The organism is Pseudoalteromonas sp. C12FD-1, assembly GCF_037414265.1.
Taxonomy (GTDB): Bacteria; Pseudomonadota; Gammaproteobacteria; order Enterobacterales; family Alteromonadaceae; genus Pseudoalteromonas.
Map to the genome: position 1 here is coordinate 1 of NZ_JBBEVD010000072.1, position 57,671 is coordinate 57,671.

Genomic DNA, 57,671 nt, shown 5'->3' on the forward strand with positions numbered 1-57,671 from the left:
TGATCAAACTCTTCAATTAAAAAGTTTTTTGTCTTTCGACAGCTCAATGAATTCTGAATTATTTAATATCTTTCGATATTGAATTGACTGTGCTGCAATTCCTACCGGAGTAGTTATTGCTGTTGGTCACTCAGTTTCAATTGAGACTCTAAATTTGTTTGCCTCACTTAGTAAACTAAGCTTGGCTGTTAGAACTCAATCTGTACGAGTGCCCACACAGATGATTGCTTTATATTGTTAAAGAACGTTGCGATTAAAGTGTTAAACTTTATCTCGCTAGGGCTGCGCATCTTACGCTTTCCTATTTTTTTGTCAATACTTAACTTTGTTAAACTTGAAAGTTTTTAAAACTAAGTTTTACTCGACTCACTAAGTGGTTGGCTTACCTCGCTAAGCGTTGCCTGCTCTGCCGTCTCAGTGGGGTCGCATTATAGGGAGAACGATTTTTTACGCAAGCGTTTTTTATTAAAAACTATAAATAAAAGCTCTTTCGTGCATTTTTCACTCTAAACAGCCAAAATAAGTACAAAAAACAAGCTAACTCTATATGCAAAGCCCAGATTATTTTAAATATACCTATGTATAAAACGCAAAAAGCACCTATAAGGTGCTTTTAAGTTAATTTATTAACTGCGCGTATTAATACAAAATACTATAAAGCTTTCTTCTGTATTTTGCTGCAAGTGCATCTCCATCTGGTAGAGAAGCGATAATTGCTAAAAAGCTTGCTTTAGCGTCATTAAAATTAAGATCCTTTTTAAGTACGCTGAACAGTGTTTCGAGTGCTTCTTCTTTTCGTCCTGCATCATTTAGCAATTGGCTTAGCTCTATTTTCAGGTCTAAGTCATTTGGGTACTTTTCTACTTGAGATTGCTTTTCTTTTATCTCTGGCGAGTCTGTAGCTTCTAGAGCCGCTTCGCATTTAGCTTTTATATTATGAAAATAAGCATCTTGCTCTTGGGCGTCAATTGTATCAATGAGTGCTTGAGCATCATCTAACTTGTGTATTTGAATGCATATATCGGCTAACACAAGCTTTATACGTGCGTTTGCACTGTCTATTTCATACGCTTGCTTTGCGTAATTAAATGCAGCATTTAGATCCGACTTTAATAATGCTTGTTTTGCTTGTTCAAGAAGTAGGTCTTGTTGTGCTGGTAAATGCTTACTCAGGGCTTCGCGAATTTGCGCGTCTGTTTGAGCACCAGCTAATAAATCTACTGGCGCTGAATCTTTTAACAACACAAGTGTAGGTAATGTTTGTAAGCCAACCTGCTGCGCTAATTGCGAGGCGAGTGCTTGTTCTGCGTCACAATCAAGATTAGCCACTACAATATGGTCTTTATATTGCGTAGCTAAATTTTCTAATATGCCGATTTGGCTAATACACTCTGGACTTTGTGGCGAGTGGAAGTTAAGCAGCACCAACTTTTGTTGTGATGTTTCACCGAGTACTTGCTGAAGGTTTTGTGCGTTGATACTAACTATGTTGCTCATTGAATTAATTGCCATATTCATTTATTTAGGTTTTTATATGGAGACGAACATAATAAATACAAGTATTAAATACTTTCAAATAATGAGGGAAAACATGAAAATCACCTATCTAGCTGCAGCATTTATGATAGCAAGCCCACTTACTTATGCTAAGTCACTAAACTTAGATTTAACTAAGAGTATGCCAGCTATTGAAAAGTTTTACCTCGACTTACATCAATCTCCAGAGCTTTCATATCATGAACAAGAAACTGGCCAAAAAATAGCATCGCAATTAACAAAACTTGGGTTTGATGTAACAGATAATGTGGGTGGCTTTGGTGTGGTAGGAATTTATAAAAATGGCGTCGGCCCTACAATAATGATTCGTACTGATACCGATGGCCTCCCAATCACAGAGCAAACCGGTAAACCTTATGCATCTAAAGTACAAGTGACCAATGAGCAGGGGAATAAAGTAGGTGTAATGCATGGCTGTGGCCACGATATACATATGAGTTCGTTTATTGGTACTGCTGAGCAACTTATTGCCCATAAAAACGAGTGGCAAGGAACGTTAATGATGGTTGCTCAACCTGCAGAAGAAGTTGGCGGTGGAGCAAAAGCCATGTTAAGTGAAGGCTTATTTAGTAAATATGCTAAGCCTGATCATGTTATTGCGCTGCATGTAAGCGCCAGCGTACCTGCAGGTAAGGTATCAATGAAAAATGAATACACCATGGCAAGTGTTGATTCGGTAGATATAACGATAAAAGGTAAAGGCGGACACGGCGCCTACCCGCATACTACCGTAGACCCTGTAGTTATTGCGGCGCGGACAGTATTAGCATTACAAACAATCACTAGCCGCGAGCTTTCTCCACTTGAACCTTCAGTTGTAACTGTGGGCTCTATTCATGGTGGCTCAAAGCATAATGTCATTTCCGATGAAGTAAAACTTCAGCTTACTCTTAGAAGCTATAATCCAGAGGTACGTGAGGCGCAAATAGCTGCAATAAAACGTATTACAGCCGGTATTGCTCAAAGTGCAGGCCTTAGTGAGCCACACTACCCTGTTGTTCATGTACACGAAGAGGAGTCTATTCCATCTACTTACAATAACCCAGAGCAAACAAATATTGTTAGACGTGCTATTGCTGATGCAATTGGCGCAACTAATGTACTTGAAACAAAGGCGGTTATGGCTGGTGAAGATTTTGGACTGTACGGTAGAACTGACGAAAACATTCCTATTACGTTATTTTGGTTAGGTGGTGTAAACCAGCAGCAATATACAAATGCGATAAAAAGTAACCAAACACTCCCTTCATTACACTCAAGTAAATTTGCGCCAGATTATAAAGTAGCATTACCTACCGGTATAAAAGCCATGAGTAACGCTGCAGTTGCGTTATTTAATAAAAAATAAGCCGTATTTGAAAGCTCAGCGATTAAGTAGTTGCTGAGCTCTTTTTATAGTTTGATTTTTTAAATGATGCTTTTTTAGCACGCTTAGCAAAGCGCTTTTTAGGCGGTGCTTTAGGAAGCTTTGAAAATATATGGCTATCACAATTAGCTGCCTGCTTTACAAAACCTTCAAGCTCCACCAGCAGTGGCTGTAAAAATTGTTGGTAGCTCATTGCTTGTTGAGCAATATTGCCTAAACTCGCCTCCCATTTAGCGGTCAAATCGGGGCTAGCTAAGCCCTCTGGTAAAACACTAATAAGTGCCAAACCTGTTTGCGTTGCTTTAATTGCTTTACCTTCTCGTTTTAAAAAACGACGCCTAAATAATAATTCGATAATTCCTGCGCGGGTTGCCTCTGTTCCTAATCCATCGGTCTCTTTGAGGATCTTTTTAATTTGCGCATCTTTTACATAACGACTAATGCCGGTCATGGCACTTAGCAATGTTGCATCAGTAAAATGAGACGGTGGCGTAGTGTGTTTTTCTACCACTTCACCTTTAGTGCAGTTAAGCACCATTCCTTTTGTTAAACGAGGCAAGGTTGCTTCATCTTTTAGCTCGGCTTTACCCATTAATACCTTAAACCCTAAGCTTACGTCTTGCTTTGCGCTGGCTTTAAATAAACCTCCCGCAATTGTTACCTCTACTTTGGTTTCGTTATAAATGTAATCGGGGTAAAACTGGATTAGGTAATGCCTGCAAATAAGTTGATACACTTTTGCCTCATCAGGCGCCAAAGTCGCTGTTTTTAATTGTTTGGCGGTAGGAACAATTGCATGGTGCGCAGCCACTTTTGCATCGTTAAAACATTTGCTGCGTTTTTTAGCGTCTGCCCCATTCACAAACTCAGTATTTTGACCGCCGTTAGCTGCAATTGCCTTTAAAATTGCAGGCGCATCTAAATGCTGCTCTTTAGGTAAATAGCGATTATCTGAGCGAGGGTAAGTAATTAATTTATGGCGCTCATAGAGCGTTTGGCAAATATCGAGCACTTGCTGAGCAGCCATACCGAATGCCTTTGCTGCATCTATTTGCAGTGCCGATAAATTGTAAGGCAGTGGCGCGCTTTGTTTTTTTTGTTTTTGTTCAAGCGCTGTAACCTCGCCTGGCTGATTGGCTATTCGCGAGGCAACATTTTCAGCGAGTGCTTTATTTAATACACGCCCTTCTTCATCTTGATAAGGCTCGCAGGCTTTGCTTGGCACCCATTTGGCCACAAAGCTTTGCTGCTCGGAAGTTAATAAATGTGCTAACACTTCATAAAATGGTTTAGATACAAAGTTAGCTATTTCGTTATCTCGATTAACCACTAAGCCTAAAATTGGAGTTTGTACACGACCCACCGACAACACATTGCCAAAACCTGCTTTTTGACCCGCCAGTGTATAAGCACGTGTAAGGTTCATACCAAATAACCAATCAGCACGAGAACGTGCAAGCGCTGATACACTAAGTGGAATAAATTCACGATTTGAACGCATAGTATTAAGCGCTTTTTTTACGGCAGCTAAATTTAAGTCGCTAATAAGTAAACGTTGGATACTTTGCTTTTTAGTTTTGCTTATTTTTGCTTGCTCTATTACCTCATCTACCAAAAGTTGACCCTCGCGATCGGGATCGCCAGCATGCACGAGTACTGATGCCTGCTTAATTAGCTTTTTTAAAATAGTTAATTGCTTACGCGTTTTCGTTTTTGCCTTGAGCTGCCATTGCTGTGGCACTATGGGAAGGTGTTCAAATTGCCACTTTTTAAAACGTGCATCATAATCATCAGGTTCAGCTTGCTCAAGCAAATGCCCTATACACCACGAGACGCAGTCACCATTAGCCACTTCTATATAACCCTCGTGTTTTTTATGTGGTTTTGGCAATGCATCAGCAATGGCTCTGCCAAGTGATGGCTTTTCTGCGATATAGAGTTTCATGGGAGTTGCTCATTAACTGTTTATATGAACAGTAGTTTAGCACAGCTATTTAGAAGATGGAGCGCTTTCTATTTCTTAGGGGGTATTATACCAATCCGTAATAATATCTAATCATTTTGCGGGGCTAAACGTGTCGCTATCTGCGTTAAAAAATTCTCATTTAGAACAACTAAATAGCGAATTTTTTGCCTTGCTATCAATACGTTTATCCATCCTCAAAATAGATCACTTACTTATGCGGATTGGTATTACTTTTTTTAGCTAAGAGCATGATTAAAGGTAAATAACACACTATGACGGTGCCAATGTTGATAAAGGGCATTAACGTTTTGTAAATAATGGTGCTGTACGCTAAATCCCAAAGGTGACGGTCAACTAATCTGAATAATTGTAATATAGGTGCGCCAATAACCACTAACTGACCAATAACGCATTGCCATAAATAAACTTTATCTTTTATTCCCCAATAAGCTATTAACGCCATCCATATAATATCGGTAGCCGCCCATACTAAATAACGATAAATATAAATATCGTCAAACTCTCTCAAGCTAGAGGCTGTTATCCCCCCAAAGAAGAAGAAAGCGACGGTCAGTAATGCAAACCTAAAGGCTAGGTAATCTTTAAATATAAAAAATAATAAAAGAGCCGGGCTTAGCATAAAGACCCAGCTTTTACTTAAAATACTAACGAAATACAAAAACCAATCAGGCAAAATGTTTTACCTTATTTCTCTTTTGTATCGTCGTCGGTACCATCACCATTTCCCGGCATATCGCAGTATTTATTGATTATTTTCACAGGCACTCCATTACATATGTTAAGGAAATGTACTGTAAGCTAAAATAATGAGATTGCCAAGATACTTGAAGGGATAAAGTACCTTAAAAAGAAACTAATTTACTAAAGTTTAACGCTAGGCAATAACCTAGCGTACATCAATAGGGTCTGACTCTTTGGCCTTACCTTGTAAAATTGATATTTCAACTCGGCGGTTTCTGCGTCTATCTTCGTTTGAATCGTTTGGCACCAGCGGGCGTGTATCAGCGCGCCCTACTACCATCATGCGGTTTTTATCAAACCCTTGAACAGTTTGTAATTCACTTGCTACTGCTACCGCGCGTTTTGACGATAAGTCCCAATTATTAATATATAACTCGTTTGAAACCTGAAAATCATCAGTATGCCCCGAAACCGTAATTTCACCAGGTACATCTTTTAATAATTTACCAATATCTTGAATTATGGGCTTAAACTTAGGCTGTAAAAATGCACTCCCTGAGGGAAATGAGCCATTTTCACGGATACGAATAATAATTTGCTGACCGAGGGATTCAAGCTCAATTGCCCCGTCTATAATTTGTTTTTCGAGCTGTTGCGCTATTTTTTTCACTAGCTCATTTGTTTGTTCTTGATCGGCCGCTGAAGTTGCTTGCTCTGAAGATTGCTGCTGCGATGTACTACGTGACTCTCCACCACGCTTATCGCCACGTTGTTCTTGTCTACCACCAGCGGAGCTTTCATCACCCGCTTGAAACTCAAGCATTTGCTGGGTCATTTCAACGGTTTGCTGTTGAATGGTTTCTATCGGGGTAGGCTCAGGCTTGCCTGGAGTAAATTCCATAGCAATAACTGAGGTCCCTTTTGGAATGTCTTTTACTTCTATTTTGTTTTGAACACCAAAAGCAAACTTCATCGAGCCTGCTATTTGCTTAAATTTAAGTACATCCATTTCTGAAAACGCGAGCAAAAGTACAAAAAAACACATTAAAAGCGACATTAAGTCGGCAAATGTTCCCATCCAAGCGGGCAGACCTGGTGGTGGGCATTTGCACTCTTGATCAGACATGGTTACTCCTCGGTATCTACTTTGCGCTTAGACTCAGCAAGGTAGTTTTTCAATATACCTTCAATTACTTTCGGGTTTTGGCCATCTTGAATACCTAAAATAGCATCCAATATTAGACGCTGATTCATGGCCTCTTCATCTTTACGAAGCTCCAGTTTTACCTGAATAGGAATAGCCACTACATTTGCTAAAAATGCACCATATAAAGTCGTTAACAATGCCACCGCCATTGCAGGGCCGATGGCTTTAGGGTCATCCATGTTAGATAACATAGCAACTAAGCCTATTAACGTTCCTATCATACCCATTGCAGGGGCTATATCGGCAAGTGACTTAAATAAACCGGCGCCCAGTTCGTGACGAGTTGTAGTTAAAGAAATGTCTTTTTGAAGCGTGGCACGAACTACATCAGCATCGTGGCCATCAACGAGCATATCTACCCCTTTTCGCATAAAAGGGTTTGGTATTTCGGCTTCTTCAAGGGCTAAAAAACCGCCTTTACGAGCAGAGTCAGCAAGTTCAACTGCTTTTTCGATAAGCTCTTCTGGCGATTCGATTTTAAACATAAATGCTTTACCAACAACCTTACCTATGCCCAAAAACTGCGACAAGGTAAAGTTTGATAACACAATAAATAGTGAGCCACCAAATACAATTACACTAGAAGGCGCATCGGCAAACATACCCATTTCGCCGCTACTACTCATAAACATGGACATGACAATTAAACCAATTGCGCCAAGGATCCCAATTATGGTTGCTAAATCCACATTTCCTCCAAAGTATTATACTTTGTTATTCAAACTTTTATTATTAACTGCTTATCGGCAAGATACTGAAATACTTAAGCCATTTTTGAAAAAAGTGTAAAACACTGTGTTTGGCCTAATTTTAGATCAAGATACCCTGCTCGCCTAGCGACTGATTAATTTTATTGTACACAGTGAGCGTTAATACGCATCTTATACATGGTAAAAATACGATTTAAACTGATATAACTCAAAAAACAACGATCATCCTTTGACCTAGTTTAGCATTCCCCCTAAAATTGGCTCCTAAATTTATCATGCTGGCTGAAATTAAACATGGCGACTAAAAAACCTGAAAACCTAAGTTTTGAACAAGCACTCGAAGAACTCTCAACCATTGTTGGTGAAATGGAACAAGGTGACTTATCGCTTGAACAGTCGTTAAAGCAATTTGAGCGTGGTATAGCCTTAGCTAACGCCTCAACAGGTAAGTTACAACAAGCAGAACAAAAAGTGTCTATTTTGATGGGTAATGACGAAAAAGCAGCGCTTACTTCCTTTAACAACGATATGGAATAACCGTGAGCATACAAGAAAAAATAGAATGTGCTCAACAAGATGTCGTAAAGACCCTGCAACAGTACTTTGATCAACCCCTTGATACCGCACACGCAGTAAAAGAAGCCACGCAGTACGGCTTATTTAACGGTGGCAAGCGTTTACGCCCCTTTTTAGTCTACGCAAGTGGTGAAATGCTCGGAGCTAATAAGCAAGATTTAGATATTCTGGCTGCTGCTATTGAGTGTATTCACAGCTACTCGTTGGTGCACGATGATTTACCCGCTATGGATGATGACGACCTTCGTCGTGGACGCCCAACTTGCCATATAGAGTTTGGCGATGCGCATGCAATTTTAGCGGGCGATGCACTACAAACATTAGCCTTTGAGCTAATCTCGGCTCACAAATTTACCTGCAGCGCGGCAACCCAAGTAAAAATGATCAGCGAACTGGCTAAAGCATCAGGGCTTGAAGGTATGGTAGGCGGACAAGGGTTAGATATTGCAGCCACTGATAAAATGATTACAGTACAACAGCTTGAGCGAATTCATAGGTTAAAAACAGGTGCCTTAATCAACTGTGCCATTACATTAGGTGCATTATGTAGCGAAAAAGCAGACAAACAAACCTTAGAAAACTTAAGTGTTTTTGGGTATGCTATAGGGCTGGCATTTCAAGTGCACGACGACATTTTAGATGTTGAAGGTGACACATTTACTCTAGGTAAGCCACAAGGTTCTGATTTAGCGGCGAATAAAGCAACTTATCCGGCCTTATTAGGTATGCAAGGTGCCAAACAAATGGCGCAAAATTTAATAGAGCAAGCGCATCAAGCATTAAACAAAATAGATGCTGATACCTCTGTTCTAGCGGCGCTGGCAAACTACCTGATTAAGCGTGACCATTGAGTGTTACATATACGTATTGCCATTTAGCACTGACATTATTACTCAGCAGCGGTAACAACTAATAAGTTAGCACCGCTGTTAGCGAAGGATAAAATAAATACCATGACACTTGATAGTAGCAAGTATCCATTACTTAACTTGGTTGACGAACCAGCCCACTTACGCGATTTAGCGCAAGACAAACTCCCTGCGTTTAGCAACGAGTTACGAGACTATTTACTCAACTCTGTTTCGCAAAGTAGCGGCCATTTAGCGTCTGGTTTAGGAACTGTTGAGCTTACCGTTGCGCTTCATTATGTGTATAACACACCAGAAGATCGCCTTGTATGGGATGTAGGCCATCAAGCGTACCCACATAAAATTTTGACGGGTCGACGCGATTTAATGCATACAATTCGCCAAAAAGATGGATTACATCCGTTCCCTTTTCGTGAAGAAAGCCAATACGATACCTTTAGCGTAGGCCATTCAAGTACCTCTATTTCGGCAGCACTTGGTATGTCTATTGCGGCTCAAAAAGAAGGTAAAGGCCGTAAAACTGTTGCCGTTATAGGCGATGGCGCGATTACAGCAGGTATGGCATTTGAAGCCATGAACCACTTAGGCGATGTAAAATCTGACATGTTAATCATTTTAAATGATAACGAAATGTCGATTTCTGAAAACGTCGGTGCGTTAACCAACCACTTTGCGCGTATTTTATCTGGCAGCTTTTACACAAATATTCGCGAAGGCAGTAAAAAGTTACTCTCTGGCGTGCCTCCTGTTAAAGAACTTGCCAGTAAAGTAGAAGAGCACCTTAAAGGAATGGTTATTCCAGGTACCTTTTTTGAAGAACTAGGTCTTAATTATATTGGCCCAATTGATGGCCACGATGTAAATATGCTCGTAGATACACTGCGTAATATGCGTAATTTAAAAGGGCCTCAGCTTTTACATATAAAAACCCAAAAAGGTAAAGGCTACAAACCGGCAGAAGCTGATCCTATTGGCTATCACGGTGTGCCAAAGTTCGACCCTAATACATCAAGCTTACCTAAATCTAAACCTGGCGCCGCCACTTTCTCTAAGGTGTTTGGTGATTGGTTGTGTGATATGGCCGAGCAAGATAAAAAATTAATGGCTATTACGCCGGCAATGCGTGAAGGCTCAGGTATGGTGCGTTTTTCAAAAGAACACCCAGAGCAGTATTTCGATGTTGCTATAGCAGAGCAGCACGCTGTCACATTGGCCGCCGGTTTTGCCTGTGAAGGGCTAAAACCCGTTGTAGCTATTTACTCGAGCTTTTTGCAACGTGCGTATGATCAACTTATCCACGATGTTGCACTGCAAAACCTACCTGTGCTGTTTGCTATAGACCGTGCTGGTATTGTGGGCGCCGACGGCGAAACACACCAAGGTGCGTACGACTTGAGCTTTATGCGCTGTATTCCAAACATGGTTATTATGGCCCCAAGTGATACTAACGAGTGCCGCCATATGCTTTATACCGGTTATAAGGCTAATTGCCCTGTAGCAGTTCGCTACCCTCGTGGTAGTGCCGGTACTGCCGATATTCAAAGCGAAATGACGCTATTAGAACTAGGTAAAGCCAATACCATTAAGCAAGGCGCTAAAGTTGCTATTTTATCCTTTGGTACATTGCTTGAAAACGCACAGCTTGCTGCAAATGAACTAGGTGCAACGCTTGTTAATATGCGTTTTATTAAGCCACTTGATACACGTTTATTAGATGAGCTGAGCCAAACTCATGATGTAATAGTAACGCTTGAAGACAACGCTATTTGTGGTGGCGCAGGCTCAGCGGTTAATGAGTATTTAGCAGCGCAAAAAGCCAGCATCAAAGTGCTTAATTTAGGTATTCCTGATGAATTTATTAAACACGGCACGCAAGCGCAAATGCACGATGAAATGGGCTTAGGCGAGCAAGGTATTTTAAATTCAATAAAATCGTTTATCGCTTAGTTATTTAGCTAGCTAGCTAGTTTTTTAAAGGGAGCCTGATGGCTCCTTTTTTGTTTTTTATTTTTAAATTTTTGCATCCAATGCGTATTTCTATGCGTTATTCCTGTGAGGTTAACACAGTAAATAGTACGTACTGAGGAGTATAAACAGGCACGTTATTTACTTTCATTTGATGGAACATTAAAAGGTAAAAATGATGAAAAAAGCTAATTTAACTCACCTTAATACACAAAACAGTTCACTTAAACGTCCACTTTGTTTTTCAGCACTAGCACTTGGGATCGTACTTGGTATTTCAGGGTGTAGCGGCGATGATGGAGAAAATGGTTTAGCCGGTACACCTGGGGCAGATGGTCAAGATGGAAGCGATGGCACAAACGGTAACCCTGGTTTTAGTGCCGCTACGTTTATTTTAGCTAATAACGGCGAACAAAACACAGGCACCATAGATTTAATAAACCAGAACGCCGCTAAATTAAAAACCTTTAATACCACTGCAAATGAAGGCGTAGCCTTTGATAGTCTCGGTAATTTAATACAAGCAAGCGACAGCGAAAATGGTAGCGTTAAAACTATTTGCCAACTTGCCAATCGCGATGATGGTGCAAGCTTTAGCAACAATCAAGACCGTGAAATTTCAGGCCCCGCCACTACGCTTGTTAATCCTAAAGGCATAGCAATTGCAAAAAATAGTGGGCTGATATTTATAGCTGATTTTGGTGCCATGCAAATTACCACGTTTGGCAGTGCTGCTGCGGGAGATGTTGCGCCGCTTGCTGCCACGCTGACCGAAGCCGCCCCATGGGATGTTGATTATGACCACACAAACGACCGCCTTTATGTAGCACTCACCAACGGTGATGTAGCGATTTATGATAACTTTGTAAGCGGTGAATTTACCGCTATGCCAAATCGTACTATTACACCAAGCGATGATAATGGTGTGCAAATATCGGTAAATATTCATGGCATTATTTATGATAGTAACACCGATAAGCTAATTTTATCTGATGTTGGCAGCGCATCAGATGCCACCGATGGCGCGATTTTTGTTATTAATAATGCTTCAACTGCGCAAGGTAATACTTCTGTGGCGCGCAGTATTTCAGGCCCTGCGACTATGCTAGGCAACCCTGTAGATATTGTTCTTGAAGGTAGCGATTTACGTGTGGCCGAAAAATCAAACGATGCTATTTTAGTGTTTAGTAATATATTTGCCGGTGAAAGCGGCGATATAGCGCCCGATTTAACCACTGCAACCATTAAACCAGAGTCGATTACTAAACTGGGTATACAAAATGAGATGGCTGACATTTCAGATAGTGATACCGCTAATATGGCGCTGCTAGGTGTTGCTGTAAGTAGTAATCCGGGCACGGCAGGTGAAACAACTGGGCAAATTAGTCGATTAAGTTCACAACTTAACACAGAAATTGGCAACTATAATGCGAGTCAAACTATCGAGAGTGTAACTTTTGATAAAGCGGGTAATAGTTATACAACGTTCGATAACAGTACAACCTCAATTGGCGGTATTGTTATTTCAAATAAAGTGGCAATAAACAGAGATGGGCAAACTTATAATACGAACCAAGACAGCATTATTACTGGTTTGAATACAGGCCTTATATCTCCTAAAGGCCTTGATGTGGCTTCTGATAGCGGTATGATTTTAGTTGCAGAAAATAATGCAGATACACCAAGTATTTCAATATTTTCAACTTGCACCACAGGGGATGCAAGCCCATTAATGACGCTTACGTTTGCAAACGATGCTCGCCCTTGGGATGTTGATTACGATGCAAACACTGATCGAGCTTTTGTAGCACTAACAAATGGAACCGTTGCTGTATTTGACGAAGTTAAAAGCAAACTAATGGCTGGTAGTACTAATATTGCAGTTGAGGATAGGCTTATAACACCAGCAAATTCAGGCACAGCAGTAGCAGGGCCTACCAATATCCATGGGATAGATTACGACTCATTGAGCGGCGCACTAATACTTTCTGATGTAGGCAGTGCAGCGGTTGCGGATGACGGTAAAATTTACGTATTAAATAACACCGAAAATGCCTCTGGCCTAGTTAATATAAGCGCGACGATTAGCGGGCCTAATACATTATTAGGGAACCCTGTTGATATTATGTATAGCGGAACCGATTTATACGTTGCTGAAAAGTCCAACAATGTGGTTATGCGCTTTAATAATATTTTAAGTACGACTGGGGGAGATATTAGTGCCGATGCAAGTATGGCATTTAATGCTCCTGAGTCAGTGGCCATTTTACCAGCGTGGCTAAACCAATAATAAAATAGCGTAAACTTCATCATGCCTAACCTACCTTTGTAGGTTGGGCATTATCGCATCCACACTTTAATATCTGCTAAACCATTACTTTGTAAAATACCTAACTGCTGATCTACATTCGAATTTTGCTCAAATTCAAACGCATCCAACTGTTTATCAAAGGTAATATTTGCAACACCATCACCACCGCGCTTTTTAACCTGGTGAAGCGCTATATCGGCTAAGTTTATCGACGTCTCCCAGCTTATTACTTGCCCACCTAAAAGTGGTAGTGGGTAAAAAGACCACCCCAATGAAGCAGTAATATTGGTTGTTTTACCGTTTGGTAATTGAAACGAGTTTAATGCGATTGCTTGGCATAAATCAGAGGCATAACTGTCAATCATGTTGCACTTAAAATCGCGCAGCAATAATAAAAACTCATCCCCACTCCAGCGCGCTACATAGTCCGAGCCTTGGGTACGTGAATTAAGTAACGCAGCCATTTGCTGTAAGCAGCTATCCCCTGCTATTGGGCCATACGCATCGTTTATACGGCTAAAGTTATCAAAGTTAATAATAAGCAGTACAAGCGACTTACCTTGCGCTTGTAAAGACTGTGCATTACGTTGGAAGTGCTCAATATCTTTAGGAAGCTGATCAAACAAAAAACGACGGCTACGCAGCCCTGTAAGCTCATCTGAGTGACTAACTAGTTTAAGCTGTGAATTTACTTGGCCTAATTTATCGTTAGCTTGACGCAGCTCTAACGTACGCTCTGTAACCAGAGCTTCTAGTATTTCTTGCTTTCGGCGCTCTTGCGCTCTAAATACCCAAAAAATAAAGTAAAACAGTAAAATAAATCCACTAACAATGAGTAGTCTAAAGTAAATGGTTTCGTCAAAGCGTTGCGGTACTACAAATGCATACTCGGCAGTTTGCGCTCTGTCCCAATCTTCGCCTTGGCGTTTAGCTTCAAGCTCAAATAAAAATGAACCGGCTGGTAAGTTTGTATAAATGGCTTCTCGGCGTGCATTAGCATAGCGCCAATCACTATCTAAGCCACTTAACTTATATCTAAACTCAATACTATTTGGCGCATAATAATCGATGGCGGTGTACTTTAACGTTATGTCGCGCTCATCGGTATCTAGTAAAGGCTTTACACCTAGTGCTGCGGTAGTTAACGCACGCAGTGGTGTGGTCAGTGTTTCTACTTTAGGCTTTAATACATTTAGACCAAATAACTCTGTGTTTTTAGGTATTTCTACAATGCCCTGTAAGCTTGGATACCACATTGAATAATCGGTCATGGCAACGGCATCGTGTCCTAAACCATTACAACACTGGCTTGCTTTACCATCAAGCTGCCTATCAAAAGAAGAGATAACCTCTTCCACTTTTAAGCTCGACACCTCTGTTTTAAATTGCGCCACCGGCATACGGTAAACACCTTTCATGGTACTTACCCATACACGCTTATAGGTTTCGTCATACTCTAGGCTAAAAATAGAGCCATAGGGTAAGCCGTTGGCTGCATCTAACTGACGCCAATGTCCTTGTAAACTTCTGTAAAATAGGCCGTCATTAAGCGAGCCTATTAAAATACCTACACCATCTATGTGTAATACGCTAGTGATATAGGCACTTTCGAGCGAAGTTTGGTCGCCTATTTTTTCAATGCCACGGTCGGTAAAGTAGTACGCCCCTTTACTTGTTCCTATTACACCAAAGTTTGCCTTATCAAGCACGTAGGTTATAAATTTGCTGCCTAAAAATGCGTTGTATGCAAAAGGCGTTAGCCCGCCGTAACTAAGCCTATACAAGCCACGCCCGGTCCCTATCCAAAAGCCCCCTTTACTTGATGGGCTAATAGCAAATACCGGATTGTCGCGCAGCGCTCTACCAGGAAAACTATATAATTTGTCTTGCTCGTAAAAAAATAGCCCTCGACCCGTTGCTATATATAAACGCGAGCCATCAAACTGTAAGTCGTGTACGGTTGCCCGCCCAAATTGCGCACTGGGTATTTTATTGACAAAGTTTTTATTTAAATCGAAATAACCAATACCACTTTTGTTCGCCACCCATAAATTTCCATCGGGCGCTTGGCTGATTGCCATGACGGCCTCAGTCATTTGCGATAAAGCAGAGTGACGCTCAATACGCCCTTCGTGGGCAAGCCATAAGCCTTCGCTAAAACTTGCAAGCCAAATATTATTTTGGCTATCACGGTAAATATCGGCAAACCAAATACTTTGATCTAACTGACTTGGTTCAACCCATTGCCACTCACCTGATTTAGCTCTAAAAAGCAGGCGTCCATACGTAGAAACCCATAAGCCACCATTGGTGTCGCTCATAAATTTATACACGGCGGAGTTACTTGCATTAGGCAAAGGGAAAGGTCTTAGCTCATCGTCTAAGTCTAAAAAGTAGGCTCCCAATTCAGAGGCTAAATATAAATTGCCATTTAAAAAAGACAGATCATGAACAATGGTTTGCGCTAAGCGCTCTGGCAATGACACCTTAGCTGTTAACTCCAACCTGAGTTTTGAAAAATCAGAAGCGCTTTTAGTTAAGCGTAGTAAATGGCGGTCGTTGACAAGCCAAATTCCCTCTGGAGAAAGCGCCATTTGACTCACCGACCCCACTATTTGGGTGATCACGGTGGCATTTACAATAGGCACTAGTTCGTTCGCTTTATCACGTAAATCAACTTGGTTGCGGTCTACATAATAAAGCCCATTAGCTGCAATCCAAATGCTGCCTTTAGCATCTTCTAAAATGTCTCTAACAGGGCCTTTAATATTAAATTCTTGTGCAGCAAGCGTTTGCGGGTTTATTACCACCAAGCCACTTTTAGTGCCCACCCACAGGTAGCCATTACTGTCTATGAGCAGTTTGTTAATACCATTACTTGGTAAGAAGGGACTATTTTGCGTGTTGTAATTGGTGAATGTTGTGCCGTCAAAGCGGCTAAGACCAAATTGTGTTCCGACCCACATATAGCCTTGCTGATCTTGCACAACACTTTTTAGCGATTGCGAGGGCAGACCATCTTTAATATTCCATTGCTTAACAACGTAATCAGTAATAGAAGCCCAACTTGGCATGGCACACAACATCAGTACACATACCAGTAAAAATCGCATCATTTCGCTGCCACCTAGTTAAACAAATAAAACACAAAAATTAAAAGGGTAGTAAACCTGCTTTTATTAACGCTTGCAAACAAATAAGCGAAAAAATACCGGCAAGAACATCATCGGCCATTATACCCACACCGCCGTGCATTCGCTTATCGAGCGTTTTTATAGGGCCAGGTTTGGCAATATCAAAAAACCTAAATAATAAAAAGCCTACCAGTAAGGTTTGCCAACTAAGCGCTGCGCCAATCATGGTAATGTAATAACCGGCAACTTCATCCCACACTATGGCTGGATGGTCGTGTACACCTAAGTCATCGGCAGTTTTGCCACACGCCCAAATACCAAAAATACTAATAACCACAGCAAACACTATTTGTAGCCAAAGCGGAAAATACATGGTCATAAAAATAAATGGCAAAGCAGCAAATGTACCAAAGGTGCCTGGCGCCACAGGCGCAAGGCCAGTGCCAAACCCTAGGCCAAATAACTGATGTGGTCGCTTTAAATTAAACTGTTTTTTGCTAGTCAAACCTGCTCCTTGGCAAAGTGCTCAAAGCCCTGTTGCTCAAAATTAAATTTTTCACCGTGGTGTAAAAGCTCAATATGGCCTTCGCCACTTTTAATTTGCCCTATGCACGTAGCTTCTACGCCGTATTGGCGTAATTTAAGCTCCAACATGCTTTTATTATCTTCAGAGACAGTAAAAAGCAATTCGTAGTCATCGCCATAGCCTAAAATATACGGCAATTGTGCCTCAAAACTCAGGCTTGAACGCATAGCGTCTGAGGTTGGGATGTTTTCAATATTTATACTGGCGCTGACTTGTGACATATCAAGTATGTGCGTTAAATCCGCCATAAGGCCATCAGACACATCGATGGCTGATGAAGCAAGACCACGTAACACTTGCCCAGCAGCAACTTGTGGAGTTGGGTAATCAAAGCGATTATTAATATACTTTAAGTGCTCAAGTTCAATACTTAAGCCTTGTTTGCGAGACTCAATAGCCAAGCCTGCATCACCTAATGTGCCAGTTACACATACCCAGTCGCCCACTTTAGCACCTGCGCGGCGTAAAGCTTTACCCTCAGGCACAGTGCCTTTAGCACATATAGTCACTGTTAACGGGCCCTGCGTCGTATCGCCACCAATTATTTGTACATTAAAGTACTCTGCAATTTCGTGCATGCCTTCAGTAAATTCTTCAATCCACTGCTGGTTAATATTTGGTAGGGTTAATGCCACCGACACCCAGGTAGGCTCTGCTCCCATGGCTGCTAAATCACTAAGATTTACAGCCAATGCTCGGTGTCCTAATGCGCGGGGAGAAATATCATCAAAAAAATGAACACCCGATACAAGCGTATCTGTGGTTACTGCCAGTTGGCAGTTTTGCGGAACGGTAACTAATGCACAGTCGTCCCCTATTCCTAGGCTTACATCACGACGAGTAATACCGCGACCTTTAAAGTAGCGGTTTATTAATTCAAATTCCTTCATACACAAAAAAGCCGACCTATGCCGGCTCTCCTTTTTAACGTGTACTAACTGTTAAAGCTAGGCTCTTTAGCGGAGCGCTTTAGCAAGGTTAGTATTACTTGCGTAAATGCTTAACAGCTTTATCAAGTACACCGTTTACAAATTTATGGCTGTCTTCAGCGCCAAATATTTTAGCAAGCTCAATGCCTTCATTGATTGCTACTTTGTATGGCACATCTTCACGGAATTTAAGCTCATACGCGCTTAAACGTAAAATTGCACGCTCTACCATATCTAAATCATCAAATGGACGTGTTAAATGCGGAGATACAGCTTCATCTAGTTGCTTGTAATTAACGGCAACGCCACGCGCTAAATCTTTAAAGTATTCAACATCAATTTTAGTCACGTCGTTTTCGATCAACATTTGTTGTTCGATATCGGCAATTAAATTGCCACTCAATTGCCAAGAATAAACGGCTTGAAGTGCTAAGATACGTGCTTTACGTCTTGCTGCTGGTTTCACAAAAATTCCTTAAACTTAAATTTTATCTAACACATTAACCATTTCAAGCGCGCCTAATGCCGCTTCGCCGCCTTTGTTACCCATTTTGGTACCAGCGCGTTCAATTGCTTGTTCAATGCTTTCTGTGGTTAATACGCCAAATGCAACCGGGATATCATACTCAAGCGATACATTTGCAAGGCCTTTGTTAGATTCGCCAGCAACGAGGTCAAAGTGTGGTGTACCACCTCTGATCACTACGCCTAATGCGATGATTGCATCATACTCTTTTTTTGCCGCAATGCGTTTTGCTGCTAAAGGTAACTCTACTGCACCGGGTACATACACAACGGTAATGTCATCATCGGCTACGCCACCGGTACGCTTTAGCTCATCAACAGCACCTTCTAATAGGCTGCTACCAATAAAATCGTTAAAACGAGAAATAACAATAGCGAATTTTTTGCCTGGAGCGTACTTATTACCTTCAATAATTTTCATCTGATAACCCTAAAAATATGTTCAAGCGGTTGCGATTGCGCAAAAATTGCTGCGCATCATACCATAAAAATAAAAAAATAGACTAGTTAAAAGCTGAGCCCTTATTGTGGCTCAACGTAATCAACCACTTCTAAGTGAAAGCCCGAAAGTGCATGGTACTTTTTAGGTCGACTCATTAAGCGCATTTGGGTAATACCTAAGTCAGCTAGTATTTGTGAGCCCACCCCCACAGTACGTGAAGTACCTTTAAATTTACGCGGCGTAACATGCTCGCCAGCATCGGCAGCAGCAAATGCTTTTACTGTGGCCTCTAGCTCTTCGGTGCTTTCTTGTTTACCTAAAATAACCAGTGCACCGTTATTTTTTGCAATGTAAGCCATTGCATCAGAAAGCCCCCAACTACGATCCGCACTTCTATCTGAAAGTAAAATATCGTTAAAAGTACTTTGTAAGTGCACGCGCACAAGTGTTGGCTCGTTTTCTTTAATTTCGCCTTTTAACAATACGTAATGTAATTGACCGTCAATGGTGTCTTTGTACGTGACTAAATCAAACTCACCGTGTTCAGTTGGCAGTTTACATTTAGCAACTTGCTCAATAGTGGTTTCGTTAAGGTTTCGGTACTCAATTAAATCGGCAATTGTGCCAATTTTAATACTGTGCTCTTTAGCAAATACTTCTAAATCCGGGCGGCGCGCCATGGTGCCATCGGCATTGAGAATTTCTACAATAACTGATGAGGCTTCAAGGCCGGCTAAGCGTGCTAAATCACAGCCAGCTTCGGTATGCCCTGCACGCGTTAAAACGCCACCAGGTTGCGCCATAATCGGAAAAATATGCCCTGGCTGTACAATATCACTTGGTACGGCGCCTTTTGCAATTGCCGCTTGCACTGTACGTGCTCTATCGGCTGCTGAAATACCGGTTGTTACACCTTTGGCAGCCTCGATCGACATAGTAAAGTTAGTAGAAAACGCTGCGCCATTATTTTTTACCATTAACGGTAAATCTAGCTGTTCACAACGCTCTTGCGTCATAGTTAAACAAATTAAACCACGGCCATGAGTGGCCATAAAGTTAATTGCTTCTGCGCTAATGTGCTCTGCTGCAATAATTAAATCGCCTTCGTTTTCTCTGTCTTCGTCATCCATTAAAATAACCATTTTACCGGCTTTAATGTCGTCGATGATTTCTTGTGCGCTGTGTAAATTCATAAATTTGCTCGTGTAAGTTATCAGTGTCGTTATTTAACAAAACCAGCTTTAGCTAGTAAGCTCATTGAAATGTCTGTGCCTGTCGGCTGCTCAGCCCCTTTGATAAGGCGCTCTAAATAACGTGCAATTTGGTCAACTTCTAAATTAACGCGTGTGCCCACTTTAAAATCAGCAATGGTGGTTTGCTCGCTTGTGTGCGGCACTATGGTTAATTTAAATTTATTACCTTGTACAGCGTTTACTGTCAGGCTTATACCATCTATACATACAGACCCTTTGTAAGGAATGTACTTCATTAAGTTTTCATCGGTGCTTAGCCAATATTCTGTGGCGCGCGCATTACTCGTAATAGCTGTAATGGTTGCAATGCCATCCACATGACCAGAAACTAAATGCCCGCCTAAACGTGAAACCGGTTGCATGGCTTTTTCAAGGTTAACAGTTTGCCCTATATTATAATTTGCAAACCCAGTTAGGCTGATAGTTTCGTTTGATAAGTCGGCACTAAAGCCATCAATGTGCTTATCAACTACCGTTAAACATACGCCATTAGTGGCAATGCTATCGCCAAGCTTTACATCGCTCATATCAAGATTAGCGCTTTGAATGCGAATGGCTAAATCGCCTTGTTTTTTTTGTAATAGCGCAATTTTGCCTGTGGCTTCTATTATTCCAGTAAACATAGCCCTACTCTTTTAATTAAGTGGTTGGAATGTGTTTTGTAGCGGTTATACGTAAATCATCGCCCACTTTCACACACTCTTTAAACGTTAAGTTAACGGTGTTTTGCATATCTGTCAGCGGTGCAAAATTAACCAAGCTTTTTGCATCGCACCCCATGAGTTTAGGCGCAAGATAAAATATATATTCGTCTATTAAATTAAGCTCTGTCATTTTACCGGCAAGTGTGGCACCGGCTTCTAAATAAACATGATTAAATTGCAGCTTAGCAAGGTGTGCTAAAACAGACGTTAAATTAACTTTGTTATTTTGCTGTGGCACTTCTATATGCCTTACAAAGTGCGGCCACTGCGTTGATTTATCAACCTTGGTAGTAAAAATTATTATTTCACTTTCAATATTAAATACTGCCAGCTCTGGTGTCAGCCTATTTTGTGAATCAATTATAACCCGCACCGGTTGGCGTAGGGGTAATTCGGTAGGCAAAGCCTGTGGCAATTCGCTTAACCTCACATTGAGCTTAGCATCATCCGTAATAACCGTATCGGCGCCGGTTAAAATAGCGCAGCTTTGTGCTCGGTGTAATTGTACATCTTGTCGCGCAGCGGGGCCGGTGATCCACTTACTCTGGCCATTTTTTAGTGCGGTTTTACCATCAATACTGGCCGCCATTTTACACGTTACATAAGGAAGACCCTGCTCCATACGTTTAAAAAAACCTAAATTAAGAGCGCGCGCTTGCTGCTCTAAAAGCCCAGAGGCAACCTCAATACCAGCATCGCTGAGTATTTTAAGCCCTTTACCTGCTACTTGCGGGTTAGTGTCGACCATAGCCGCTATAACTTTTACTACCCCTGCGGCTTTTAAACCCTCTGCACACGGGGGAGTGCGTCCGTAATGGCTACACGGTTCAAGCGTTACATAGGCTGTCGCGCCTTTTGCGTTATCACCGGCCACTGCAAGGGCATTAACCTCAGCATGCCCCTGCCCCGCTAATTGATGAAACCCTTCACCAATTATGTGGTTATCTTTAACTAAAACACACCCTACATTAGGATTGGGGGTGGTTGTAAATCGCCCTTTTTTTGCAAGCTCGATGGCGCGTGCCATGTACATTTCGTCTTGTGCAGTAAAAATTGCTTGGTTTTGCATTATTACTCCCCTAAACGGGCAATTTCTTCACCAAATTCGCGTATATCTTCAAACGAGCGATACACAGAGGCAAACCGCACATAGGCTACTTTATCAAGTTTTTTAAGCGCCTCCATTATGCACTCACCCACTAGGTGACTTGATATCTCTCGCTCGCCGGTAGCACGCAACTGCGATTTAATAATATTAACCACTTCATCTACTTGCTCTGTACTTACAGGGCGTTTTTCTAGAGCGCGATTCAGGCCATTGAGTAGCTTATCTTCATTAAAGGGCTCTCGGCTGCCATCTTGTTTAATCACACGTGGCATAACTAACTCGGCGCCTTCAAAGGTAGTAAATCGCTCGTGACACTCATTACATTCACGGCGACGGCGAACTTGATGGCCTCCACCTACTAGGCGTGAGTCTATCACTTTGGTGTCTTTTGCGGTGCAAAATGGGCAATGCATAACTAGGTACTTCCGTTTTAAACAAAAAAGGCCGCTGTTTAGCGGCCTTTTATCTTAGCAAAAAAATAGGGCCTGTTGGCCTTTCAGGATTAAATTTGTTCTATCTAGGGGTGATTTGATCGCGGCGCGAGGTTTGTAACCTAGTGGGCTAAGTAAAAACCGAGCAAAGCTTCCGCGTCCTGCTCACGCCCCTTACCTACATCCATGTAGGCAACAAAGAGTAAATCGCCCCTAGGACGAACCCAAGGGCAGTGCATGTTTGGCATTTATGCTGCGTTATCGCCTATTTGTGTGGAGTAACCACACTACATAGACTCTGCCTTGCCTAAAAACCAAACATACTACTGCAAATTAAATCTCGAAAGGTAAACAGGCCCCTTGTTGTGCTCTAAATTACTGCTGCTTATGCAATTAAGCGTATACAGGTAATTTTGCACAAATTGCTTTAACTTTTTCTTTAACTTGCGCTTGTACAGACTCATCGTTGATGTTGTCTAATACGTCACAAATCCAGCCTGCAAGCTCTTTCGATTCAGCTTCTTTAAAACCACGACGCGTAATTGCAGGTGAACCAATACGCAAACCTGAAGTAACAAACGGTGAACGAGGATCGTTTGGTACTGAGTTTTTGTTCACGGTAATATTTGCATTACCAAGCGCTGCATCTGCATCTTTACCTGTGATATCTTTATCGATTAAATCAAGTAAGAATAAGTGGTTTTCTGTTTTATCAGATACGATTTTGTAACCGCGCTCTTGCATAACAGCAACCATAGCTTGGGCATTTTTAACTACCTGTGCTTGGTACGTTTTAAATTCTGGTTGTAGTGCTTCTTTAAATGCCACGGCTTTTGCAGCAATAATGTGACATAAAGGACCACCTTGGCCACCTGGGAACACAGCGCTGTTAAGCTTTTTGTAAATTGCTTCGTCGCCACATGCAGAAATAATTAAACCACCACGAGGGCCTGCTAACGTTTTGTGTGTTGTTGTGGTTACAACATGCGCGTGAGGTACTGGGCTTGGGTAAACACCCGCCGCAATTAAACCAGCAACGTGAGCCATATCAACAAATAAGTAAGCACCTACTTTATCAGCAATTTCACGGAATTTAGCCCAATCAACAATACCTGAATATGCAGAAAAACCACCAATAATCATTTTTGGTTTATGCTCTAGTGCTAGCGCTTCAACTTGTGCGTAATCAATTTCGCCGGTTACTTCGTCTAGTCCGTATTGGATAGCATTATATAGCTTACCTGAAAAGCTTACGTGTGAACCATGCGTTAAGTGTCCACCATGAGCTAAGCTCATACCAAGTACAGTGTCACCCGCTTCTAATAATGCTAAAAAAACAGCTGCATTAGCTTGAGAACCCGCATGTGGCTGAACGTTTGCATAGTCAGAACCAAATAGCTCGTTAGCACGATCAATTGCAAGTTGTTCAACTACGTCAACATGCTCACAACCGCCATAGTAACGTTTGCCCGGGTAACCTTCAGCGTATTTGTTTGTAAGCTGTGAACCCTGTGCTTCTAGTACGCGTGGGCTACAGTAGTTTTCTGATGCGATTAATTCAATGTGCTCTTCTTGGCGAGCTGTTTCTTTGTTTATCGCGTCAAATAACTCTGGATCAAAATCCGAAATATTCATGCTACGTTCTAACATTGGGGTCTCCTAGGGCAACGTGTATGGTGTTTTTTAGAGGCTTTATTGTACGCTGTAAACGACTCTTTGCCTACGCTCTTAAGTTGAGGATATTTAAACAGGGATTGAATCTATTTCACAGCGTTTTTAAGATGATATTTTTTTATAAACACATTAATAATTTAAATGATTTTTATTTTTTACATTTAATTAGTTAATGATAAACACTACATTTAGCGCGTTCAAAATACAAAAAAAGCGGCCAAGGCCGCTTTTTAACGCTAAGTTAGTTAGCCTAACTTAGCAAGTATTTCAGTGCGCAACGCTTCATAATCAGGGCTAATGTCGCTTGCTAAACAAGGTTTAGCAAGCGCGTCGCTAAGTGGCTGTGGCATATCAAGTTCAATATTTAGAATCTCTTCTACGCTTTCTTTAAACTTAGCGGGGTGAGCAGTTGCTAAAAAGATCCCTGCCGCACCGGGCGCTTTATTCTCTACAAGGCCTTGGTAAGCAATGGCGGTATGCGGCTCTGCAACATAACCCGTTTGTTGAATATTTTTCATCACTACTTGCGTGTTTTCTTCGCTCACACTGGTTGAGTAAAAATTATCGTAGCTAAACCAGTTATTATCTAGCATTGTTTGCACACGCGGCCAGTTATTTGGCTTGCTTACATCCATCGCATTTGAAAGCGACTCAAGTGTAGCATTTGGCGCCCAATTTTTATCAAGCATGTAACGTGGCACTGTATCGTTTTGATTAGTTGTAGCACTTAGTTTACCTACTGGCATACCAATTACCGCGCCAATCATCGCGGCACATACATTACCAAAGTTACCACTAGGGACTGAAATGTGCGCTGTAGCACGCTTTTCTTTTGGTAGCTGTGCAATGGCTTCAAAGTAATAACATACTTGTGCCACTAGGCGGCTAATGTTGATTGAGTTAGCTGAATTAAGGCCAAGTGTAGATTTAACTTCGTCATCTAAAAACGACTTTTTAACCAGCTCTTGGCAATCATCAAAACTGCCATCTACCGCGTAACAATGAATGTTATTACCAAGCGTAGTAAATAACTTTTGCTGAGCAAGCGAAATTTTGCCTTTAGGGTATAGAATAACTACATCTATATTTGGTTTGTTATAAAACGCATGCGCTACAGCAGCGCCAGTATCGCCAGAGGTTGCCGTTAAAATCGTGACTTTTTCGCCTTGATTGAACTGTGCTAAACACTCAGCCATGAAACGCCCGCCAAAGTCTTTAAACGCAAGCGTAGGGCCATGGAAAAGCTCTAAACAATAGTTATTGTCTTCAACCTCTACCAATTTTACTGGGAAGTTAAACGCATTTTTAACCATTTGAGCAACAGTATCAGCGGGTAATTCATCGCCAATAAGGTGCGATAAAATTTTGCTACTACGTGTAACAAAGTCCATATCTAATAACGCATCTACATCAGCCAGCGGCGCTAAGCTTTCAGGAAAAAATACCCCCTGATTACGCCCAAGCCCTGTTTTTACCGCTTCAACAAACGACACTTTTTGAGTATTTTCTTTTAAATTATGTAATTGCATAACTGCCTATCCTATAAAACTGTTAATTGACGCGTGCCGTCGTTATCTAATTTACAAATGTGGCAAAAGCCTTGCTCATTTATATAGTTTTGCGCTAACCACTGCGCACATTTTTTTGCAGCTTCTAATGTTTTACACACTGTAAATAAGGTAGGGCCGGCACCTGAAATACTGACAATCTCTGCACCAAGGGCTGGCAAACTTGCTTTCGCTTCGCTAAACCCTGTAATTAAAGGTGCACGATACGGCTCTGCTATATCATCTTGCATAATGCTCAGTGCATCATCAAAACGCTGCGTTAATAACAAGCTGCTAAATGCCGACAAACGCTGTGCAAACTCAACCCCAGCATGCATGCTTAGCTCTTTAGGTAATACCGAGCGTGCCTTTGCGGTATTAAGCGAAAAACCAGGAAATGCCGCTACGTAGTACCAGTTTTGATCTACCGGTAGAGCAATTGACTTATCAGGAATTAAATCGCCTGTAAGCTGCAGCCCACCTAAATAACACGGGGTGATATTGTCATAATGACGCCCACCACTGACTATCGCTTCAAAATCAGCCATTAATTCAATAAGCTCAACTTGGCTTAAATTGGTTTGAGCAAATTTATCAAGCGCAGCAAAAGTTGCTACCACAGAGCACGCACTCGAGCCAAGCCCTGAGCCAATTGGTAAGTTCTTTTTAAGTTCTAATTTTACACTTGGCATATCTGGTGCCACGTGCGCTCTAAAATGCACTAAACATTGATATGCTAGGTTTTCACTCGCATCGCTTGGTAACTTATGCGCGTATTCGCCTGAGCAAACAAACTCATCACTTTGAGCGGCGCTTACTACGGCTACATCACCTAATAAACTGCCATCAATAGGCGCAAGCGCTGCACCAAGTGCGTCAAAGCCAACTGCAAAATTACCTATAGACGCCGGAGCATATACTTCTATCATTTTTAACTCCTAGCGCGATAACGTTTTTAATACGTCGGCAAATACGCCGGCTGCAGTTACTGCAGAGCCTGCGCCGTAACCGCGAATTACAAACGGACGTGGTTGATAATACTGGCTTAAAATTGCTAACGCGTTTTCACCATCACGAATTACATTCAATGCGTGCGATGAGTCTACCGCTTCAATACCCACTTTACAGTGGCCTTCTTTAATTGTACCTACATAACGAAGTACCTTGCCCTCTGCTGCAGCACTTTGAATACGGTCATTAAACTCAGCGTCTAAACTTGGTAGTTTAGCCATAAATTCATCTACGCTGTCGCCTTGAGCAAAACCTTGTGGCAATACCGATTCAACTTCTATATCGCTAAGCTCTAACTTCATGCCGGCTTCGCGAGCAATAATAAGTAATTTACGTGCTACATCGGTACCCGATAAATCATCGCGTGGATCTGGCTCGGTAAAACCGCTTTCTTTCGCTTTTATGGTTGCCTCAGAAAGTGATAAACCATCTTCTAATGCACCAAACATGTACGACAGAGAACCTGATAAAATACCGCTAAACTCAAGTAACTCATCACCTGCACCAAATAACGACTGTAGGTTATCGATTACTGGCAAGCCTGCACCTACGTTTGTTTCGTATAAAAACTTACGGTTATTTTTTTGTGTTGCTGCAATTAAGTCTTGGTAATAAGCGTATGAGCTGGTTGTTGCTTTTTTATTAGCGGCAACCACATGGAAACCCGCATTTAGAAAATCCACATACTGAGCCGCTAGCGCATCGGAAGACGTACAATCTACAAGCACTGGGTTTACTAAGTGATTTTGTTTTACAAACTGCTCGACTAAATTTAAGTCAAACGCTTGCTCTGATGCTGCTAGCTTTTGCTGCCAGTCATCAAATGCAATACCTTCACTGTCTAAATGCAGTTGACGAGAATTCGCAACGCCATATAGGTTTAACTTAATATTACGCTTTTCAAGCCACGCTTGCTGGCGCTCTAACTGAGAAATAAGCTCTTGACCTACTAAGCCGCAGCCAAGTAAAAACACGTCAATTGAAGGGACATGCGTAAAAAAGTTTTCATGGCATATTTTTACTGCATCGTTACAAAGCTCACCATCGATAACCGCCGAAATAGCACTTTCTGTAGAATCCTGCGCAATGGCTACAATGTTTACTTGGGCCTGTGCAAGAGATGCAAAAAACTGTGCAGCTAAACCTTTGTGTGCACGCATGTTATCGCCCACTAATGTAACAATAGCAAGATTACGTTGTACTTGTACTGGCTCAATTAAGCCTGCTTTTAATTCAAGCTCAAACGCACTTTGTAAGGCTTCTAGCGCTAGCGCTAAATCGCTTTCGTGCACACAAAAGCTAATGCTAAATTCACACGATGATTGAGTAATTAATACTATTGATACGTTATCGTGTGCAAGGGCATTAAATACTTTAGACGCCATACCCACTTTACCTTTCATGCCTGGGCCTGACACGGTAAGCATAGCTAAATCTTGCAAGCTAGAAAGCGCTTTTACTGGCTCATCCGATGAATAGTCGTTACCAATTAATGACCCTTGCGCATCTGGGTTGTGGGTGTTTTTAATTTCACACGGCACACCTGCTTTCGCGCACGGTAAAATGGTTTTAGGGTGAAGTACTTTAGCGCCAAAATAAGAAAGCTCCATTGCTTCTTTATAAGATAAGAAATCTACTTTAGTCGCTTTTTTGATATAACGCGGATCAGCGCTGTATACACCATCAACATCTGTCCAAATTTGACAAATTTCAGCCTCTAAACACGCCGCTGCAATAGCTGCTGAGTAATCAGAGCCATTACGGCCAAGTGTAGTAAGTTCGCCTTGCTCATTACTTGCCGTAAAGCCTGGCATAATGTAAATAGTCGCTGGGTTTTCTTTTAATACCGCTTGAAAACGCGCTTTACTTGCAACTAAATCAGCCTCTGCATCGATGTAACCACCGGTAGAGGCAACACAGCGCGTTGCTTCAAGGTATTGAGCATTATGAGAGCTTAATAAACTTTGCATAAGCGATACACTAACACGCTCACCAAAGCTAATTACAAATGCACGAATTTGATCTGGGCAGCACTTAATTAGCGCCACACCATCAAGCTTATTTTTAAGCTCATTTAAATCAGGCCAGTTAGTTACTTCACCGCCATTTTTTTCTACATCAGCTTTTAGCCCTTCACAACGGCTCACTAATGCTTGCCACTGCTGTGAAAAATCTAAGCCTTGCTCAGCTGCACTTGCTAAGGCAACTAACGAATCGGTCATACCACCTGGCGCAGAAAGCACCAATAGCATTTCATCTTTTAACTGTGCTTTAACTAACTGAGCTACCTGTTGTAAACATGCAAAGTCGGCAAGCGAAGAGCCACCAAATTTTAAAACGCGCATTATTTATGTTCCTCATCCCATAAAACGAAAAAAGGCCTGTGTTCTTAGTGAACACAGGCCTTTAAATTTGTTGCACCGACCTATGCCACTATCCAGAAAGAATGGTGGTTGTAATAATAATGGTCAGTACGCGATTAATTGTTTTCATAAGCTTAAGACTGCCTTAACAAAGGCTATGCTGTCAACCCTAAATTAAAAGATAAAACAGCCTTTTTGAACATGAAAAAACCTAATGAATGCCAAATTTATGCAAAACTTCACTTAAAGCAGATTTATTAATAGGTTTATTTATAAAGTCGATAGCACCTAGCTGCGCGACTTTTTGCTTCATTTGTTGTTGTATATCAGCCGAGATCACCAGTACAAAACACTCTATTTTTTCTGCCTTAATGCGCTCAAGTACTTGTACGCCGTCAACTTCTGGCATGGTTAAGTCTAAACATAAAAGATCAAACTGCTGCAAGCGTAAAAGCTCAAGCGCATCGGCACCATTAACCGCTTGTTGTATGTCGGCAGTCACACATTCATTTAAACAACGCACAACTTGTTTGCGTGCAACAGTAGAGTCATCACACACTAATATAGAAAATTTCATCATGTTAACTACTAAAATAACCTTCTAAAAATTATAAAAACGAGCCATCCATTGGTTTTTCTATTCTAACACGTTCCTAAAACTCCAACACGCTGCTTATTCGCATAATGTAATGCTGTAACTTTACAATAAAATGTTAAATATTATTAATAATACCTCTACCTACTTGTCATTTTTGTAATTTTATTAAGCATTAAAATTAATTTAAATTAGTTTAGTGCACTATTATTAAAACAAAACGACTCACTTTCTGAGCTATCTCTTTAAAATATAAATTTTTTATTTATTTTTAAGGTTTTATTGACTAACTTTTAAGTTAGAAATTGCAACTTAGCTATTATTACACCGGATGAGTAAATCCCATATGTTACAAAAAAGTCTCTCTAAGAAATTGTTAACTAATGTTTTATCAGTGTATTTTTTACTTACCTTTGTGGTGACATGTGGGCAGGTGCTTGCTGAATTTGTAAATACTAAAGACTACATACGTGATGAGCTAAGTACGCTACAAAAAACCTTCAGCCGAAGTTTAACTCGCGCAATTTGGGAACTAAACACAAAGCAAACCATTACTACCGCAGAAGGCTTGCTAGCTATACCTATGGTGGAGGGCATTATAGTGCGCGATGACAGCGGTGAAATTATTTCGCAGCTGGGCCGCTCTCTCGATATACATAAACTTTATAACCAGCAACTCGTGCAAGAAGAAGTTATTATTGAAGACACCAAATCAGGGCTTTTTGGCTATACCTTTCCGCTAATTTTTGAATTTTCAGGCCGCGCTACGCAAGTAGGCGATGTAACCTTGTTCTCTAGCCGCGATGTGGTATTTAGCCGAATAATGGTATCTATTTACTTTTTAATTGGTAACGCCATGATCAAAACCACCTTTTTGATCATTCTATTTTTAATGGCATTTAGAAAACTGCTCACCGACCCTTTAACCGAGTTAACCGATCAAATAGAAAACTTAGAGCTTGATGACTTAGAAGGTCAACACATAGACATTGAGACCGAAGAGCATAACGAGCTAAACGTTATGGAGCAGTCTTTTAATAACTTAATAGATAAAGTAGTCCAATACAGAAAAGAGCTCGAGCACACCCAGCGTGAGTTAATTGTTAGTAATGAAAAGCTCGATCAGCACAATATACAGTTAGAGCAAGATGTTGCGCGGAAAACATCAAACTTAAGCCAGGCAATGATGGATTTGCAACAACAAAAGTACGAACTAGAAAAGCAAAAGCTCGTACTAACCGAAGAAGTAGACTTACGTCGGCACACCGAGGAAGAACTACTAACTAAACAAAAAGAGCTTGAGCGCTACCTTGACGAGCTAAGCCTTGCACAAGAGCGCTTAGTAGGCACAGAAAAAATGGCTGCACTAGGCGGATTAGTAGCCGGGATCACACACGACATAAACACCCCCATTGGTATTGGTGTAACTGCTATATCGTTTTTACAAGAGCGTTTAAACACTTTAGAAAACGCCTATAAAGATAAAAAGTTATCGCCTAAAGCCTTAGAAGAATTTATAAACGAAGCCAAACAAAGTACGAGCTTACTAACGACCAACCTTGATAGAGCCTCTGAGCTTATTGCTAGCTTTAAACAAATAGCGGTAGACCAAGCCAGTGAAGCTGTAAGAACAATTAACCTTAAAGATTATTTAAACGAAGTGATTTTATCGCTTCACCCTAAGCTTAAAAAAACCAAGCACACCATAAACTTACAGTGTCCTGATGACTTAGTTCTTAACTTACCTGCAGGGGCGATTAGTCAAATTTTTACCAACTTAATTATGAACTCGATTATTCATGGTTTTGATAATATCGCGCAGGGCAATATTGATATAAATATTAGTGCTAATGATACGTTACTTATTGTTGATTACACCGATAACGGTAATGGCGTAACAAAAGAGCAATTAGCCAAATTATTCGACCCATTTTTTACTACAAAACGCGACCAAGGCGGCAGTGGTTTAGGCACACACATCACCTTTAACTTAGTTAAGCAAACGCTTAGCGGCTCAATAGAGGCAAGCAGTGAGCCTGGCAAAGGGCTTCATTATCATATTGAGTTTCCTAAAAACATGCCAAAGCCATTATTTAATCAATAACGGCTTTGCTTAAAATCAGCCATTTCGAGAACCCCATTTTATTGCTATGATTGAGCAAATTTAAAAGATGGAAAAGTTACCTTATGTGGTTTAGTAACCTGATTTGTTATCGCTTCAAGCAAGATGTTTCGTACACTCAAGAAGAGTTTGAAAAAGCGTTAGAGCAAGATGTATTTCGCCCTTGCGGCTCTCAAGACCTGTCTACATTTGGTTGGACAAAAGCATTTGGTAAGCATGGTGACTCGCTAGCGCATTTTTCACAAAAAAGTATTTTAGTGTGTGCTAAGCGTGAAGAGAAAGTGCTACCTGCATCTGTTGTTAATGAAATGGTTGCCGAAAAAGTAGATCAGATAGAAGCAGAAGAAAACCGCCCGGTTAAAAAGAAAGAAAAAGACGAGTTAAAAGAAAACATTCTAACGACCTTATTGCCTCAAGCGTTTAAAAAATCGAGCCTGCAGTTTGCCTTTATTGACCAAGAAAACGGTTGGGTTGTTGTAAACAGTGGCAGTTTTAATAAAGCAGAAGAGCTACTTGCACTGCTACGAAAATCTTTGGGCACATTACCTGTAGTTCCTGCTTTTGCAAATTACGACCTAGATGTATTTTTAACTGATTGGTTAACTAACTTCAGTACACCAGAAAACTTTGCTATAGGGTTTGACGCAGAACTTGAAGAAGCCGACGACAGTGGCGCACAAGTTAAATTAAAAGGCCATGATTTATCGTGTGATGAAGTTAAATCGCACCTAGAAAATGGTAAACGCGTGACTAAGCTTGCACTTGATTGGCAGGAGCGCCTGAAGTTTATGCTGCAAAACGATGGCTCGATCAAGCGTTTAAGCTACTCAGAAACCTTAAAAGAAGAAAATGCCGATATTCCTAAAGAAGATATGGCGGTTAAATTAGACGCAGACTTTATTTTAGCCTCAGAAGAAATCAAGCTACTGCTTGAAGAACTGACTGCCGGTTTAGGTGATGCAGAAGATTTATAAAACGCTCAATTAGTACAGATTGCTTAGCGCTGTAAAAAACATAAAAAGCACGACCCAGTCGTGCTTTTTGCTTTTACCTGATAACGGCTAATTAGCTAAATGTGTCTTTAACATTTTCAAGCATGTCGTTGTATTCATCACTTGAAAATAACTGCATAGAAGGAATAACACCTTTATCTATGTAAGTTTGTAAAGCCGCTGATTTATCAGAAACTTGTAAAGTGCCCTCTAAAATGGCGCCAATGCGAATAAAGTCAACATAACTAATCTCCTCAGGGCGATACGTAGGGTCAGCCCAATGCTTAGCTACATTTACAAATTCGGGTGGAAACTCCCACGCGCCCATAATTGAGCCACCAATTTTACCACTGAGCTTTTGAATTGCATGTGCTAAAAAGCTTGGGTTAGCAAATACCTCTGGATGGCGCTCAGCCTCGGTTAAAATAGGCAATACACCAATGTTATATACCAACGATGCAAGTGTAATGGAGTCACTATTTAATGATGTACGTTTGTTATTTTGTAAATAAAACGCCATAAGCGTAATTGAATGCCCTGCCACATTTAGCGTTTTTTGCCACGCTTTACTCATGTAGCCTTTTATTAGCTCATTTTTAGAAACAAACAGCTGCTCCATTGCCATTGCTGTGGCTATATTTTTAATTTGACGCAAACCAATACGAGTCACCGCTTGCTGTAAGTTAGATACTTTAACCGCTCGACCCATAATTGCACTGTTAGCCACTTTAATCATGCGCGCTGAAAGAGCGGGGTCTTGGCCAATCACGTCTGACATTTGCATTAGGTTTACATCAGGGTTGTCGGCCGCTTGGCGTACTTTAATTGCAACTTCAGGTAACGTAGGTAAAACTAAAGTGTCGTTATTGATTCTATCAACCAAAATCGTTAATAGTGCATTTTCTGTAGACATAGAACTGTCATCCTTTTGTTTCTGGGCCGCAATGCAACTGCTAACCTCGGATAAAATGAGTAATATAACCAGTATTATCTAACTTACCGATAAAGTTAAGAAAATTATATAAATTAATTGTTATTATCGCCTGTAGCCGCGGTACACCGCCAAACACTTGCTATTTACTATTTAGTTTTGCTTTAATGCAGTCACTATAAGGAAACGTTTGTACGCGCTAGCAATTAAGTTTAAGCGTACAAATAATTAAACTTACTTTTTTAACAGGCAATCAAATGATCTTAAACAAAATTAGCCAAGCAATTTTACTCTCAGGCGTCGTTTTTCTTAGTGCATGTTCAGAGCAAGCCCCCTCTTCGACCGAAGCCACAAGTGTAGAGCTTGCTCAAAAAAGTGCCGCACAAGCTGGCCCAGATTTAATTAACATTGATAAACAACGTTTAGATATTTACACCGACTTTAGCCTCGAAGCCGACCTATCTCATTTAAGTGAGAATCAAAAAGCCATGGTAGCTAAGCTTATCGACGCTTCTAAAATTATGGACGATCTTTTTTGGAAGCAGGCTTTTGGCGATAATAAAGACGCTTTTTTAGCGAAGCTAAGTGATGAAAAGGTACGTAAATTTGCTGATATTAACTACGGCCCATGGGATCGTTTAAATGGTGACGAACCGTTTTTATCAGGCTACAAAGAAAAAGCCCTTGGCGCACAATTCTACCCTGCCGACATAACAAAAGAAGAGCTAAATAACGCCGACGTAAATGATAAAAAAGGCCTTTACTCATTAATCAAACGTGATGAGCAAGGTAATCTTTACAGTGTGCCTTATTCAAAAGAATACGCGCAAGAGTTAGCTAAAGCAGCAGATTTATTGCGTGAAGCCAGTAAGCTTGCCGATGATAAAGAATTTGCCAATTACTTAAACTTACGTGCTGATGCACTGCAAAAAGATGATTTTCAGGGTTCTGACTTTGCCTGGATGGATATGAAAAATAACCCAGTTGATGTGGTTATTGGCCCAATTGAAACTTACGAAGATCAACTCTTTGGCTACCGCTCTGCCTATGAGTCGTATGTACTAATTAAAGATTTAAAATGGAGCGAGCGCCTAGCTAAATTTGCGGCCTTTTTACCCGAGCTGCAAAAAGGTTTACCGGTAGATGCTAAATATAAGCAAGAAGTGCCGGGCTCAGATGCCGACTTGAATGCTTACGATGTGGTTTACTATGCAGGTCACTCAAATGCGGGCAGTAAAACCATTGCCATTAACTTGCCAAACGATGAGCAAGTACAGCTTGAAAAAGGCACTCGTCGCCTGCAGCTTAAAAATGCAATGCGTGCAAAATTTGATAAAATTTTAGTGCCGATTGCTGAGCAGTTAATTGTACCTGAGCAACGTAAGCATATTACTTTTAACGCCTTTTTTGCCAATACCATGTTTCACGAAGTGGCTCATGGCCTAGGTATTAAAAACACCATTACAAATAAAGGCACTGTGCGCCAATCATTACAAGAGCACGCAAGCGCACTTGAAGAAGGTAAAGCCGATATTTTAGGTTTATACATGGTTGAACAGTTACTTAAAAAAGGCGAAATTACAGAAGGCACATTAGAAGATTACTACACCACCTTTATGGCGGGTATTTTCCGCTCAGTGCGTTTTGGTGCATCAAGCGCACATGGTAAAGCCAACATGATCCGCTTTAACTTTTTTGCACAAGAAGGCGCTTTTTCTAAAAATGAAGAAGGCTTATACCGTGTCAATATGGAAAAAATGGGTGTGGCTATGGCTAAGCTGTCGCGCTTAATTTTAACATTACAAGGTGACGGCGATTACGAAAAAGTAGATCAACTGATTGCCACTCATGGCGATATTAAAGAAGAGCTTGCTAAAGACCTAGAAAAACTAAGCCAAGCTAATATCCCTGTAGATGTAACCTTTAAACAAGGTAAAGACGTGCTAGGCCTTAACTAACCCAACACGTAATACTTTAATAAAGCGCTGTAGATTATAACTGCAGCGCTTTTTTTAGCGCTATTATTTGCTCATCTGTGTATGGTTTTGCAGGCAATTTACCCCACACCGGAGCAGGCCATGCTGCATCAGTCGTAAAACGTGCAATGTGATGAATATGTAATTGCGGCACCATATTACCCAAAGCGGCCACGTTTAATTTATCAGGGCTAAACACTTGCATAATAAGCTTGCTGAGTTTGGCCGACTCTTTTAAATATACAACTTGGTCGTCTTCAGACAAATCTATAATTTCTTTTAAATTAGGTTTTCTGGGTACTAATACAAACCAAGGGTATTGGCTATCGTTAAGTAATAGCACTTTACATAAAGGCCAGTCTGCCAGTTCTATACAATCGCGCTTAAGCTCTGGGGCGAGTTCAAAAGTATGGTTAGTCATCGTCACATCCTAGTTAGTCTTTAATAATGGCCACTTTATAGCATTTATTTGCAGTTGCACACGCTTAGCTTTACCATTTAATACAATATTTATAATAAGCTAAGGCAACCTTGTGCTAAAAAAAATAAAACACTTAACCCTCGCACTCCCGCTAGCTGTTGGCGCACTGAGCGTACAAGCAAAACCATTATCGCTAGAGCGTATTTTTGATGATCCGAGCTTATCGGGTAAAGCTCCCGTACAACTTAAGTTTTCGCCAGACGGTAGCCGCGTAACTTACCTGCAAGGTAAAACCGATGACTACAACCGTTATGATTTATGGGAATACAACTTAAAAGATAATACCAACAGAATACTGGTAGATTCTGCAAAGCTGTTTTCAGGCCCTGAAAACCTCTCTGATGAGGAAAAAGCACGCCGCGAACGCCAACGTATTTTTGGTAAAGGTATTTTAGAGTACAAATGGTCTAAAGACGGCAAAGCCCTATTATTTCCACTTAATGGCGATCTGTATTATTACGAGCTAGCGTCTGGTAAAAGTAAAAAACTTACCAATACAGAAGCGTTTGAAACCGATGCGCGCTTTTCTCCTAAAGGTAACTATGTATCGTTTATTCGCGAGCAAAACCTTTACGCATTAGCACTTGATACTGGCAAAGAAATACAACTAAGCAAAGATGGCGGCGGCGTTATTAAAAACGGCATGGCCGAATTTGTAGCGCAAGAAGAAATGAGCCGTATGACCGGCTACTGGTGGGCTGGCGATGAATCTAAAATTGCATTTACCCGCGTAGATGAAACCCCAGTAAAAGAAGCTATCCGTAACGAAATATACGCAGACGAAGTAAAGCTATTTAATCAACGTTACCCATTTACAGGTACCGACAACGTTGAAATTCAACTTGGCGTTGTATCTTTAAATAATCAAAACGTTGACTGGATTGATTTAGGCGACGATAAAGACATTTACATTGCCCGTGCTAAATGGCTAAAAGACAGCACAACTCTTTCGTATCAATGGCAAAATCGCTCACAGCATAAGTTAGAACTACGCTTTTACAATAGCGATACTAAAACGCAAAAAGTCGCATTAACTGAAAACAGCGATACGTGGATCAATTTAAACTTTGATCTGCATTTCTTAAAAGACAAAAAGCATTTTGTTTGGGCTTCTGAGCGCGATGGTTTTAAACACCTTTATTTGTACCGCACTAATGGCCAGCTAATTCGACAAATCACCTCAGGAGACTGGGTTGTTGATAGCTTAAAAGGCGTGGATGAGAAAAAAGGCATAGTGTACTTTGCAGGACGCAAAGACACCCCGCTTGAAAGCCATTTATACAGCGTACCACTGTTTAAAAAAGGCAATATTAAGCGTATCACTGAACAAGGCCAATACCACAAAGTGGTAATGGCAAAAGACAGCAAAACATTTATTGATAATAGCTCATCGGTAAACAAACCTAACTCGGCGGCGCTACGTAAAGTAAATGGCGAATTTATCACATGGCTTGAACAAAATAAGCTTGATGATAGCCACCCACTAACACCTTATTTAAGTGATTTAGCAACTCCAGAGTACGGCACAATTAAAGCAGAAGATGGCCAAGTAATGCATTACCGCTTGTTTAAACCAAGTAATATTGCAGACGGTAAAAAGCACCCAGTCATTGTTAATGTATACGGCGGCCCACATGCACAGCGCGTAACAAATAGCTGGCGCAGCAAAAACTTATACTTTCAATACATGGCGCAACAAGGTTATGTTATTTTTCAGCTCGATAACCGAGGCTCTTACAACCGTGGTAAAAAGTTTGAAGACGCTATTTACAAAAACTTAGGTGTTGTAGAAGTAGCAGATCAAATTAAAGGCGTTGAGTTTTTACGCACGCTTGATTACGTAGACCCACAACGCATTGGTATTTATGGCCACAGCTACGGCGGGTACATGGCCCTAATGACCATGTTTAAAGCGGGCGATTACTTTCAAGCCGGTGTATCGGGTGCACCAGTGACCGACTGGGCGCTTTACGACACCCATTACACTGAGCGCTACCTTGGGCACCCAAAAACTAATGCCAAAGGCTACGAAGACAGCGCCGTATTTCCATACGCTAACGGCTTAAAAGGCCCATTAATGATTTACCATGGCATGGCCGATGACAACGTGTTGTTTACCCACGCCACTAAATTATTTAAACAACTACAAGATAACGAAAAACAGTTTGAAATGATGACCTACCCAGGCTCAAAACACAGCTTACGCGGTAAACAGGTGCAAACACATTTACACCAAACCATCACAAACTTCTTTAATCGACATTTTGATGTTAAATAATCATATGACGACTAAATAGACTAAAGGCTGATTGAAAAATCAGCCTTTTTTTTGTCTTAATGGTGCTTACACCTAGCTTAAACTCGCTTTTTTACTACCATTAAAACAAGCACATTGAGTGTACACACATAAGGATCAATTTATGCTAAATTTAAGGCGTTTTAGTATTTTTCAGCGGCTGTCATTACTTGTTGGCATAGTTATTTTTGGCTTAATTGTATTAAGTATCTCTAGCTTAACTCATCAATATAGCTCACTAAAAAACGAGCAATATCTAAAAACCCAAAATGTAGTAGAAACTGCATACAGTGTTATTGAGCATTTCCACCAGCTTGAACAAAATAATACACTCACACAAGCACAAGCTCAAACGCAAGCACTTGAGGCCATAAAAGCGCTGCGCTATGACAAAACAAATTATTTTTGGGTAAACAACTACCAACCCAAAATGGTAATGCACCCAATAAAGCCTGCGCTTAACGGTAAAGACTTAACTAATAATAAAGACCCCGATGGCAAAGCACTTTTTGTAGAAATGGTGAACATTGTAAAACAACAAAAAGAAGGGTTTATTCCTTATAAATGGCCAAAACCAGGAAAAGAACAGCCAGTAGGTAAAGTCGCATTTGTAAAAGGCTTTAACCCGTGGCAATGGATTATTGGCTCAGGCGTATACCTAGATTCAATAGATGAAGCGTTTAGCGAGCAGCGTAATCTAATCATAATTAGCGCCTTAGTGATGATTATTGCTGTCATTGTATTAAGTTACTTTATTGGTAAAAGTATACTCACGCCGACTCGCCTTGCCGCAGAAATGATGAAAAACATATCGCAAGGTGAAGGTGACTTAACCCGTACGCTAAACGAGTCGGGCAATGATGAAATATCAGAGCTGTCACGCTCTTTTAATTTATTTGTTTTAAAAATGCGCGAGTCGTTAGTACATGTATCGTACAGTGCAGATGATGTAAGCCGACACGCTCACACGGTGGATGAATCAAGTAGAACAAGCCACTCCTTCATTGAACTACAAAACGACAGCTCTACACAAGTAGCTGCAGCCATGGAACAAATGACGCACCAAATTCATGATGTGAGTCGCAATGCCGAAGCCGCTGAACAAGCCGCCAACGATGCAGCGCACAATGCTTCAACCGGTAAAAATGTGGTAGCGAATACCATTACCGCCATAGAAACACTCTCCAGTAATATAGAAACGGTGAGCCAAGTAACTGAAGATTTAGCAAACGAAAGTAATAACATAGGCTCTGTGCTTGATGTGATCAGAAGTATATCGGAGCAAACAAACTTACTCGCACTCAACGCTGCTATAGAAGCGGCTCGTGCAGGAGAGCACGGCAGAGGCTTTGCAGTTGTTGCCGATGAAGTACGTACACTCGCAAGCAGAACCGGGCAAAGCACAGATGAAATTCAAACCATGATCACCAAATTGCAAGAAGGCGCTAAAGCAGCAGTAGAGGCGGTAAAATCAAGCCAAGCACTGTCGGTGACGACTGTAGAGCAAGTTTCATCTGCCGATACATCGCTCAATGAAATAGAAAGGCTGGTATCCATAATTACCGACATGAACAGCCAAATAGCCCGTGCAACCGAACAGCAAACGCAAGCCGCTGACGAGGTTAATTTACGTATCAACGAGTTATCTCAATCAACCGAACAGTCGCTAAGTAATACCCAGCAACTTACTGATGCCAGCAATAATCTTAAACAAAGTAGCCAAGGGCTTTCGAGCGTGGTTAATCGCTTTAAATTAAAATAATTTAAAAACAAAAGCCCTGAATTAACAGGGCTTTTTACTACGTTTTTAGCTTATACCAATTCGCTTAGGGCGTGTTGATACCTAGGCAAAAAATTTTCTATTTAGTTGTAAATGAAAATTTTTACCACAGATAGCGACACGTTTAGCCCCAAAAATGATTAGGTATTATTGCAAGTTGGTATTACATACAGTAGCGTGCAAATAAGCTGGTTACTGATGCTGCGGTTGGCTTGCCGTGCTGCCAATCACCGCCTTCAACACCACTACCAGCAATGTCCATATGTACATAAGGAAGCGGCTGCTCAGAGTCGTTACCGTGTTTATCAAGCCCACCAACAACGGCTAAAAACGCCATAGGGAATTGATGCCCACGGGCTGTAACAGCAGAGGCCGCATTATTGCTTGATAAAACATCATCAGCGAGGGTACGCGGTTTGATAAAGTCGTAATCTTCACGGCGAGAGCGAGAAACCTCAGCTGCATCTGCCCATAAATCACCACAATCCGCTATTTGACGAGAGGTATTAGCGCTACGTGCAGGTCCGTTTTCAACATACGCTCCGTAAGGGCCCATAGCACGTGCCGCATGGCCTGTAAGGGTTGCCACGGTGAACAGTGTTGGGTTAACTTCGCCTTTGGCTAGATCTTTGATTTCGCTAAGTAGGTCACCCATAGCTAAACGCCCTTCTGCATCGGTGTTACCAATGCGTACACGTACGCCTTCACGGCTAGTGATAATTTCATCTGGTACAAAACAATCTGAGCCAATTGAATTACGAACCACAGCTAAGTAAGAAATAACTTTAACGCCTTTAGGTTGGTAGTCTGCCACGGCTTTCATAAAGCCCGCAACGGATGCAGCCCCACCTTTATCGCGGCTCATACCCGCCATGTAACCGCCTACTTTTAAATCGGCGCCGCCGGTATCGTAAACTAAGCCTTTACCAACAAACATTAGCGTACGCGTTACTTCACCTTCTGGCACGTATTCTAGCTTAACAACACGTGGGTGGTGGCGCTCAACCGCATAAGATGCGCGAGCAACAGTGCTAAGCATAGGGTAGTTTTTATCTATCGTGTTAATATCGTCAATCACATCAACCGCTACTTTAGAGCCTTTAAAAAGCTCAACACAGTAATCGGCAAAGCGTGGTGGCGCCATACGTTCAGGCTCAGTACCGCATAAGTCACGTGCTGCATATTGCCCTGCTGCAATTGCATTTACAGCTTTAACTGTTTGCTCATTTGCATCTATTAAACCTATTTTCGTAATAGGTTCAATGCTTTCGCCGTGGTATTCGCGTGCCTCTAAAGGCTGCCATAATGCTTGGCATGCGCCTAAATACGCCACCTCTAAAGCATGCTGGTAACGCGCATCTGTATGTAATTTAGGTAAGTAAATAGCAGGGTTTACACTGCCCGCGGCTTTTGCTTCGTTAATCGCTAGTTTAGCGGCATCAAAGTATCGTCTTACATCATCGTAATCGCGGTTAAGCGGCCCCGTAGGCGCTAAAACAACACGTACATTATCAACCACTAAAAACGTAACTTGTTTACCAATACGAGAATCTACTTTAGCGTGTGATTCGATGGCATCACTTAATGAGTTATTGGCTAATTGAGAAAAGCCATCACTAATTATAATAAGTGCATCGTGAGAAAATGAGTCAAAGCTTGCACTAAGTGATTGTGCAGCTATCGCTTGAGGATATGCCATAAGTAAAGCTCCTGTTAGAAAACATAAGGGGCTATTATCGTTGATATAAAAACACAAAACCAGCCAGCTGCGATGGGCTCATTTGAATCTGGCAACTTGGTGTTACAGTAAAAGTAAACTCTAATCTAGAATGCTCAATTGCAGATTTAAATTAGGTTCATTTTTAACACCTACGCCAATGCCTAATAAGCGCACCGGTTGCTGCATCCCGCGTTGATACGCCTTAGAGAGTAATTCAGTAAAAATAGCGGTATTTAATTGATGATGAGCTTGATCCGCTGAGGTAACAACAAAATTTGCAAACTTTACTTTTACACTTAACTTATTAATACGGTTTTGTAATTGCTGTTTATTTAGGCGCGTGGTGAGCTCTTCAAGTAACCTAGGTAACTGTTCTAAGCACTCTTGTAAGCTATTTTTGTTGTATTCATAGGTGTGCTCAACGCTCAGCGATTTACGCACTCGCTCAGTGGTGACTGTACCAATATATTCGCCAGCACATTTTTGATAAAGCGATACACCAAAATTACCTACGTGCTGTTGCATCCAATTAACGCCTTTGTCGCGTACATCTTTACCTGTGTATAACCCCTTTAAATTAAGCTTTTCAAGGGTTACTTTACCTACTCCTGGTATTTTACCCAGCGGTAAATTATTTAAAAACGCATCAACTTCATCCGGTAAAACCACAAATTGGCCATTGGGTTTATTTTCGTCACTGGCTATTTTGGCAATAAATTTAATGGGGGCAACTCCGGCAGAGGCAGTAAGGCCGGTATCGTTATAAATATCGGCTCTAATTTGCTGAGCAATAAGCGTTGCACTGCCTTTGCATGCGTTGCTGTTGGTTACATCTAGGTAGGCTTCATCAAGCGACAGCGGTTCTATTTGGTCAGTGTAGCGTTTAAATACCGCGCGAATCTGGTTAGAAATTTCTTTATAAACGGCCATGCGCCCAGGCACAATAACTAAATCGGGGCATAGTTGCTTAGCGTGGTAGTTAGACATAGCAGAGCGAACACCATATTCGCGTGCTATATAATTTGCCGTAGAGAGCACGCCTCTGCGGCTATTGCCACCAATCGCTAAAGGCACGCTGGCGAGTTTGGGATTATCGCGCATTTCAACCGCTGCATAAAAGCAGTCCATGTCGATATGAATAAACTTTTTCATTACCACATAACAACTGTTTATTTATACAGTCATTATTAAGGATTCACTTTCAATAAGCAAGTACATTAAAACCTGTTTAGCTTATTAAAAAGTGTAGCGCTTTAAGCCGCACAAGCGTTAAACAGCTTTTTTAAAACGGCTGCTTAAAGCGCTGTGATTTTTTAAAGCAATGTAGCCAAAAAACAAACTCCAATAAAAACCCCGCAGCTAAAAGCATTATACCGCCTGAGGCATTACCCATTGCGTAGCAAGCAAAAGACGCTATAAAAACTAAACTGGCTAAGGCCCAATTAATTATATTTTGCATGTGTGTTCTCGTGTGTTGTTTGTGTTATTTAACTGTAGCTCTAAAAATAAATAGGTACAATCATCTTATAAAAAAACATGGCATTTATTGTCTTGAGCTACAAACACCATATTGATAACCTCATTCATTTAAAACTAAGAGTACACATACATGCAAAGGTTCAAAGATCAGCACCCTATTCATACCGATATCACCGTAGCATGGGCCGATATGGACGCCCTACAACATGTTAACAACGTGGTGTACTTGCGTTATTTTGAAATTGCGCGTATCGATTTTTTAAATAAAATAAATCAGTTTGATACGATAAAACCAGGTGGAATAGGCCCGGTCATTAGTGAAAACAATATTCGCTATAAACGCCCGGTGACCTTCCCAGATACCTTAACCGTAGGTATAACTATATCTGATATTAAAAGCGACCGCTTTATGATGAATTACTCTGTGTTTAGTCACGCTCAGCAAGCTATTACTACCACAGGCTATTCTCAAGTTGTTATGTTTGACTTTAAAACAGGACAAAAAGCGGCGATTTCAGAGCCATTATTATCGGCATTACATCAATTCGCTTAATTAAAAATTATTGCGAATTAATTATCCACTCTCAAGAACTTACATAATTTAAGGATTTTAAATGCAATACAGTCCGTTAGGCAGCAGCGGTGTTGATGTTTCAAGAGTATGCTTAGGCAGCATGACATGGGGTAAGCAAAATACCCAAAGCGATGCCGATGAGCAAATAGCTTACGCACTCGAGCAAGGCGTTAATTTTATTGATACTGCCGAAATGTATGCCGTACCTCCCTCACCAGAAACCTACGGTAAAACAGAGCAAATTATAGGTAACTGGCTAAAACGCAACCAACAAAAACGCGGTGATATTGTATTGGCCACTAAAATTGCGGGCAACGGCTTGTCGTGGGTACGTGATGGCGGCGATATAACACGCAGCGCGGTTATTGAGGCTGTAGATAACTCGCTTAAACGCTTACAAACCGATTATATAGATTTATACCAATTACATTGGCCTAATCGCTCTACCCCACATTTTGGCAGGCAGTGGCCAGGTAAACTCACTTTTAGTGACGTTAATACTGAGCAACAACAAGCTGGTATGCTTGATATTTTAGAGGGCCTTAATGAGTGTGTTAAAGCCGGAAAAATAAAATATTGTGGCCTTTCAGATGACACCCCTTGGGGCATTAGCCAATTTTTAAATTTAGCAAAAGCGCATAACTTACCGCGTATGGTGTCTATTCAGAACGAGTTTAGCTTAGCGCATGCCAAAGATTGGCCCTACTTAATTGAGCAATGTATTCATGAAGGCATTGCTTATTTACCTTGGTCGCCGCTTGCTGCAGGCTTGCTAACAGGTAAATACCTAAACGGCGCACGTCCAGCGGGATCGCGTTGGACATTTATGCAACGCAATGGCATTTTTAGAGACACCCCTAACGCGCAAAAAGCCACGCAGCGTTATGTAGATCTTGCACATGCAAGCGGCATAACCCCAGCCCAATTGGCACTTGCTTGGTGTAATCAGGTCGATGGCGTTACCTCGTCAATTATTGGTGCGACCAGCATGGCCCAATTAAAAGAAGACATTGACGCTTTTAGCATAACTTTAAGCGACGACACTCTAACTGAAATTGGTACTATTTTTAAAGATTACCCGCAGCCATATTAAAGTAAAATAATAGGCAGTTTTTTACTGCCTTTTTCCCTCTTATATTTGAACATATACAAAGTAAAACTATACTAAAGTTAACTTAAATGGATTATTTTTAGTGAGTTATGCTTAGAAATGTAATTTTATTCTTTGGTGTACTAGGTGGTTTAATGCGTTACGGGTACGCTGACAACACTCACCCAATTGATGAAATTGTATGGTTACAAAGTTACACGCCCCCGTTTCATATGGATAAAGATTCGCATTCGCCGCAAGGTGGTATTTGTGACAACCTCACCGAGCAACTAATTAACAGCATTGATGATGTAAAACATACACGACTAATCGTGCCGCAAGAGCGAATTAATAAGCACTTAAATGAAGGCGATAATGTATGCTTTCCGTGTGTTATTCATAAAAAAACAGCCAATGGGGTGTTACAGTTTTCTACCCCTACCACGGTTTACCCGCCTTTTTCGGTTTTAACCACTCAAAAACTTGCCCCAGAAATACAAGCTAAGCATGGCAGCCCTATTAAATTAATTCATTTATTGTCAGACGAGCAATATGTGTATGGTCAAGCCGCGGCGCGCAAGTTTACTTCAAAAATTAATAAAATAATCGAAAACACCACGGTGTATCATAAAGCATCGTTAAGCTGGAGCAGCGAAAATGAAAGCCAAGCTGTTATTGCTCGCTTAAGTCGCGGCTTTTTAGATTACACAATAGACTACCCGTTTATGAGGGATTATTTTGTCAATCACAGTAAGTTTAAAAATATAGTCAGTTTGCCAATAAAAGAAGACCCCAGAGAGTTTGTTTTAGGGGCTATAGGGTGTGCAGTAAGAGCACCGAATGATTTTGCTAGCAAAGCGCTTAATAAAATAAATAAAGCGCTACATAAGCAGGTATTACAATCGCCTGCTTATATAAATAGTCAGCGTTTTTGGTTAGAGCAAAGTTTTCCGCAGTTTACTAAGTATTACCAACAACAAATACTTAGCCCTATTGTGCCTGCCAACTTTGCGATAACAAGCACGTCGAATTAGCATACAAGCTTACTGTAAATACACTATTTGCAGGTACTTCTCCTACGCCTGCAGGCGTCCCAGTCATGATTACATCGCCATTTTCTAAGTGCATAAACTCATTAATTTCACTTAAAATATTTTTAGGCTTATGTATCATAAACTGCGTATCGCCTTGTTGAATAACTTTATCGTTAATTTTAAGCTCAAACGTAAACGCCTGTTCAGCATCCGCTATAGTTACAAAGGGCGTTAATAATACCGAGCCGTTAAATGCCTTGGCGCGCTCCCACGGTAACCCTTTATTTTTAAGCTTACTTTGCACGGTACGTTTAGTTAAATCCAACCCTAAACCGACGCCTGCCAACTCATTATTTTTAATAACAAAACACAGCTCGGTTTCATAATGCAGTGTGTCGTTATTGTGCGTAGCAAATAAGGTAGAAGAAAGCGCACTGTTAGGTTTATTAAACAATACCATTTGATCGGGGAGCTCATTATTAAGCTCGGCAATATGTGCGGTGTAATTACGCCCAACACATACTATTTTAGAGGGGGTTAATAACTCACTGTCTAGTTTTATCGACTGCATAAAATAACTTCTAAATTACGAGCTGATCAAGGTTTCTAATAAGCTCAGATTAATCGGCTTCAAAAGTACATGGTTAATATTTAAATCTTTGATCTGCTTAGGATCGGGCTCTGCACCACTAACAATCACTAAGCTTAAGTCAGGGTAACGCTGGTTAATTTGCTTACCTAAATCTACACCACGCCCGTCAGGTAAGTGCATATCGAGCAATACCTTATTAAATTGTTGGTCATGATTGAGGGTTTGTAAACATTGTGCACACGTTGAGGTAATAACGGTTTCTACCCCTAAACTTTCTAGCAGTAACTGGGTAATTTGCGCTGCATCTTGGTCGTCTTCAACCAATAAAAAGCGCTGCTTTTTCTCTATTACAGCTTTATCGCTGTGAATATTTTTAGCTTGAGGTGCATGCTCTGGCGATACTAAGTAATCTTGTAAGCATTGATACAAAGAAGAGCTATCAACCGGTTTTGGTATTACATCGTTAAAGCCAAGGGCGGCCAGTTCTTCATGTATACCTTTCATAGTCGCGGCAGTAAGCGCAATAATTGGCCCTGTATAGCCCATTTTTCTAAGCTCTATTGTGGCTTCTTTACCACCCATCACCGGCATATGTATATCAATAAAAATAATATCGTATGGCGAGCGATACGCCTCTGCAATTCTTACTTTTTCAAGCGCTTGCTGGCCATGCTCGGCGTAGTCTACGCGTGCACCACAGGTGCTGATCATATGGCCAACTAACATGCGTAAATCACGTAAATCATCAACCACTAATACGCGCCCAGTTACTTTACATGGCGCAGACTTAGCCTGTAATTGCGAACCACTGCTAAAGTTTAATACTTGGCGTTCTACTTCACCAATATCGCCTGGGTACACCGAAATAGTAAAGGTAGAACCTTCCCCTATTCTAGAGGTTAAATCAATACTGCCGTGCATACGCGCTAATAGCTCAGCACAAATAGCAAGGCCTAAACCTGCTCCGCCAACAGAGCGCGACTCTACATCGGCTATTTGCTCAAACGGTTTAAAAATGAGAGCTTGTTTTTCGGGGGCAATACCCATGCCTGAGTCTTTAATACTAAAAAATAGCATTTCTTTACCATCAACCCACTCGGTCCAGGCACTAACCACTATTTCGCCCTTTTCGGTAAATTTAACCGCATTATTGATTAGGTTAATGAGTATTTGGCGTACGCGGGTGGCATCTACTCTAACAATTAAAGGTAAAGGCTGTAGAGACTCAAAGCGAAGGTTTAAGCCTTTATCAAGCACAGATACACGCATTAAGGTGTAAACATCAGCCAGCATACTATCTAAGTTTACTTCACTTAAAGTGAGCTCTAATTTATCGGCAGCAATTTTAGATAAATCGAGCACGTCGTTTAACAAGCTCAGTAAGTGCTTACCGTTTCGGTAAATAACCCCTAATTCGTTTTCGGCCTGTTTGCTAAAGTCACTTTGCAGCAGTAACTCTGTGTAACCTAATATGGATGAAAGCGGGGTACGTAATTCGTGGCTTAAATGGGCTAAAAATCTGTCTTTTGAGCGGTTTTCTGCTTCGGCTTTTAAACGCTCTACGCGCTCGCCTTCAACATCTTTACGCGCTAAGGCATAGCGTATAGCGCGGGCAAAGCGGCTCGAACTCATTTCTGTTTTTATAAGGTAATCTACTGCACCGGCATCAAGTGCTGCAGAGTCTAATTCATCATTAGATTGACCCGTAAGCATAATAATTGGCCCGCTAAACCCATTAGCAATGGCCTTTTTTAATACACTTAGGCCATTTGAGGCGCCTAATCGGTAATCAAGCAAACAAATATCGTGGTCGTTTTTACTTAAAATGCTTATTGCTTGCTCTGGAGAGCTTATCCAGTCTATGTCAAACGTATGTGAATCTAGCTGTTCTAAGTAGTCGCAAGTAAGAATGTAATCATCTTCATCGTCTTCTACTAAAAGTAAGCGAGTCACTTTATCTAACATACTATCTCCTTTTAATTGCATTTAATAAGCCCCTATTTAGGGGCTTATTGTTACTACTTATACCAATTCGCATGATTAAGCATTATTGCGGATTAATGGTCTTATTTAGTCGTTAAAGGTTGTCGGCAGCTCTACAAATTCTACCCAGTATTTTCCTAGGGTTTTCATTAAATCAACCAAGCCATCAAATGTTACCGGTTTAGTAATATAAGAGGCAGCCCCTAGGTTATAGCCTTTAACCATGTCTTCTTCTTGCTTAGAAGTAGTTAAAATAACAACCGGTATGCCTTTTAGGTTTGGGTTTGCCTTTATGGCCTCAAGTGCTTCACGGCCATCCATACGTGGCATATTTAAATCAAGCAAAATCAACCCTGGTCGTGGCGATGAGCTTTTATCTTCAAACTTACCTTTGCGCTCTAAGTACTCTAATAATTCAACCCCATCTTCCACAAAATGCAGCTCGTTTAATACACGGCTTTCGGCTAGCGCATCTTGCGTGAGTAGGCGATCATCCTCGTCATCATCAGCCATTAATATTGTAATAGGTTTCACTTTTGAATACGGCATCTAAGCCTCTCCTTGAAGTGTGAAAAGCGTTGTTTCCACAGGTAATTTTATTATGAAGGTTGCCCCTTCACCGTCTTTACTATGAGCGGTAATTATCCCGCCATGCCGCTCAACTATACGCCTACAAACTGAAAGCCCAATCCCTGTGCCTTTATATTCCGAACGCCCATGTAGGCGCTGAAAAGGTACAAATATTTTATCAGCATACTCTTGTGAGAAACCAATGCCATTATCTTTTATCGTCACTACCTGCCAGTCAATATTGTCATTGTGCTCGGCACTAAACTCTATTTTGTGCTCATACGTAATACTTATATGCGGCTCTACACCAGGCTTTCTAAACTTAACCGCGTTAGACAGTAAGTTTAAAAACAACTGCTGCATTTGGCTTTTATCGGCTTGAATAACCGGTAGTTCGCCCACCTCTACTTGCGCATTACTTTCTTTAATGGCGACTTCTAAATCACTTAAAATATCGTTAACTACGCCTTTTAAGTCAGTGTCATCAAAGTCTTTGCCTCGCGTTGTTACCCGCGAAAACTCTAGCAAATCGTTAATAAGGTTAGACATACGTTGCGCGGCGTTTTTCATACGGCCTATGTAATCTATACCTTTCTCGCCTAGTTCATCTTTAAACATGGTTTCTAAGCGGTCACTAAATGCTTGAATTTTTCTTAGTGGTTCTTGTAAGTCATGGCTGGCTACAAAAGCAAATTCTTCAAGCTCACGGTTCGAACGGCTCAGCTCATCTGAATATAAGGTAAGTTCTTGCGTACGCTCAGACACTTTAGTTGCAAGTGTTTCGTTTTGCTTTTCAAGCTCCTCACGGTATTTTGCTGCATTTCTTAAATTAAGCCGTGTTAGTAAAAACATACCAATTATTAAAATCGCACTGGTAACAGCGGTAATAGCAAAGGTTATTTTGGCCTCATTTTTGATTTGTGCCAATTTCGAAAAATGACTCACCTTAAACAGTAATTCTCGGTCTTGAATATCATTAACTTTAGTGCGAATTTCTTTATAAAGCTCGCGTCCTCTATGAGTATTGACTAAAAACAAAGCTCGGCGTTCTTTATCATTAGTGGCCAGTTTAACCGTTTGTTTAAGCTCTTTAATTTTTGCCTCTGTTAATACTAGCAGCTCTGCAATTCGCTCTGCTTGGCCATCAATTTCAGAGTGTAGAGACTTTACATTCTCTATTTGTGATTCTATTTGCCCTATCGCATCGTAATAGGGCATTAAATAATCTTCTTCTTCGGTGAGTAAGTAGCCGCGCTGGCCAGACTCTGCCTGCACAACAGATAAGTGAAGACGCTCAATAGCATCGGCTAATAAGCTGGTGTTATCCAAGCTTTTTTGCGTTTGCGTTAATCCCTGAATAGTACTTAATGCTAAAAATGCATTACCAACAATAATGCACAGTACTATTGCGATAAAAGCGGCCCACGTTATATTCGCTTTACCCTGCTGCTTTTGCTTACTCATTATGTGTAAATACCTAATTTTAAATGACTACCTGTTATTAAAATCAGTAATGTTTTGCAAGCTTTCGCTACATTGCTGACAGTTTGAAATTATTTTATCGAGTGCTGCTAACGCTTTGTCTTTTGGCATGTCGTTTTCTAACACCAATTTGATTAGCTCTGCATTCATAGAAATTCTATTCAATGGCGCTCGCGCATCGTGTACCAATTTATTTAGCGTATTTACCTCTTTTTCATCACTCATATTACTTCCTATAGCTACTTATATTCTCCAATTCCGCCGTATGCGTTTAATCGGTTGTATAAAGTTTTTGTACTGATCCCTAGCATTTGCGCAGCTAGCGTTTTATTACCCTGTACTTTATCTAACGTGGCGTGAATTAATTCTTTTTCAACTTCTTCAATAGTTTGCCCTGCCGAAACATGGTTGTCGGCCGCTTGTGTATTTACACGCGAAAATGGCGACTCTAAGTTATCTGGTAATGTAATTTCGCTTGTTTGTGGGTCGCTCATAATAAAAGCGCGATGAATAGCGTGGCGAAGTTCACGTACATTGCCTGGCCATTCGTATTGCTGTAACTCTTTAAGTTGCTCGTTGTGCCAATAAAACGACGTACCATTTTCGTCGTTAAGCTGCTCTAAAAAGGCTTTGGCAAGCAGTGGTATATCTTCTTTTCGTTCTCGCAGCGCAGGTATATCAATGGGGAAAACCGCCAGCCTAAAGTAAATATCTTCACGAATAACATTATTTTGCGCAAGATCGGTCAGTGAGCGGTTAGTAGCAGAAATAACGCGGCAGTTTATAGGCAGCTCACGATTTCCACCTACACGAGTTACTTTTTTTGTTTCAAGCACACGCAGTAAGTTTGGCTGCATATCTATAGGCATTTCGGTTACTTCATCTAAAAATAATGTGCCGCCATCTGCTTGCTCAAATACACCTTCTTTACGGGCAATTGCACCTGTAAAAGCCCCTTTTTCATGGCCAAATAACTCACTACCTATTAACTCTTTAGAGAGCGCACCACAGTTGCTCGCTACCAAAGGCCCTTCGCATTGGCTTGCATTATGAATGGCTTGGGCGACCACTTCTTTACCTGCACCGCTTTCCCCCATTAGCATTACGTTAGCATTGGTCTTAGCTACGCGCTCTATCATGGTATAAAGCTTTTGCATTGGTTCTGATTCACCAATTAAGCTATTAAAATGGCGTGTAATTGCAGGTTTTTTAGTTTTTTTAGCAGGTTTTTGGGGGCCGTTTAATACCAGCTCAAGGTCTTCGCGCTGCAGTGGCTTTAGTAAATGCCCAACATCTTGCTCACACATGTCTGCCAAAATCCCTTTTACTGAAGGGTGGCCAGAAATAAGCGTTACTTTTGGAGACTGTCCAATCATTTTTAAATGATCAAGTAAATGTAGGCCGCTGCCATCTGGCAGCATAAAATCGAGCAACACGTGATCAAAGGTATTATTTTCAAACCATTGGTGCGCTTCTTTTAAACTAGTTGCGGTGTTTATATTGTGACCGAGGAATTCGACTATGTGGCAAACAACGTCACTAAATTCAACGTCATCGTCGACTAAAAGTATGTTTAACATGATAAATCCCTATGCTTTTCTTGTTATTCTACGCACCCTATTTTGCAATTAAAAGGGCCGACTAGAATCTCTTAAAAATGATTAAACCATTGAGTCTTTTAACGTTTAATTTTAACAACTAACTATGTACGTATGCTTAAGCCATACCGATCATAGCTTTTGAAAATATTTAGAATTATTTTCACTATTAGTCATATTGTAACAGCTGATATAATTTTCTTTTAAAAAAGGAGATGAAATGCAGTTATTAAAAACAATGGTCCACCCTGGCATAAATTTAAACCAAGGCACTCAATTTACCCGCCGCACAGGCCGCGCCATTGTGATTAAAGATGCACACATTTTATTAATGTATACCAATCGCTACGAAGACTACAGTTTACCCGGCGGCGGTGTGGATGAAGATGAAACCCTAGAGCAAGGGTTAATAAGAGAGCTTAGCGAGGAAACTGGCGCGCAAAATATACAGGTTATTAAACCCTTTGGATTATACGAAGAGTACCGCCCTTGGTACAAAGACGACTTTGATATTATACATATTCAGTCGTATTGCTATTTATGCGATACAGACAAAGAGCTTGGCAAAGCACAGCTTGAACATTACGAGCAACAAAATGGTATGACGCCTAAATGGGTTAATATTCACGAGGCCATTGCACACAACGAGCGCACAATGAGCCTTAGCGAAAAACAAGGGCTGTCTATCATTCGTGAAACTTACCTACTAAAACAAATAGCACAACAACTATTTAACTAAGGCTGTAAAATTTGCATAAAGCAGTATTTTTTACTGCTTGCTCATCACTCGCTTTTAATTTACACCCCACAATTAAATTTAAAGCGACTAATATTCAATAACTTAAACTCTATTTTACTTTATAAAACAAACTGGCTTTGTGTTTGCACCCTTACTGATAACTAATTTGTAAGGAGATAAAAATGAGTAACACAGTTAAAACAATCAACCCCGCAACTGAACAAACCATTGATACCTACACGCTGCTTTCTCAAGAGGAAGCTGAACAGGTAGTCGAAAAATCTCACGAAACATATTTAAAATGGCGCCAAACTTCATTTACCGAGCGCGCTAAGCACTTAAATAAACTAGCTTCTTTATTTGAAGATCAAAAAGAAGCCATTGCTAAACTAATGACCGAAGAAATGGGTAAAGTGTACGAGCAAGGCTTTCAAGAAATTGAACTGTGTGCCGGTATTTGTCGTTACACAGCCGAAAACGGCCCACAAGTACTTGGCGATGAAGAGCGTGATATGGATGGCGGCCGCGCTATTGTTAGCTACCAACCTACGGGCGTTTTACTAGGTATTCAACCTTGGAACTTCCCGCTTTACCAAGTAATTCGCTACAGTGCGGCTAATATTATGGCCGGTAACACCACCGTACTTAAACATGCCGGTAATGTATTTGGCATGGCAGAGAAAATAGATACCCTATTTAAACAAGCGGGCTTCCCTGAATATTGCTTTAGCAACTTACTTATTGATGGCAAAACTGCCAGTGCGCTTATTTCACATAAAGCAATCAGCGGCGTAACCTTTACAGGCAGTGACGCTACCGGTAAAAAAGTAGCTGAAGAAGCCGGTAAATACGTTAAAAAAACAGTGCTTGAGCTTGGTAGTAACGATGCCTACTTAGTACTTGATGATGCCGATTTAGACCTCGCCGTTGAAACCTGTGTTACAGGGCGCATGATCAACAACGGCGAAACCTGTGTATCGGCAAAACGCTTTGTGGTTGTAGAGTCACTCTATGATGACTTTAAAGAAAAAATTAAAGCGCAATTTGAAGCATTAAAAATGGGCGACCCAATGGCCGAAGATACAGACTTAGGCCCAATGGCGCGTGAAGATTTACGCGATAAAATTCACGACCAAGTAATGCGATCTGTTAAAGCCGGTGCAAATGTAGTCACAGGCGGTGAAGTCCCATCGCAAACAGGTTACTACTACCCACCGACTATTCTTGATAATTTATCGCCGGGCATGCCAGCATACGATGACGAATTATTTGGCCCTGTAGCCTCGCTAATTAAAGCAAAAGATAACGACGATGCCATGCGCATCGCCAACGACTCTCGCTATGGTTTAGGCGGTGGTATTTTTTCCAAAGATGAGAAAAAAGCCATAGAACTGGCTAAAAAGCACTTTGATACCGGTATGATCAACATTAACGGATACGGCCTTGCCCAACCAAACCTACCGTTTGGTGGTGTTAAAGAAAGTGGTTACGGCCGAGAGCACGGCGGCTTTGGTATGCGCGAATTTGTTAATATCAAATGTATTATGATTAATAGCTAAAATAGCTACACACGTGAAATACACGTATTAAAAGAGTATTTATACGTGTTTTAAAAATATTACTAAGCCTAAGGGTGAGCAATCACTTTTAGGCTTTTTTATGGGTGAATCTGCATGGTTTTATGCACTAATAGACCCATCCTACAAGTGTATTTAAAGCCATAAACACAGTGAGAACATTAAAACAAAGCTGACAATTGATATGTAAAAACTGATACTTAGTTAGAGTTCAGACGGCTAGGCTAGGCAGGTAAGAATGATGAGCAAACGGTCGGTAAACTCGTTTGTGGGCAAAGACGTGTCAGTCACTTTTCTAAATTAGCTAGTTACGGATTACATCTAGTAAGGCAAATCATATTTACGACGTGTTTAAAGTGAAATGCTACCCTCGATTGCTGCTTATTAGCATAGTCATAATTTCATAAGTATTTACTAATAAATTCACCGGGAGATTGATACTGGCTTTATGGGAAGCAACTTTTCGGATGCCACATCTTTTATCACGATAGTTGACGTGCAAAATTAAAATGGCTTAGCTTTGAGCAAGTTAGGTAATTACGTTATGCTAACGGTCTTTATAATTCGGCCAATACGATATGTCTGAATCACAATTTAATAATCTACTCGCTGAGGCTATTTCCTCTATAAAATCAACGAGTTTTACATCTAAATTAATGTCCCTAATCGATTCGATACTGACGTATGACTGTGCTGTGATCCTCGGTATGCGTAAAGGCAAGCACCCTATTTATCTTTACGATTCCATTGAAAATAACCGAGAATTACTCTTCGATCGTTACCTCACTTCTGCATTTCAAGATGATCCATTCTACAAAATGCTCACCATTGATGAACAGCAAGGTGTTTTTTCATTAAAAGACGTAGTCCAATGCGGTATGGATTATCAAACATATTGTAATCAATTTTACCTACAAACAGGCTGGAAAGATGAGTTAAGTATTCTCATTAAAGTTGAAGCAACCCGCTGGGTCGTTATCTATTTAGGGTGTACTCAGGCAGGAAATACATTTTCGTCATTAAATGTTGAAGCATTAAAATCATATTTCGCAATCATTCAATCATTATGCCGACAACACTGGCAACAAACTGAATTCCTTCTTGCAGAACCAGTTTTTTCTCCTGAGTCTTACTCAGTAAAAAGGCGTGAGTTCATCGAGAATGCTCTGTATACTTTTGGCAATGATTTGCTTTCAACCAGAGAGAAACAAATCGCCTGTTTAATAGTACAAGGGCTCGATACTAAAGAGATAGCAAAACAGTTAGGCATTACAGAGGGTACAGTAAAAAATCACCGAAAACGTATCTATGCTCAATTGCAAGTGGCATCCCTCAGTGAACTTTTCCAAGTTTTCCTCAACCATATTATTACCCACTAAATTAACCTATTATCCCTTTAGGGATATATCGCGCATTAGCTTCTATTCGTAATCTGTACATCACATTTTTGATAAGATAAGACTCTATAGATGACATTTACTCAGGAACTACAGACGCGCGGATTAATTGCTCAAGCCAGTGATTTAGATCAGATACAGCAAAAACTTAGCCAGCCGCAAACAGTTTACTGCGGTTTCGATCCCACCGCAGGTAGCCTTCATATTGGACATTTAGTCCCGCTCATTATGCTCAAACGTTTTCAAGATGCTGGACATCAAACATTAGCGCTTATTGGTGGTGCGACGGGAATGATTGGCGACCCATCTTTCAAAGCCGTAGAGCGCAGTTTGAATAATGAAGAAACTGTATCTGGTTGGGTCAAAGATCTTACTACTCAAATTGAGCTGTTGTTAGCTCCTCATTTAAGCAAGCCCATGACTATCGTCAATAACTCAGACTGGATGAGAGATATTAATGTCATCGATTTTTTTCGTGATATTGGTAAGCATTTTTCAGTCAACAATATGATCAGCCGAGAGTCTGTAAAGCAACGGTTGCAAAGGCCTGATCAAGGCATTTCATTTACAGAATTTAGTTACAGTTTACTCCAGTCCTATGATTTTGCTGTGCTTAATCGAAACTATGGTTGTAGTTTACAAATTGGTGGTAATGACCAATGGGGAAATATTGTCAGTGGTATTGATCTAACTCGTCGTCAAAATGGAAAGCAAGTATTTGGTTTAACCTTACCTTTAATAACTAAATCTGACGGTACTAAATTTGGTAAAACAGAAGGTGGAGCCGTTTGGCTTGCACCAGAAAAAACATCACCATATATGTTTTACCAGTTCTGGTTATCCACTGAGGACACCGATGTTTATAACCTTCTGCGATACTACACATTCTTGTCTTGTGATGAGATCGAGAAGATAGAATTGCAGGATAAAACCCGAAACGGCAAACCCGAAGCTCAAAAGATTTTAGCGCAGAATATGACGCGTTTTGTTCATGGTGAATCAGGGCTACTCAGCGCAGAGCGTATTACGCAAGCATTGTTCACAGGTAGTGTCGTGAAGCTGAGTTATAATGAACTCAAACAGCTTGAGTTAGGTGGTATTCCAAGCATCGAAAGCTCCCAGCAAGGCATTCAAGAACTGTTGGTCGAATCAGGGTTAGCTAAATCAAAGCGCACCGCCAGAGATCTAGTCGAAAATAATGCTATTAGTGTAAACGGTGAAAAAATAACATCTGACAACTCCCAACTTGGATTTCCACTATTTGATGAATACTGGTTAATTCAGCGCGGTAAGAAGCATTTTTGCTTAGTCAAACGCAAATAAATTTGCAAATACAGGTAATGCGTTTCAAATCTTTTGCATGAGGGTTGAACGCATTACTTTAAGTATCACAATGTTTGACTGCGTAGAAATCAATTAGCTTAGTTATGGACAATCAACTGATTATATGCGTTGCTTTACATACCAAATTCCGAAACCAATGACCATTACTAGCTCAACAGCAACCCACATCCAATGCCTTGGTACGGAACCATCAAGGAAAATTCCCATTACGCGCGAAATTAGCGCCCCTAATGTTAATGTCATGCCTAGTGCTGCAACAGTAAAAAAATATGGGGTGATTTGATGATGAAAGATGAGCAGCATCCCCGCCCCCATTAGAAAGCCCCATCGGACTCTTCTTTCAACAGCTTGGAAGGCATCCTCAGGGATGGATTTATTACTAA

The 57,671-nt window shown here is 40.9% G+C and carries 47 protein-coding genes (1 of these 47 running past the window's edge); 17 read left to right on the forward strand and 30 right to left on the reverse strand.

Annotation, left to right across the window (positions count from 1 at the left end; genetic code table 11):
* Positions 1-639 precede the first annotated feature (639 nt).
* Positions 640-1,497, reverse strand: coding sequence for a tetratricopeptide repeat protein (locus WDB87_RS14370; RefSeq protein WP_024031324.1), 858 nt, complete (start codon positions 1,495-1,497; stop codon positions 640-642).
* 94 nt (positions 1,498-1,591) lie between these two features.
* Here WDB87_RS14370 and WDB87_RS14375 point away from each other — a divergent pair, with 94 nt between their 5' ends.
* On the forward strand, positions 1,592-2,905 hold the full coding sequence (locus tag WDB87_RS14375) for a M20 metallopeptidase family protein (RefSeq protein ID WP_337850249.1): 1,314 nt from the start codon (positions 1,592-1,594) through the stop codon (positions 2,903-2,905).
* Positions 2,906-2,927: 22 nt separating this feature from the next.
* On the opposite strand, the gene WDB87_RS14380 is transcribed toward WDB87_RS14375, so the two are convergent.
* The 4 genes from WDB87_RS14380 to pomA all read right to left on the reverse strand — a co-directional run bounded on the left by WDB87_RS14380 (position 2,928) and on the right by pomA (position 7,487).
* The gene (locus WDB87_RS14380) at positions 2,928-4,868 is read right to left on the reverse strand and encodes a DNA topoisomerase III (protein WP_337850250.1); all 1,941 of its coding nucleotides are present in this window, start codon (positions 4,866-4,868) and stop codon (positions 2,928-2,930) included.
* Positions 4,869-5,097: 229 nt separating this feature from the next.
* Positions 5,098-5,583 carry a hypothetical protein gene (locus WDB87_RS14385; protein ID WP_286246302.1) on the reverse strand — a complete coding sequence of 162 codons (486 nt, stop codon included), beginning with the start codon at positions 5,581-5,583 and terminating at the stop codon, positions 5,098-5,100.
* A 213-nt stretch (positions 5,584-5,796) separates the two neighbouring features.
* Positions 5,797-6,717, reverse strand: coding sequence for a flagellar motor protein MotB (locus WDB87_RS14390; RefSeq protein ID WP_286246301.1), 921 nt, complete (start codon positions 6,715-6,717; stop codon positions 5,797-5,799).
* A gap of 2 nt (positions 6,718-6,719) precedes the next feature.
* Positions 6,720-7,487, reverse strand: a complete 768-nt coding sequence (gene pomA / locus WDB87_RS14395) for a flagellar motor protein PomA (RefSeq protein ID WP_004586874.1) — start codon at positions 7,485-7,487, stop codon at positions 6,720-6,722.
* Between the two features lie 315 nt (positions 7,488-7,802).
* On the opposite strand from pomA, the gene WDB87_RS14400 reads away from it, so the two are divergent.
* The 4 genes from WDB87_RS14400 (at position 7,803) to WDB87_RS14415 (ending at position 13,208) form a co-directional block, all read left to right on the forward strand.
* Positions 7,803-8,045 carry an exodeoxyribonuclease VII small subunit gene (locus WDB87_RS14400; protein WP_004586873.1) on the forward strand — a complete coding sequence of 81 codons (243 nt, stop codon included), beginning with the start codon at positions 7,803-7,805 and terminating at the stop codon, positions 8,043-8,045.
* Between the two features lie 2 nt (positions 8,046-8,047).
* A complete protein-coding gene (ispA, locus tag WDB87_RS14405) occupies positions 8,048-8,935 on the forward strand; it encodes a (2E,6E)-farnesyl diphosphate synthase (RefSeq protein WP_337850251.1) in 888 nt (295 codons plus the stop codon).
* Positions 8,936-9,037: 102 nt separating this feature from the next.
* On the forward strand, positions 9,038-10,900 hold the full coding sequence (dxs, locus tag WDB87_RS14410) for a 1-deoxy-D-xylulose-5-phosphate synthase (protein WP_286246298.1): 1,863 nt from the start codon (positions 9,038-9,040) through the stop codon (positions 10,898-10,900).
* A 196-nt stretch (positions 10,901-11,096) separates the two neighbouring features.
* Complete coding sequence (locus WDB87_RS14415; protein ID WP_337850360.1) at positions 11,097-13,208, forward strand: hypothetical protein; 2,112 nt, start codon at positions 11,097-11,099, stop codon at positions 13,206-13,208.
* Between the two features lie 50 nt (positions 13,209-13,258).
* On the opposite strand, the gene WDB87_RS14420 is transcribed toward WDB87_RS14415, so the two are convergent.
* The 14 genes from WDB87_RS14420 to WDB87_RS14485 form a co-directional block, all read right to left on the reverse strand.
* Positions 13,259-16,345: a ligand-binding sensor domain-containing diguanylate cyclase gene (locus tag WDB87_RS14420; RefSeq protein ID WP_286246297.1), complete on the reverse strand. Its 3,087-nt coding sequence runs from the start codon at positions 16,343-16,345 to the stop codon at positions 13,259-13,261.
* Between the two features lie 37 nt (positions 16,346-16,382).
* On the reverse strand, positions 16,383-16,868 hold the full coding sequence (locus WDB87_RS14425) for a phosphatidylglycerophosphatase A family protein (protein WP_286246296.1): 486 nt from the start codon (positions 16,866-16,868) through the stop codon (positions 16,383-16,385).
* A complete protein-coding gene (gene thiL, locus WDB87_RS14430) occupies positions 16,865-17,839 on the reverse strand; it encodes a thiamine-phosphate kinase (protein ID WP_337850252.1) in 975 nt (324 codons plus the stop codon). The genes WDB87_RS14425 and thiL overlap by 4 nt, the downstream gene beginning before the upstream one ends.
* Positions 17,840-17,933: 94 nt before the next feature.
* Complete coding sequence (nusB, locus tag WDB87_RS14435) at positions 17,934-18,344, reverse strand: transcription antitermination factor NusB (protein ID WP_004586866.1); 411 nt, start codon at positions 18,342-18,344, stop codon at positions 17,934-17,936.
* Positions 18,345-18,359: 15 nt separating this feature from the next.
* The gene (gene ribH, locus WDB87_RS14440; protein ID WP_004586865.1) at positions 18,360-18,824 is read right to left on the reverse strand and encodes a 6,7-dimethyl-8-ribityllumazine synthase; all 465 of its coding nucleotides are present in this window, start codon (positions 18,822-18,824) and stop codon (positions 18,360-18,362) included.
* A 101-nt stretch (positions 18,825-18,925) separates the two neighbouring features.
* Positions 18,926-20,038, reverse strand: coding sequence for a bifunctional 3,4-dihydroxy-2-butanone-4-phosphate synthase/GTP cyclohydrolase II (ribBA, locus tag WDB87_RS14445; RefSeq protein WP_337850253.1), 1,113 nt, complete (start codon positions 20,036-20,038; stop codon positions 18,926-18,928).
* Between the two features lie 29 nt (positions 20,039-20,067).
* Positions 20,068-20,721, reverse strand: a complete 654-nt coding sequence (locus WDB87_RS14450; protein ID WP_337850254.1) for a riboflavin synthase — start codon at positions 20,719-20,721, stop codon at positions 20,068-20,070.
* 16 nt (positions 20,722-20,737) lie between these two features.
* On the reverse strand, positions 20,738-21,871 hold the full coding sequence (gene ribD / locus WDB87_RS14455) for a bifunctional diaminohydroxyphosphoribosylaminopyrimidine deaminase/5-amino-6-(5-phosphoribosylamino)uracil reductase RibD (RefSeq protein WP_337850255.1): 1,134 nt from the start codon (positions 21,869-21,871) through the stop codon (positions 20,738-20,740).
* 2 nt (positions 21,872-21,873) lie between these two features.
* Complete coding sequence (nrdR, locus tag WDB87_RS14460; RefSeq protein ID WP_004586861.1) at positions 21,874-22,323, reverse strand: transcriptional regulator NrdR; 450 nt, start codon at positions 22,321-22,323, stop codon at positions 21,874-21,876.
* A 411-nt stretch (positions 22,324-22,734) separates the two neighbouring features.
* Positions 22,735-23,991 (reverse strand): serine hydroxymethyltransferase, encoded by a 1,257-nt coding sequence (gene glyA, locus WDB87_RS14465; RefSeq protein ID WP_055018152.1) that lies wholly within the window; start codon positions 23,989-23,991, stop codon positions 22,735-22,737.
* Positions 23,992-24,260: 269 nt separating this feature from the next.
* Complete coding sequence (thrC, locus tag WDB87_RS14470; RefSeq protein ID WP_286246291.1) at positions 24,261-25,544, reverse strand: threonine synthase; 1,284 nt, start codon at positions 25,542-25,544, stop codon at positions 24,261-24,263.
* An 11-nt stretch (positions 25,545-25,555) separates the two neighbouring features.
* The gene (gene thrB / locus WDB87_RS14475) at positions 25,556-26,491 is read right to left on the reverse strand and encodes a homoserine kinase (RefSeq protein WP_337850256.1); all 936 of its coding nucleotides are present in this window, start codon (positions 26,489-26,491) and stop codon (positions 25,556-25,558) included.
* Positions 26,492-26,500: 9 nt separating this feature from the next.
* Positions 26,501-28,918 carry a bifunctional aspartate kinase/homoserine dehydrogenase I gene (gene thrA / locus WDB87_RS14480; RefSeq protein WP_337850257.1) on the reverse strand — a complete coding sequence of 806 codons (2,418 nt, stop codon included), beginning with the start codon at positions 28,916-28,918 and terminating at the stop codon, positions 26,501-26,503.
* Between the two features lie 229 nt (positions 28,919-29,147).
* Complete coding sequence (locus WDB87_RS14485) at positions 29,148-29,516, reverse strand: response regulator (RefSeq protein WP_286246288.1); 369 nt, start codon at positions 29,514-29,516, stop codon at positions 29,148-29,150.
* A 361-nt stretch (positions 29,517-29,877) separates the two neighbouring features.
* On the opposite strand from WDB87_RS14485, the gene WDB87_RS14490 reads away from it, so the two are divergent.
* A complete protein-coding gene (locus WDB87_RS14490; RefSeq protein WP_286246287.1) occupies positions 29,878-31,635 on the forward strand; it encodes a sensor histidine kinase in 1,758 nt (585 codons plus the stop codon).
* Between the two features lie 83 nt (positions 31,636-31,718).
* A complete protein-coding gene (gene rdgC / locus WDB87_RS14495; RefSeq protein WP_004586854.1) occupies positions 31,719-32,627 on the forward strand; it encodes a recombination-associated protein RdgC in 909 nt (302 codons plus the stop codon).
* 91 nt (positions 32,628-32,718) lie between these two features.
* Here the strand turns inward: rdgC and WDB87_RS14500 are convergent, their stop codons facing one another.
* The gene (locus WDB87_RS14500) at positions 32,719-33,558 is read right to left on the reverse strand and encodes an HDOD domain-containing protein (protein WP_286246286.1); all 840 of its coding nucleotides are present in this window, start codon (positions 33,556-33,558) and stop codon (positions 32,719-32,721) included.
* A 275-nt stretch (positions 33,559-33,833) separates the two neighbouring features.
* Here WDB87_RS14500 and WDB87_RS14505 point away from each other — a divergent pair, with 275 nt between their 5' ends.
* On the forward strand, positions 33,834-35,534 hold the full coding sequence (locus tag WDB87_RS14505) for a dipeptidyl-peptidase 3 family protein (protein WP_286246285.1): 1,701 nt from the start codon (positions 33,834-33,836) through the stop codon (positions 35,532-35,534).
* Between the two features lie 34 nt (positions 35,535-35,568).
* Here WDB87_RS14505 and WDB87_RS14510 read toward each other — a convergent pair whose 3' ends face one another.
* Positions 35,569-35,973, reverse strand: coding sequence for an HIT domain-containing protein (locus tag WDB87_RS14510; RefSeq protein WP_286246284.1), 405 nt, complete (start codon positions 35,971-35,973; stop codon positions 35,569-35,571).
* A 112-nt stretch (positions 35,974-36,085) separates the two neighbouring features.
* On the opposite strand from WDB87_RS14510, the gene WDB87_RS14515 reads away from it, so the two are divergent.
* A complete protein-coding gene (locus WDB87_RS14515) occupies positions 36,086-38,311 on the forward strand; it encodes a S9 family peptidase (RefSeq protein WP_337850258.1) in 2,226 nt (741 codons plus the stop codon).
* Between the two features lie 142 nt (positions 38,312-38,453).
* Positions 38,454-40,091, forward strand: a complete 1,638-nt coding sequence (locus WDB87_RS14520) for a methyl-accepting chemotaxis protein (RefSeq protein WP_337850259.1) — start codon at positions 38,454-38,456, stop codon at positions 40,089-40,091.
* A gap of 181 nt (positions 40,092-40,272) precedes the next feature.
* Here the strand turns inward: WDB87_RS14520 and WDB87_RS14525 are convergent, their stop codons facing one another.
* Together WDB87_RS14525 and dinB are read right to left on the reverse strand one after the other, a co-directional pair.
* Entirely contained in the window at positions 40,273-41,808 is a 1,536-nt protein-coding gene (locus WDB87_RS14525) for a M17 family metallopeptidase (RefSeq protein WP_337850260.1), read from the reverse strand.
* A gap of 120 nt (positions 41,809-41,928) precedes the next feature.
* On the reverse strand, positions 41,929-42,981 hold the full coding sequence (gene dinB, locus WDB87_RS14530; protein ID WP_286246280.1) for a DNA polymerase IV: 1,053 nt from the start codon (positions 42,979-42,981) through the stop codon (positions 41,929-41,931).
* Between the two features lie 457 nt (positions 42,982-43,438).
* Between dinB and WDB87_RS14535 the strand changes: the two genes are divergently transcribed.
* The 3 genes from WDB87_RS14535 (at position 43,439) to WDB87_RS14545 (ending at position 46,006) form a co-directional block, all read left to right on the forward strand.
* Positions 43,439-43,861 (forward strand): acyl-CoA thioesterase, encoded by a 423-nt coding sequence (locus WDB87_RS14535; RefSeq protein WP_004588512.1) that lies wholly within the window; start codon positions 43,439-43,441, stop codon positions 43,859-43,861.
* A gap of 61 nt (positions 43,862-43,922) precedes the next feature.
* Positions 43,923-44,975 carry an aldo/keto reductase gene (locus WDB87_RS14540; protein WP_337850261.1) on the forward strand — a complete coding sequence of 351 codons (1,053 nt, stop codon included), beginning with the start codon at positions 43,923-43,925 and terminating at the stop codon, positions 44,973-44,975.
* Positions 44,976-45,082: 107 nt separating this feature from the next.
* Positions 45,083-46,006, forward strand: coding sequence for an ABC transporter substrate-binding protein (locus tag WDB87_RS14545; protein WP_443197913.1), 924 nt, complete (start codon positions 45,083-45,085; stop codon positions 46,004-46,006).
* Here WDB87_RS14545 and WDB87_RS14550 read toward each other — a convergent pair.
* The 6 genes from WDB87_RS14550 to WDB87_RS14575 form a co-directional block, all read right to left on the reverse strand.
* Entirely contained in the window at positions 45,963-46,577 is a 615-nt protein-coding gene (locus WDB87_RS14550) for a fumarylacetoacetate hydrolase family protein (protein ID WP_337850262.1), read from the reverse strand. The genes WDB87_RS14545 and WDB87_RS14550 overlap by 44 nt on opposite strands.
* A 15-nt stretch (positions 46,578-46,592) precedes the next feature.
* Complete coding sequence (locus WDB87_RS14555) at positions 46,593-48,563, reverse strand: response regulator (RefSeq protein ID WP_337850362.1); 1,971 nt, start codon at positions 48,561-48,563, stop codon at positions 46,593-46,595.
* Positions 48,564-48,668: 105 nt separating this feature from the next.
* Complete coding sequence (locus WDB87_RS14560; RefSeq protein ID WP_055015307.1) at positions 48,669-49,130, reverse strand: response regulator; 462 nt, start codon at positions 49,128-49,130, stop codon at positions 48,669-48,671.
* Positions 49,131-50,615 carry a sensor histidine kinase gene (locus WDB87_RS14565; RefSeq protein ID WP_286246277.1) on the reverse strand — a complete coding sequence of 495 codons (1,485 nt, stop codon included), beginning with the start codon at positions 50,613-50,615 and terminating at the stop codon, positions 49,131-49,133. It abuts the gene before it with no gap.
* Positions 50,616-50,642: 27 nt separating this feature from the next.
* Positions 50,643-50,858 carry a histidine kinase gene (locus WDB87_RS14570; RefSeq protein ID WP_286246276.1) on the reverse strand — a complete coding sequence of 72 codons (216 nt, stop codon included), beginning with the start codon at positions 50,856-50,858 and terminating at the stop codon, positions 50,643-50,645.
* 14 nt (positions 50,859-50,872) lie between these two features.
* Positions 50,873-52,213, reverse strand: coding sequence for a sigma-54-dependent transcriptional regulator (locus WDB87_RS14575; protein ID WP_286246275.1), 1,341 nt, complete (start codon positions 52,211-52,213; stop codon positions 50,873-50,875).
* 238 nt (positions 52,214-52,451) lie between these two features.
* On the opposite strand from WDB87_RS14575, the gene WDB87_RS14580 reads away from it, so the two are divergent.
* The 4 genes from WDB87_RS14580 to tyrS all read left to right on the forward strand — a co-directional run bounded on the left by WDB87_RS14580 (position 52,452) and on the right by tyrS (position 57,267).
* Positions 52,452-52,970: an NUDIX hydrolase gene (locus tag WDB87_RS14580; RefSeq protein WP_337850263.1), complete on the forward strand. Its 519-nt coding sequence runs from the start codon at positions 52,452-52,454 to the stop codon at positions 52,968-52,970.
* Positions 52,971-53,152: 182 nt separating this feature from the next.
* Entirely contained in the window at positions 53,153-54,529 is a 1,377-nt protein-coding gene (locus WDB87_RS14585) for an NAD-dependent succinate-semialdehyde dehydrogenase (RefSeq protein ID WP_337850264.1), read from the forward strand.
* 596 nt (positions 54,530-55,125) lie between these two features.
* The gene (locus WDB87_RS14590) at positions 55,126-55,926 is read left to right on the forward strand and encodes a LuxR C-terminal-related transcriptional regulator (protein WP_337850265.1); all 801 of its coding nucleotides are present in this window, start codon (positions 55,126-55,128) and stop codon (positions 55,924-55,926) included.
* A gap of 90 nt (positions 55,927-56,016) precedes the next feature.
* Positions 56,017-57,267 carry a tyrosine--tRNA ligase gene (gene tyrS / locus WDB87_RS14595; protein ID WP_337850266.1) on the forward strand — a complete coding sequence of 417 codons (1,251 nt, stop codon included), beginning with the start codon at positions 56,017-56,019 and terminating at the stop codon, positions 57,265-57,267.
* A 120-nt stretch (positions 57,268-57,387) separates the two neighbouring features.
* On the opposite strand, the gene WDB87_RS14600 is transcribed toward tyrS, so the two are convergent.
* A protein-coding gene (locus WDB87_RS14600) for a hypothetical protein (RefSeq protein WP_286246270.1) crosses the window boundary here: on the reverse strand, positions 57,388-57,671 show its 3' portion. Its footprint extends 82 nt past the window's final position; 284 of the gene's 366 nt are visible here — the last part of the coding sequence; its start codon lies beyond the right edge, outside the window; its stop codon occupies positions 57,388-57,390.

Coding starts and splice junctions, on each gene's coding strand:
- WDB87_RS14375 (WP_337850249.1), top strand. CDS start 1,592: ATGAAAATCACCTATCTAGCTGCAGCATTTATGATAGCAAGCCCACTT.
- thiL (WP_337850252.1), bottom strand. CDS start 17,839: ATGAAGGAATTTGAATTAATAAACCGCTACTTTAAAGGTCGCGGTATT.
- WDB87_RS14545 (WP_443197913.1), top strand. CDS start 45,083: ATGCTTAGAAATGTAATTTTATTCTTTGGTGTACTAGGTGGTTTAATG.
- ribH (WP_004586865.1), bottom strand. CDS start 18,824: ATGAAAATTATTGAAGGTAATAAGTACGCTCCAGGCAAAAAATTCGCT.
- WDB87_RS14535 (WP_004588512.1), top strand. CDS start 43,439: ATGCAAAGGTTCAAAGATCAGCACCCTATTCATACCGATATCACCGTA.
- WDB87_RS14585 (WP_337850264.1), top strand. CDS start 53,153: ATGAGTAACACAGTTAAAACAATCAACCCCGCAACTGAACAAACCATT.
- nrdR (WP_004586861.1), bottom strand. CDS start 22,323: ATGCATTGCCCATTTTGCACCGCAAAAGACACCAAAGTGATAGACTCA.
- WDB87_RS14390 (WP_286246301.1), bottom strand. CDS start 6,717: ATGTCTGATCAAGAGTGCAAATGCCCACCACCAGGTCTGCCCGCTTGG.
- WDB87_RS14570 (WP_286246276.1), bottom strand. CDS start 50,858: ATGAGTGATGAAAAAGAGGTAAATACGCTAAATAAATTGGTACACGAT.
- WDB87_RS14525 (WP_337850260.1), bottom strand. CDS start 41,808: ATGGCATATCCTCAAGCGATAGCTGCACAATCACTTAGTGCAAGCTTT.
- WDB87_RS14450 (WP_337850254.1), bottom strand. CDS start 20,721: ATGTTTACTGGAATAATAGAAGCCACAGGCAAAATTGCGCTATTACAA.
- thrA (WP_337850257.1), bottom strand. CDS start 28,918: ATGCGCGTTTTAAAATTTGGTGGCTCTTCGCTTGCCGACTTTGCATGT.
- WDB87_RS14520 (WP_337850259.1), top strand. CDS start 38,454: ATGCTAAATTTAAGGCGTTTTAGTATTTTTCAGCGGCTGTCATTACTT.
- WDB87_RS14580 (WP_337850263.1), top strand. CDS start 52,452: ATGCAGTTATTAAAAACAATGGTCCACCCTGGCATAAATTTAAACCAA.
- WDB87_RS14560 (WP_055015307.1), bottom strand. CDS start 49,130: ATGCCGTATTCAAAAGTGAAACCTATTACAATATTAATGGCTGATGAT.
- thrC (WP_286246291.1), bottom strand. CDS start 25,544: ATGCAATTACATAATTTAAAAGAAAATACTCAAAAAGTGTCGTTTGTT.
- WDB87_RS14555 (WP_337850362.1), bottom strand. CDS start 48,563: ATGTTAGATAAAGTGACTCGCTTACTTTTAGTAGAAGACGATGAAGAT.
- WDB87_RS14505 (WP_286246285.1), top strand. CDS start 33,834: ATGATCTTAAACAAAATTAGCCAAGCAATTTTACTCTCAGGCGTCGTT.
- tyrS (WP_337850266.1), top strand. CDS start 56,017: ATGACATTTACTCAGGAACTACAGACGCGCGGATTAATTGCTCAAGCC.
- dxs (WP_286246298.1), top strand. CDS start 9,038: ATGACACTTGATAGTAGCAAGTATCCATTACTTAACTTGGTTGACGAA.
- WDB87_RS14415 (WP_337850360.1), top strand. CDS start 11,097: ATGAAAAAAGCTAATTTAACTCACCTTAATACACAAAACAGTTCACTT.
- WDB87_RS14490 (WP_286246287.1), top strand. CDS start 29,878: ATGTTACAAAAAAGTCTCTCTAAGAAATTGTTAACTAATGTTTTATCA.
- WDB87_RS14400 (WP_004586873.1), top strand. CDS start 7,803: ATGGCGACTAAAAAACCTGAAAACCTAAGTTTTGAACAAGCACTCGAA.
- thrB (WP_337850256.1), bottom strand. CDS start 26,491: ATGATAGAAGTATATGCTCCGGCGTCTATAGGTAATTTTGCAGTTGGC.
- rdgC (WP_004586854.1), top strand. CDS start 31,719: ATGTGGTTTAGTAACCTGATTTGTTATCGCTTCAAGCAAGATGTTTCG.
- WDB87_RS14370 (WP_024031324.1), bottom strand. CDS start 1,497: ATGAGCAACATAGTTAGTATCAACGCACAAAACCTTCAGCAAGTACTC.
- WDB87_RS14565 (WP_286246277.1), bottom strand. CDS start 50,615: ATGAGTAAGCAAAAGCAGCAGGGTAAAGCGAATATAACGTGGGCCGCT.
- WDB87_RS14510 (WP_286246284.1), bottom strand. CDS start 35,973: ATGACTAACCATACTTTTGAACTCGCCCCAGAGCTTAAGCGCGATTGT.
- glyA (WP_055018152.1), bottom strand. CDS start 23,991: ATGTTAGAACGTAGCATGAATATTTCGGATTTTGATCCAGAGTTATTT.
- ribBA (WP_337850253.1), bottom strand. CDS start 20,038: ATGAATTTACACAGCGCACAAGAAATCATCGACGACATTAAAGCCGGT.
- WDB87_RS14550 (WP_337850262.1), bottom strand. CDS start 46,577: ATGCAGTCGATAAAACTAGACAGTGAGTTATTAACCCCCTCTAAAATA.
- ribD (WP_337850255.1), bottom strand. CDS start 21,871: ATGCAAAACCAAGCAATTTTTACTGCACAAGACGAAATGTACATGGCA.
- WDB87_RS14380 (WP_337850250.1), bottom strand. CDS start 4,868: ATGAAACTCTATATCGCAGAAAAGCCATCACTTGGCAGAGCCATTGCT.
- WDB87_RS14420 (WP_286246297.1), bottom strand. CDS start 16,345: ATGATGCGATTTTTACTGGTATGTGTACTGATGTTGTGTGCCATGCCA.
- WDB87_RS14590 (WP_337850265.1), top strand. CDS start 55,126: ATGTCTGAATCACAATTTAATAATCTACTCGCTGAGGCTATTTCCTCT.
- WDB87_RS14575 (WP_286246275.1), bottom strand. CDS start 52,213: ATGTTAAACATACTTTTAGTCGACGATGACGTTGAATTTAGTGACGTT.
- WDB87_RS14540 (WP_337850261.1), top strand. CDS start 43,923: ATGCAATACAGTCCGTTAGGCAGCAGCGGTGTTGATGTTTCAAGAGTA.
- WDB87_RS14500 (WP_286246286.1), bottom strand. CDS start 33,558: ATGTCTACAGAAAATGCACTATTAACGATTTTGGTTGATAGAATCAAT.
- WDB87_RS14485 (WP_286246288.1), bottom strand. CDS start 29,516: ATGATGAAATTTTCTATATTAGTGTGTGATGACTCTACTGTTGCACGC.
- dinB (WP_286246280.1), bottom strand. CDS start 42,981: ATGAAAAAGTTTATTCATATCGACATGGACTGCTTTTATGCAGCGGTT.